The organism is Brevundimonas naejangsanensis DSM 23858 (assembly GCF_000421705.1).
GTDB lineage: Bacteria > Pseudomonadota > Alphaproteobacteria > Caulobacterales > Caulobacteraceae > Brevundimonas > Brevundimonas naejangsanensis.
The window spans coordinates 1,348,729-1,405,622 of the sequence record NZ_ATXN01000002.1; the positions used below are offsets into that span (position 1 = coordinate 1,348,729).

Consider the following 56,894-nt stretch of genomic DNA (forward strand, 5'->3'; position numbering starts at 1 on the left):
AAGAACTGGTCGAGGCCCTGCGCCAGCCCTTCACCGTGGCGGTGGACGAGACGGCGCTGACGCCGCTGGGCGTCAAACTGGGCGACAAGGCCCTGTTCAACGGCCAGACCGTGACCGTGGTCGGCGTGCTGCGCGGCTATCCCAACATGATGCAGCCGACCATCGTCATGTCGCGAGACTCCTTGCGGATGCTGGGCCAGGCCTTTGAGGGGCCGCGCGTCGGCCCGCTGATGCTCAAGATCAAGGACCCCGCCCGCGCCGAGGTCGTGGTCGCCCAGCTGAACGCCATGGGCAACGGCCAATGGAAGGCCTGGACCCGTCAGCAGCTGGCCGACGCCAACGCCGGCGCCATGTTCGAGGAAGGCATTCTGGTCATCATCATCGGCGGCTGCGTGGTGCTGGGAATCATCATCGGCGTGGCCATCACCTGGCAGACCCTGCGCGGCGCCATCATGGCCAACATCAAGGAGTTCGCCTCGCTGCGCGCCCTGGGCGTCGGCATGGGCAGCCTGCGCCGCATCGTCATGGAGCTTAGCTTCTGGGTCGGAATGGTGGGGGTCGGCGCGGCCATCCTGCTGACCTGGCTGCTGTCGCTGCTGGCCCTGTCCAACGCCGTCATCATCTCCATGCCGCCGATGCTGCTGATCATCGTCGGGGGCGGGCTGATCGCCATCTCCATGCTCTCGGGCCTGCTGTCGATGGGCATTCTGAAGAAGAGCCAACCTGCGGACCTGCTGCGATGAACAAACATACCAAGGTTCACGGCAAGCACGGCGAGTTCGCCCTGGAAGCCAAGGGACTGGTCAAGCGGTTCAAGTCCGGCCGGTCCTATGTCGAGGTGCTGAAGGGCGTGGATTTCGACGCCCGCCACGGCGACCTGACCATGGTCATGGGGCCGTCGGGTTCGGGCAAGTCGACGCTGATCGCCGCCCTGTCCGGCCTGCTGCGGCCCGAGGAAGGGCGCGTCGACGCCCTGGACGTGGACGACCTGTGGAAACTGTCGGGCGGCAGGATCGACAAGTTCCGGCTGGATCACTGCGGCTTCATCTTCCAGGGCTTCAACCTGTTCCCGGCGCTCAGCGCCCTGCAGCAGGTGACGACGGTGCTGAAATATCAGGGCCTGTCGCCGGAGAAGGCCAAGAAGCGCGCCGCGCTCGCTCTCGAGGAGGTCGGCCTGGGCCATCGCCTGCATCAGCGCCCGGCCGCCCTGTCCGGCGGCGAGAAGCAGCGCGTCGCCATCGCCCGCGCCCTGGCCAAGGACCCGCAGATCCTGTTCGCCGATGAACCGACCTCGGCGCTGGACGGCGAGAACGGCCAGGTGGTCATCAGACTGCTGCGCCGGGCGGCCACCGAACACGGCGCAGCCGTCATCTGCGTGACCCACGACCCGCGCCTGGAAGCCTGGGCCGACCGGGTCATCCACATCGAAGACGGCGTGATCATCGACGATCAGCGCCGCACCCCCAATCCCGAAGCCATCCTGGCGTCGCACTGACCCCGATCCCCTTGAGGACCCCCATGCCCGCATTCCTGAAAAACAAATGGCTCTGGATCGGCCTGGCGCTGCTGGTCGCCGTCGTCATCGGCCTGAGCCTGATGCAGAAGGCCGGCGCCGCCAAGAAGGCCGAGTTGGCCGAGGCGGCCGAGAAGAAGGTGGAAAGCCCCTATTCGGCCATCGCCAACGGCAAGATCGACATCGAGGGCGGCATCATCCAGATCGCTGCGCGGCGCGGCGGCGTGGTGCGTGACGTCCTGGTTCAGGAAGGCGACCTGGTGAAGGCCGGTCAGATTCTGGCCCGTCAGGAAGACGACGAGCCGCGCCTGTCGCTGCAGACGGCGACCGCCGATCTGGCCCAGGCCGAAAGCCAGCTGCGCATGATCAATGTCGACATCGCCACGGCCCAGCGCGAGCACGACCGGCTGCAGAAACTGGTCGCCACCAACTTCGTCGCCGCCCAGCGCATGGATCAGGCCCGCGACGCCATCGCCCAGGCCCAGGCCCGCCTCGCCTCGCAACAGGCCGCCGTCCAGACCGCCCGCGCCCGCCGCGATCAGGCCGCCTATAATGTCGAGTTGACGGTGATCCGCTCGCCCGCCGACGGCCGCATCGTGCGCCGCTACGCCAACCCCGGCGCCGGCGCCTCGACCCTGAACGTGTCGAACATGTTCGACCTGGAGCCCGCCGCCCCGCGCATCGCTCGCGCCGAGATCGTCGAGGCCGACATCCCCAACGTCAGCGTCGATCAGGCCGTCGAGATCACCCCCGAAGGCGATCCGTCCAAGGTCTATGTCGGCAAGGTGCTGCGCCGCGCCGCCGTCTTCGGCGCCCGCAAACTGGCCTCGGACGACCCGTCCCAACGCACCGACGAGCGCGTGGTCGAGGTGGTGGTCGCCGTCGACGAGGCCCCGCTGCTGATCGGCCAGCGCGTGCTGGTCAAGTTCATGAAGCCGGGCGAGACGGCGGGCGCCAAGCGCGACAACGCCTCGACCGGCGTGCCCGCTACGCGCGCCATGAAGGCGCCCGCACGGACGTAAGGGCGGATCGGGATGAAGACGGAAAAGGGGCCTCGCGCGGGGCCCCTTTTTTGTTGGCTGATCGCCCTCCTCCCCGCTCATCCCGGCCGACGCCGGGACCCAGTGTTTTGGCCTCACTTGCGGAGGCGGAATGGGCAGGCGCGGTGCACGCGGCTCTCACTGGGCCCCGGCGTCCGCCGGGGTGAGCGGAAGAGAGGAACTCAGTTTCCCGTAAATTCTCCTGCCCGCTTTTCCAGCACCGCGCTCACGCCCTCGATGTGGTCGTCGGTCAGGTGGGCCAGGGCCTGCATGGCGGCGGACAGCTCCAGCATCTGATCGAAATTCATGTCGCGGCCCTGACGCAGCAGGCTCTTGGCCATGCGCAGGGCCTGGGGCGGCTGGGCGGCGATCTGGTCCGCCGTCTGCATCGCCTCGTCCATCAGCGCTTCATGCGGGACGACGCGGTTGACCAGGCCCCACTGCTCGGCCGTCGCCGCGTCGATCGAACGGGCGGTGAACAGCAGTTCGGCGGCGCGGGCGTAGCCCACGTTGCGCGGCAGCAGCCAGGAGCCGCCGTCGCCGGGAATGATGCCCAGCTTCATGAAGGGCACGCCGAAGCTGGCGCGCTCGGAAGCGATGCGGATGTCGCCCAGACCGGCGATGTCGCAGCCCAGCCCCATGGCCGGGCCGTTGACCGCGCTGATCAACGGCACCTCCAGCCCATAGAGGGCGCGCACGATGCGATGGACGACCCGGCGATAGCGTTCGCGGATGGCGGCGCCCGAGCCCTCGAACAGGTCGCGGCGATCCTTCATCGCCTTCAGGTCGCCGCCCGCCGAGAAGGCGCGTCCGGCGCCCGTCATCACCACGCAGCGGATCGAGGAGTCGGCGTTGACGGCGTCGCATGCGGCGGCGAAGGCCTCGCCGTCCTCAAGGTCCGGCAGGGCGTTCAGCCGGTCGGGCCGGTCCAGCGTCCAGACCATGACCGCGCCTTTGCGCTGTTGGACGATCAGACTCATGACGGGCTTCCTCCTTGCCGGTGAAGCCGCCGGTTTCGGCCAGGGCGCGCGGCGATGGCAAGGGCGGAATTGAAAAACCCCGGTCGTTCTGACCGGGGCTTCTGGCTGGATCATCCAGTCTCGCGACTACGCGCGCGGCCGTTTGATCGTTATAGGTACGAAGTTGGACGGGTGGCTGACCACGCGGTCGCCGGCGCCGTTCATCTGCTTCGTATTCACCAGCATCCCGCCGAACAGGGCGAAGGACATCATGGCGTGCTGGAGATTGCGCTCTTTGTTTTCGTTCATTTTTGGCGTCTCCTTTCGTTGAACGATGAAAGAAGACACGTCGTGCTTTTTGGGACTCTCACCCTGTCAGTCGTTTCGCGTCGAGGATGAATATAGCCGCCCGGCGCGAAAAGTCAAGAAATTATAGTCCGTTCCCGGACTCATTGTTGCGATACCGTCACGAACCATGTCCGCCACCCCCGCCTCCCCCCCGCCCCGCTCCATCGCCAGCCCCTGCGTCATGGTCTGCACCGTCGACGGCGCGTCGGGCCTGTGCCTGGGCTGTCTGCGAACGCTGCAGGAAATCGCGACCTGGAGCCGGATGACGGACGAGGGCCGCACCGCCGTCATGGCCGAGCTGCCGGGCCGCAAGAGCCGGATCGACCCCAGGCTGTTGGGCGAGTGAGCCGGGGCGATCAGCGGTCGGGCGTCAACCTTTCGTTCGCCACGTCGCTTCACCGCATGGGAAGACCCAGGCGGCATAGTCCGCTTCATGATCCGCTTTGACCCGCGCTCCGCTGTCGTTTTCGCCGCCGCCCTGGCGTCGGGCTGCGCCTGCATCGGCGCCCTGATGTGGTGGGAAGGCCCGGCTCAGGCCTACGCCGCCGTGGCGCTGAAGGAGGCGCCGTCGGTGACGCGCGCGGCCGACGGCCACTATTGGGCCGAGGCCACCGTCGAGGGACGGCCGATGCGGATGCTGGTCGATACCGGCGCCAGCGTGGTGACGCTGAGCCGCGCCGACGCCGAACGGCTGGGCGTGCGGCTGAAACCGCACGACTTCAACCAGACGCTGAACACCGCCTCGGGCCAGATACCAGCCGCGCGGGTGCTGCTGACCTCCCTGTCGGTGGCGGGGGTGGAGATGACCTCGGTCGAGGCCCTGGTGATCGACCGCGACATGCCCGCGGCCCTGCTGGGGATGAGCTTTCTGGGCCGTCTGTCGGCCTTTGAGGCGCGGCCGGACGGGCTGATCCTGAGGGGCTGATCCTGAAAGGCAGACTGGGCCTCAGGCGCGGGAGCCGAAAGGCACGACCTTGTTGTCCCGGTCATGACCGATATCGGCCAGCCCCAGATAGGGAATGCCTGAGCGTACGCACCAGTGACGCACGATCTCCTCCGCCGTCAGGCCGAAGTCGGGGTCATTGGCCGTCACGTCGGACACGCGGCCCAGACGGATGCCCGCCACGCGGCGGATCGAGGCCTGGCCTGTCAGGTGGAACATCATCCGGTCGACGCGATAGAGGGCCTCGGACACCTCTTCCAGCATGACGACGTGGCCGGTCAGATCCGGCTCGATCTCCGTGCCGACCAGTTCGTTCAGGATGGTCAGGTTGAAGCCGACGGCGGGTCGGGGGTCGCTCAGCAGGGAGGGCTCCAGCGAGGCCGGGTCGCCGCTCCGTAGCCAGTTAACCGCCCGAAGACCCGCGGCGTCATGACGCGACCCGTCCGAGGCCATCGGTCCGTGCGCCACATGAGGAAAGCCCGCACGATACAGGGCCGCCAGCAGGCTGCCCGCGTCGGAATAGCCGAGATAGCGCTTGGCCCAGGCATGGGCGGTCAGTTCGGGGATCACCGCCTCGGCGATGCGGCAGGCGCCGTAACCGCCGCGCGCGAACCAGACGGCGTCGATGTCGGGGTCGTTGGCCGTCTCGACAAAGGCGCGGGCGCGGGTGGCGTCGTCGCCGCCGAAATGGCCGTGGACGTCATGGAGGGCCGGGTGCAGCACCAGTTCGACCGCGCCATCCGGCCACTGCGCCGCCGCCCACGCCCGGATCGCCTCGCCCCGCGCCGGATCGAGACGGGAGCTGGCGTTGACGACGCCGATTCGGAACGGTCTGGTCTGCATGGACGGGGTGGCCTTGAGCGTCTTGCGTGCTAGTCAGACCGGACATTCCCCGCTTTCCCGCATTGAAATCAAGCCGATGAACAAAGACTACTTCTTCTGCGGCGTTGGCGGCTCCGGCATGATGCCGCTGGCCATGATCGTTCAGGCGCAGGGGAACCGAATCTCAGGCTCCGATCGGGCGCTGGATCAGGGCCGCACGCCCGAGAAGTTCGACTGGCTGCGCGCCCACGGCGTCGCCCTGCACCCGCAGGACGGATCGGGCGTGTTCAGCGCCGATCAGGTGGTCGTCGCCACCGGCGCGGTCGAGGACACCGTGCCCGACATCGGCGCGGCCCGGCGTGTCGGCGCCGTCATCAAGACCCGGCCCCAGCTGCTCAGCGAACTGTTCAACGCGGCCCCGACCTCGGTCGGCGTGGCGGGCACCAGCGGCAAGTCGACCATCACCGGCATGGTCGCCTGGATTCTCGATCAGGCGGGGCGCGCGCCGACCGTGGTCAACGGCGCGGTGATGAAGAACTTCGCCAGCGCCGCACAACCGTTCGCCAGCGCCCTGATCGGCGGACCAAATAACGAGACTGGGCTGTTCGTGGCCGAGGTGGACGAGAGCGACGGCTCCATCGCCCGCTATGATCCGACGGTCGCCGTGGTCTCCAACATCTCGCTGGACCACAAGTCGATGGAGGAGTTGCGCGACCTGTTCGGCGGCTTCGTCGACCGGGCCACGACGGCGGTGCTGAACCTCGACAATCCCGAGACGGCGGCGCTGGCCCAAGAACTGGCGCAGACCCTGCCCCCCGGCAAGGCGATCACCTTCGCGCTGGGCGAGGAAGAGGCCGACATGTCGGCGCACGACCTTCAGCCCCTGCCGACCGGCATGACCTTTGAGCTGCGGGTGCGCGGCGAGGCGACGCGGGCGGCGAGGCTGAACGTGCCGGGCGCGCACAACGTCGCCAATGCTCTGGCGGCGCTGGGGGCGGTTCGGGCGCTGGGCGTCGACATGGATCAGGCGGTCGCGGCGCTGGAGACCTTCAGCGGTATCCGGCGGCGGCTGGAGGTGGTGGGAACGCAGGGCGGCGTCACCGTCATCGACGACTTCGCTCACAATCCGGACAAGATCGCCGCCACCCTTAAGACCCTGCACTCCTTTGACGGACGGTTGCTGATCCTGTTCCAGCCGCACGGCTTCGGCCCGCTGAAGCTGATGCAGCAGGCGTTCATCGAGGGCTTCGCCGGGCTGATGCGGCCCGACGACGTGCTGCTGATGCCCGAGCCGGTCTATTACGGCGGCACCACCGACCGCAGCGTCGGCAGCGAGGACATAGCGGCCGGCGTGCGCGCGGCGGGGCGTCAGGCGCTGGCGCTGGCGACCCGCGCCGACTGCGGCGACCGCATCGTGGACATGGCCCGTCCCGGCGACCGGGTCGTGGTCATGGGGGCGCGCGACGACAGCCTGTCGACCTTTGCGGCGGAACTGCTGGCGCGCCTCTGACTGTCCGCCATCAGATCAATCGTCAAATTAGCCTTGCAAAACATTCATTTCCGGCAAATCGCCTGTTAAGCGCCCTGACCTAACCCTGCTCTGGCAAGACGCAGGAGACGGCTGGGAAATGGCCAGGATCGGAGATTTCGTGGACGCCTCGGCGCCGATGGCGCCCGACGCCCTGGGCGCAGAGGCGCTGGCCCGGTTCGAGGCTGAGCCCGAAACCCTGGTCATCGCCGTAGCCGACGCCGAGGGACGGCCCATCGGCCTGATCGAGCGCAACGCCTTCACCCTGAAGCTGGCGGCCGAGTTCGGTCGCGCCCTCTATGTCCGGCGCCCGGTCTCGGCGCTGATGGACCCGGCGCCGATGGTGGTGGAGGCGGACGCCTCGGCCGACGTGCTGTTCCAATCGATGGACGCGGCCGGTCTGGGCGCCCTGCTGAAAGGATTCATCGTCGTCTCGCGCGGCCGCTATGTCGGGGTGGGCGCAGGGCTGCACGTGCTTCAGGCCGGGGTGGCGATCCACAAACGCCGCGCGGAAGCCATGGCCGAACTGGCCCAGAATCTGGTCCGCGCCGAGGCGGAGGCCCGCGCCTCCAGCCGCGCCAAGTCCGAGTTCCTGGCCGTGATGAGCCACGAGATCCGCACGCCCCTGAACGGGGTGCTGGGGGTGGCCGCCCTGATGGAGCGGCAACTGACGCAGGAAGCCCTGCGCCCGCACGTGCGCACCATTCTGGATTCGGGCGCCAGCCTGCTGCGGCTGCTGACCGATGCGCTGGACATGTCGCGGGCCGAGGCCGGGATGCTGACGCTGGAGCCCGCGCCGCTGGACCTGCAGTCGGTGGCGGCGGACCTGTCGGCCCTGTGGAGCCCGCGCGCCGAGGAGAAGGCGCTGGAACTGCAGGTCGAGGCGGAGCTGACGGCCGCGCGATGGGTCGTCGGCGATGAGATGCGGCTCAAACAGCTATTGAACAATCTGATCGGCAACGCCCTGAAGTTCACCGAGGCGGGCGTGGTGCGGGTGCGGCTGGCGACAGCGCTTCAGGACGGACAGGTGCGGCTGTCCGCGACCGTCGACGACAGCGGCCCCGGCGTCAGCGACGAGGCGGCGCGCGCCATCTTCGAGCCGTTCAACACCGGCGAGGCGGGACGGCAGGGCGCGGGCGCGGGCCTCGGCCTGGCCATCTGCCGCCAGATCGTCGAACGGATGGAGGGGGTGCTGGCGGTCGAGCGTTCGCCTCAGGGCGGGGCGCGCTTCTGCTTCGACCTGCGCCTGCCGCTGGCGCAGGCCGACGGCCGCCGCGATGAGGACCGTCAGGCGGCGCCGACCTTCCATGACACCCTGCATGTGCTGGTGGTGGACGACCACGCCGCCAACCGCTTCGTCGCGGGCAAGGTGCTGGAGTTGTTCGGCTGCACCCATGAGACCGCCGAGAACGGCCGTCAGGCGGTCGAGCGCGCGGCGGCCGCGCCCTTCGATCTGATCCTGATGGATGTGAAGATGCCGGTGATGGACGGGGTGGCGGCGACGCGGGCGATCCGCGCCCTGCCCGGCCCGGCCGCCGCCCTGCCCATTCTGGCGCTGACGGCCAACGCCGATCCGCGCGACGAGGTCGTCTACCTGGCGGCGGGGATGGACGGGGTGGCGCAGAAGCCGATCCAGCCCGAGGCCCTGCTGAACGCGATACGGCTTGTACTGTCGCGCGGCGAGGCGGCGCAGGCGGCCTGAGCGCGCCGAGGCGTCACACCTCGGACCAGCGCCGCAGCAGGTTGTGATAGACGCCGGTCAGTTCGATCACGGCCGGATCCTTGGGCCCCTTGTCGAGGTTGACGCGCTGGATCGCCACGTCGAGGCGGAACAGGGTCTCGCGGTCGGCGTCGTCGCGGATCAGGCTCTGCATCCACATGAAGCTGGAGACGCGGGCGCCGCGCGTGACGGGCGTCACCCGGTGCAGGCTCTTGGACGGATAGAGGACCAGATCGCCCGCCGGCAGCTTGATCGACTGGGCGCCGTACATCTCCTCGATGATCAGCTCGCCCCCGTCATAGTCCTCGGGCTCGGACAGGAAGAGGGTGGCCGACAGGTCGCTGCGGATGCGACAGCCCTCGCGCTGGCGGATAGCGTTGTCGACGTGCGTGCCGAACTCGCCGCCGCCCTCATAGCGATTGAACAGGGGCGGAAAAATCGTGTGCGGCAGGGCGGCCGAGACGAACATCGGATTGGCGTTCAGCGCCTGGACCACCAGAGCCGACACCTCGCGCGCCGGGGCGCTGTCCTCGGGCAGTTGCTGATTGCGCTTGGCGCTCGCCGACTGATGGCCCGACGTCATGTTGCCGTCAGCCCAGGGACCGGCGTCCAGCGTCTGGCGCAGCGCCTGCACCTCGGCCTTGGTGAAGACTTCGGGGATGTGCAGCAGCATGGCTCTCTCACCGTCTGAAAACGCATCGGCCCCGCTGCTGGCGAAAGCGCGGGGCCGACATGATGACGCGAAACGCGGCCTCTTAGTAGCGGACGTTCAGGGTCAGGATGGCCTGACGCCCCGGGGCGACGTCGGCGTGGTGCACGCCGTTGGTGCGGATGATGTATTCCTCATCCCCGGCGTTCTGGACGTTCAGCTGCAGCGAGGCGCGCTCGTTGATGTCGTAGGAGGCGAACAGGTCGAACCGGGTGTATTCCGGCGCATAGACGCGATTGCCGCCGCCGCCGGCCCCGCCCTGATTGCCGCCCCAGGATTTCGACACATAGTAGACGCCGCCGCCCAGGCTCAGTTTCGGCAGGAGGCGATAGGTGGTGAACAGGCTGGCGCTGTGCTCGGGCGTATTGGCCAGGGCGTCGCCCAGATTGATGCTGTTATAGGCGCCGCGCACCAGTTCAGAGTCCATCCAGGTGTAGCCGCCGAACACCTGCCACTTGTCGGTGATGTTGCCCGACACGCCCAGTTCCAGACCCTTCACCCTGGCCTCGCCCGCCTGCTCATAGCGGTCCGGCGCCACCAGAATGGCTGCGTTCTTGCGGGTCAGGTGGAACAGGGCGCCGCTGAGCGCCAGGCGATCGCCGAACAGATTGGCCTTGGCGCCGATCTCGAAGCTCTCGGTTTCCTCAGGGTCGAGAACGGTGGCGACGAAGTTGGCGCTGCCGTTGGTCGTGCCCGTATTCTGATCCCCGGCCGAGATGGTCGGCGGCGTCGAGGCGGTCGAGAAGGAGGCGTAGATGCTGCTGTTCGCCGTCGGCTTGTAGACCAGGCCGACCTGATAGTTGACGAAGTCCCAGTCGCCGCGCGTGGGGGCATAGATCGGCGCCGTCACCGTGCCCGAGGCGTTCAGCCCCTCAACCGAATAGTCGTCCCAACGCAGACCCAGGTTCAGGATCAGCCGGTCGCTCAGGTGAATGGCGTCAAAGGCGTAGACGCCGATGGAATCGGTGTCGGCCCGGCTGACCAGACCGCGCGTCTTCGTGCCCGTCCACGGATCGTTCGGATTGGGGGCATAGACCTGGGTGCAGTCCAGCCCCGTCAGCGGCGCCGGGCAGGCCGTGCCGGTCAGGGTCGTGACCGTGTAGGAGGCGTTCTGGTTCTTCTCGCGCGACAGCTCGACGCCGACGTCGAAGTCGTGCTTGATCGAACCGGTCAGGAAGGCGCCGTGCAGGTCGGTGACGTTGGCCAGGGTCTCGGCCGGGTTCCAGCGCGACTTCAGGCCCCGCTTCATCCACCAGACGCCGTCGATCAACTGGGCGTTTCCACCGTCGCCGGGGTTGGTGACGACGTAATCATTCAGCGTCTGCGAGTAGCGGGTGACGTTGCGCAGGGCCAGAGTGTCGCTGAACCGGTGCTCGATCTCCAGCGTCAGGCTGTCGACCGTATTGTTCAGATAGTCGCGCGCCTTCAGGCCGTAGAAGCTGTCGTAGGGCACGTCCAGCACGCCCGAGGCGTCCGGACGCGGCGCGGTCGCCCCGCCCAGCTTGGTGTAGAGTGGGACGCCGTAGTCAGGCAGTTGATTGCTGTCGAGGTGGTAGTAGCTGGCGGTGATGGTGGTCGGCGTGCCCAGACCCACGGCGATCGCGGCGCCGACGCCCCACTTGTCGAAGTCGGCCCCATTGCGGCCCGGCACGTCGCCTTGCGAGGCCATGAGGTTCAGGCGCATGGCGGCGGTCGGCCCGACCTGCCAGTTGGCGTCCACCGTGCCGCGCAGATAATCGTCCGTACCGGCCCCGGCCGAGCCGTTGACGAAGTTGGCCAGGCGCGGCGCCTTGGATGACAGATTGATGCTGCCGCCGCCCGAGCCCCGGCCCGAGTAGACGGAATCGGCGCCCTTGATGACCTCGACCTGCTCCAGGTTGAAGACCTCGCGCTGCTGGCCGCCGGTGTCGCGCACCCCGTCGACGAAGATGTTGTTGCCCGAGGCCTGACCCCGGATGAAGGGCCGGTCGGCCAGAGGCTGGCCGCCCTCGCCCGCGCCGAAGGTGATGCCCGGCGAGGTGCGCAGGATGTCCTGCAGCGAGGTGGCCGCCGTCTGTTCGATGATCTGCTGCGGGATCACGGTCACGGCGCGCGGCGTGTCGACCAGGGGGGCGACGAACTGCGGGTCCTTCGGCTCGCGCTTCACGCGATGGCCGTTCACGTCCACCGTGCCCAGGTGGGTGGCGTCCTGGCTGATCACGCCATCGGCGGGCGCGGCTTCGTCGGCGGCCGCCGCCATCGCGGGCGCCGCGCACAGCATGCCAGCGGCGCTGGACGCGAACAGGAGCGCCTTGAGGGCGGCGGAGCGAGTGTCAAGGCGAGCGTCGGGGCGAGCGTCGGACATGGGGGAGGAACCGATCTATGATTGAGACCGGCTCGCATTAGCACCATTTCGGGGTGCGACAATCTGACTCCTGCGACTAAATCGCACTTGCGACTTCAATGTCACACGCAGGTCACGCCTGAGTCTTGGCCACCGCCTTGATCGAGACCGCAGGGTCGGCCAGAAGAACGTCGTCAACCGGCGCCCCTTTGCTGATCAGCAGGCGCCCGCCCATGAAGTCGGCCGGGGCGTTGACCGCCTCCACCGCCACGATGCGCTCTCCCGCCAGATGGAAGACCGAGAAGGCGCCGCTGGCCGGATCGCCGCGCACCAGTTGGCGGTCGGCGTCGAAGGGCACGCCCGCGATCTGCAGCTTGACGTCGTACTGGTCAGACCAGAACCAGGGGACCTCCGGCGCCGGGGCCGCTCGGCCGACGATGGCCGAGGCCGCCTGCTTGGCCTGTTCAAGGGCGTTGGGCACGCTCTCCAACCGGTGCATGACGCCGCCATGGACCGGGATCGGCCGCCGCGTCACGTCGCCGATGGCGTAGATGTGCGGGTCGCGGGTGCGGGCGGTCTCGTCCACCACCACGCCATTGTCGCACGCCAGTCCCGCCGTGCGCGCCAGGGCCTCGCAGGCGAAGGCGCCGACGCCGACCAGCACCGCATCCGCCGCGATCAGTTCGCCGTCCGCCAGACGCACGCCCGCATCCTCAAACCCCGCGACCTCGGCGCCGGTCAGAATCTCGACGCCGTGCTTTTTGTGCAGGTCGGTGAAGAAGGCCGACAGGGGCTGAGAGGCCACGCGCGCCAGCACCCGGTCCATACGCTCCATCACCACCGCCTCGGCGCCCAGGGCGCGGGCCGAGGCCGCCGCCTCGAGCCCGACATAGCCGCCGCCGACCACCACCAGCCGCTTGCCCGGAGCCAGAACCGCCTTCAGCCGCTCGGCGTCTTCGAGGGTGCGAAGCTCCAGCAGGTCGGGCCGGTCGGCGCCGGGAAGCGTCAGCTTCCGCGCCGTCGAGCCGGTGGCGAGGATCAGCGTGTCGTAAGCCTCGACCGTTCCGTCGGCGAAGGTCACGGTCTTGCCGCCCGCGTCGATGGCGGTCGCCGTGACGCCGATGCGCAGCGCGATATTCTGCTCAGCGTAGAAGCTCTCGGGGCGCAGCAACAGGTCTTCCAGACCCGCCTCCCCCTTCAGCCAGGCCTTGGACAGGGGCGGGCGCTGATAGGGCGGCGCCCTCTCCTGCCCCGCCAGGACGATCTCGCCCTCAAACCCATACTGCCTCAGCAGCGCCGCCGCCGAGCCCCCCGCGTGTCCCGCGCCGATGATCAGAACCTTGCTCATGGCGGACAGATAGAGCGGCGAGGCTCGACTAGCGAGTGGTCGTCAACTTTTTCCTCCCCATGGAATGGGGAGGGGGACCACGAAGTGGTGGAGGGGCTCTCTAACGCCCCGTCGCGTGGAACAGGATCACCGTCAGCCCCCCTCGAGATGATCCCGAACGTCCGTAGCCCGGATGCGCAGAACCTCAATCCCCTGCGCCTTCAACCATGCGGTTCCCCGCGCATCGTGAGCGATTTGATCAGGGTCGTCGTGCGTTGCGCCGTCTACCTCCACAGCGAGGCGCGCGACAGGGCAGTAGAAGTCGAGGATGTAGACGCCCACCGGATGCTGGCGGCGAAATTTTAGCCCCTCGAGACCACCGCAAGGACTTTGAACCAGATGACTCGAAATCCTCGCTGGCTTACGCAGTTCAGCGGCGGCCCGCTGGGGCTATGTGGTTAGACAAGAACAGGGCGTTGATCAGCAGACGCTCCGTGCCGAGCCAATATTTGCGGTGGGCCGGGTCGTCGGCGAAAAGGACGACATTGCCCGCGCCGACCGGGTTCACCTGAGCCCAGACCGAACCGGCCGATCGGGCGCGCAGGGCTTCGGGCAGGTAGCCGTTGACCTGCGGGTCGGTCTCGATCCGCACGACGTTGGCAAAGGGATCGGCCACGGGGGCCAGAACGACGTCCGTCTCCTTGTTCACGAACAGGTCGCGGCGCGACAGGCCGAAGGCCAGGGGATGGCTGATGTCGGCGTCGGCCGACAGGGCGTTGCCTGCCGTCCGTTGTTCGCCCTGGATTGCGCCGCGGTCGGCATAGTCGCGGCGCTCGACCTCAGCCTTTTTCTCATCTTCAGAGGCGGCCTGCGGGGCCAGGTCGTTGGCGGCGGCCCAGCGCGCGGCGTTGCCGAACACCACCAGGGACCCGCCCGCGCGCACCCAAGCCTTCAGGGCGTCGACTGTCGGCTGGCCGAGGTTGTCGTAGCGCCCGCCGGACAGGACGATGCTGTCATAGCTTCCCAGCGGCACGCGACCCAACTGAGACGGGTCCAGCCGCGTCGCCGGATAGTTCAGCCGCTCGCTGAGGGCGAACCAGGTCGAACCGATCTCGGTAGCGTTGACGCCCTCGCCCATGACCAGGGCGATGCGCGGCGCACGCACCACTTTCACATTGTCGCTGCCCAGATCGACGCCCGCGACGCTCTGACCGGTCGAGACGGCGTGAGCGACCACGCCTGCCTCGCGTGCGGCCGTGTCGACGGCGGCGCGCAGGGCGGCGGCGTCCAGCGATTGCCCCGCCGTGGTCACGACCAGGGAGCCGCGCCCGAAGGCGCTGTCGCCCGCCGCGGTCCGCGCGGTCAGCGGCTCGAATGCGGCGCGGACGCGCACGTCCTGACGCAACAGGGCCGCTAGAACGCGTGGGGCGTTCAGATCGCGCCAGTCGACGACATAGGCGTAGGCGTCCTGGGGCCCGCTGACGCCGCCGGTTGCGACGGGCGCTTCGGTCACGGCCGACCCGTGGGCGGGGACGCGGCGCAGGCCGTCGCTCTTCAGCCCATAGGCCAGGGCGACCGAATAGGAGGTGCTGCCGTAGACGCTGCCCCTGGTCGGGGGCGTCCGGTCGAAGATGGAGTGGACCAGGCGGAACTGCGGCTGGGCCGAGGGCACGACATAGGCGCTGCCCGGCTCATAGGCGCGGCCGTTCTGCGTCACCCGCTCGGTCAGCGGATGGACCTGGATGCGGTGGGCCAGCAGCAGGTCCAGCGTCTGGCGCGTCAGGCCCGGATCGGCCGCGTCGCCGAATACGAAGGCCTGGCTGGAATGGCGCCGCCCCTGTTCGACGGCCGAACGGAAGAAGTCGCGCTGGAAGGCCTGCAGCCCGGCGCGCTCGGCGACGGCGCCGCGGATGGTGGCGAGGCCGACATTGGTTTGGTTGCGGATGGTGAAGGGGAAGGTCAGCGGGCCGTTGGCCGTGTCCTGCACCAGCCCGCGCGAGCTGGCCTGTTCGACCGTCACCCCGACCCCGCCGTGGAAGTCGGGATAGGTCGAGCCGTAGACCGGCGAGAAGTTGTCGAAGACTTCGCGCGTGTAATAGAGCGAGCCGAGGCTATCCAGCGCCTGGGCATGATAGCGGGCCAGCGTCACGTTCCACTCATAGCTGGCGCGCGGCAGCAGCGGGCTTTCCATGCTGGCGGGCGAGGGCTCGAAATAATAGGTGCTGCCCGCGCCCATCTCGTGGAAGTCGATCTGGATGTTGGGGCGCCAGCGATGAAAGGCCTCCAGCTTGGCGCGCGTCTCTTTCTGCGTCACCGCCAGCCAGTCGCGGTTCAGGTCGGTGAAATAGTGGTTGGTCCGCCCGGCGGGCCAGGCCTCGACGTGCTCCTTGTCCAGCGGGTCCGAGACGGCGGGCTGGTTTTTCCAGGCGTTGTGCCAGTTGGCGGCGCGGTCGCGGCCGTCGGGGTTCTGGGCCGGGTCGATGACGACCACGGCCTTGTCCAGCCAGTCCAGCACCTCGGGCGAGCGCCCGGCGGCCAGATAATAGGCGGTCAGCAGGGCCGCCTCGCCGCTGGAGGTCTCATTGCCGTGGACGCTGTAGAACAGGCCGACGACGACCGGGGCGTCGGCGCCCGCCGCCGGGCCGCCGGGATCGCCCGCCGCGATATGGGCGCGCTGGATCTGGTCGATCCGACCCTGATTGGCGCCCGAGGTGATGACCACGGACAGCAGGGGCCGCTGTTCATAGCTGCGGCCGATCTCCTCGACCGTCACCCGGTCCGACAGGCGGGCCAGTTCGCGCAGATAGTCCACGATGCGGTCGTGGCGGGTGTAGTGCGAGCCGATCGGATAGCCGAGGAAGGCTTCCGGCGTCGGGATGGCGGGGTCGAAATCCCCCGCCGCCGCCTGAGGGAAGAAATAGGCGCTCTGGGCCAGGGCCGGGGCGGGCGCCGTCAGGGCGACGCCGCCCAGCAGGACCGCCGCCGCTGCGCCGCCGGTCAGGATGCGACGGAGGGATGAACGGGCGTGTTGAACGCTCATGGTGTCAGGTCTCGATGCGAAAAAGGGATCAGAAGCGGACGTCGAAGCCGACGCGGAAGTAGCGCCCGCGCAGATCGTACTGGCCGAAGTCGTATGGCGCGCGCACGCCGGGGAAGGAGGCGTCGTGCGGCGGCGCTTCGTCCAGCAGGTTCTCAACCTTGGCGTAGAGGGTCACGCGCTCCAGCCCGGACCACGCCGCATACAGATCGAACTGGTGATAGGCGTCCACGCGCGATTGTCCCCCGACTTCCGGCACCTGATCATAACCCGAGGTGTAGTACCAGGTCAGGTTGGCGTCGAAGACGTCGCGGTTCCAGGCCAGCCGCGTCGTCGCCTTGTGCGCCGGCAGGGTCGCGCCCCGGTTCGACCCCGCGTAGTCCAGCAGCGGCCCGCCCGCCGCGTTCGGCCGCTTGTATTCCAGCAGGTGCGTATAGGCGCTGGAGACGGTGAACGTCCCCCATCCCTCGGTGCGCCAGCGCTGGCTGAAGTCCACGTCGAAGCCCGACGTCTCCAGCGCTGTCAGGTTGCGGTAGCGATTATAGACCGCCTGCAGTTTGCCGCGTTCGTCGCGGACGACGTCGGCGGGGTCGTTGCTCTGGACGATGGCGGTGGTGTTGCCCGTGCCGATCAGGTTGTCGAGCTTGATCTGATACCAGTCGATGCTCAGCGCCGTATCGCGTGTCGGGGTGAAGACGACGCCCAGATTGTAGGAACGGGTCTTTTCCGGCTCCAGATCGGTGTTGCCGACGGTGAAGAAGGTCGGGCTCTGGCGCGAGTTGGGCAGGTCGGGATCATAGGGGTCGATGACCGAGCCGTAGGAGATCATGGTCGAGGCCGAGTTCTCCGACAGCGACGGCGCGCGGAACCCGCGTGAGGCCGAAGCCCGCAGCGCCAGCCACTCCAGCGGCTTCCACCGCACGCCCGCCTTGGGCGAGAAGGCGCTGCCGAAGTCGCTGTATTCGTCCGCCCGCGCGGCGACCTGGACGTCCAGATTGCTCAGGACGGGGATGTTGAACTCGGCATAGGCGGCCCAGACGTCACGCTCGCCGTCCACCGCGGCGATGGCGGGGCGGATCTGCAGCCCGGCGTCGATCTGCCACGGATTGCTTGAGACCAGGCTTTCATGGCGAAACTCGACCCCGGCGGCGTAGCCGATCTGACCGGCGGGCAGGTTGAACAGCTCGCCCGAAATCTTGAAGTCGGCCCCATAGAGGCGGGACTCCGCCGGACGCAGGGTCGACAGGCGGATGCCGTCCAGCACGGCCTGCGGCGTGGCGCCCGGATCGTGCAGGTTCAGCGTGCCGTCAGCCAGGGCGTCGGCCAGGTTCCAGCGATGAGCGAAGCCGCCCGACACCGTCTCGCGCTCGTCGCTGCCTGAGGCGAAGACGGCGGCTTCCCAGTCGAAGCGGTCATGACGACCGCGCACCCCGGCGAGGGCGCGATAGGACTTGGACTCATTGGTCTTCAGCGTCCGGCCCAGGTCGAAGAAGGTGTATTCGATCGGCGTGGCGACGCCGTAAGGATTGTAGGGATTATTGGCGGGCAGCAGGTTCGACACCGGCTCGGCCAGCCCGGTCTCGGCGTTCAGCGCGAACCGCCCGCCTTCCAGGGTGAAGAAGGGGCTGGAGCCGAACAAGGACGCCCCCTCGACGTAGGAATAGAGCACCTCGCCAAAGGCCTCGATCTGCGGCGTCAGGCGCTTGGTCCCGAACAGATAGGCCTGATAGCGGTCGGTCGAGGGGATCAGCGTCGTGTGCGGCGCCAGGTTGATGGCGCAGGTGTCGCCGGCCAGGCCGTCGATCGGGGCGCTGGCGGTCAGCACCATGCCTTCGGGGCACTGGCCCTGGGCATTGAGGAAGGGCACGGACTTACCGTCGACTAGGAAGCGCGCGCCCTTGGCCGACCAGCCGTTCCAGCGGCCGCCGGGCAGGTCGTCATAGATGCCCGACTTGGTCAGGTCGCGCTGGTCCTGATCCAGCCGATTGCGGGTATAGGCCTCCAGCGACAGCAGGATGTTGTAGCCGTCCGTCTCCAGGTCGCCATGCCCGGCGACCAGTTTGGCGGTGGAGGTCTCCAGCCCGCCCTGATCGGCGAGACCGTAGCTGGCGCCGAACTCCAGACCCTGGAAATTCTGGCGGGTGATGATGTTGGTCACGCCCGCCACGGCGTCCGAGCCGTAGACGGCCGAGGCGCCGTCCTTCAGCACCTCCAGCCGCTGGGTCGCCACCATCGGCAGGGCGTTCAGGTTGACGAAGGTGTCCGACAGGCCGCCGCCGGGGAAGCCGTAGTTGGCTACGCGGCGTCCGTTCAGCAGCACCAGGGTGTTTTTTTGCGACAGACCGCGCAGGCCGATGCCCGCCGCGCCGGACGACCAGCCGCTGTTCTGCGTCTCGTTCGAGCCGTTGCCGGTATTGGCCGAGATCGAGCGCAACAGGTCCGCCGTCGTCGACTTGCCCGAGCTTTCCAGCTCCTCGCGCCCGATCACCTGCACCGGGTTGAAGCCTTCCGTGTTGGCGCGGCGAATGTTGGACCCGGTCACCACGACATCCGCGACCGAATGAGCCGCCGCAACCTGGGCCTGATCTGTTAGATTTTCATCGCTTCGGGCTTGTGCGGCGCCGCACGCGCCTGCGGCCGAAAGAAAGGCGAGAACGGTCAGGGAAGGCCTGATCATGGGGATGTTGCACCGCAATAAGTGTCACAATTGGGTGCGCAATAAGGCATGGCTGAGCAGCGGCTCTAATGTAGAAATACTAAATCGACGTATAGAAAGCTTGGCGCAATGCAGGGTCATGAAAACGAATGACGTCCGAAGGCGAGGTCATTGCGCCCGGCGACATCGCCGTCGACCTGGCGGCTTTCCCACAGGCGGCGCCGGGCCTGTCCATCGGCTACAGCGGCGACTGGGGCGGCAAGGCAGCGCTGCTGGCCAGCGCCGACTGCAGGTACAGCGTGGCAGACGGGCTATTTCCAGAACAGGCCGCTGCGCTCGCGGCAGCGGCTGTCAGAGGCAATCGCGAGGAAGCGGACCGATGCGACCCGCCTTCGTCGGTTTGTGGGATCTGTTCCGCGTGCACGGAAGTTTTCGACTTATGTATGCTGCGGCGAACATGCTGGGTTTGACCGAGGCGTCGCCACCGAAACCGCTTCTGGGACCCGATGAAGGGCTGACGGTCAGTCTCAGAAAGGCTTTGCCGCCCTGAGACGCAGAGGGGCGCCCAGCGTCGGGTTTGGGCCATGAAGCCAAGGGCCTCCACTGGCGCTTCCGCGACATAGGAAGCCGGTCTCTGAGCTGAAGGTCAGCATTCTACAGCGTCGCACATCGTCCGGTGCTGGCGGGCGCAAGTCCTGTGCCTGCCCTTGCACTGACACAGCTTGACGTCTATCGATTGCAAATCATTCGCAATTGTGGCGGGTGTCGGTTTAGGCGTCGCCCTGGAGAAGGGCGCCGTACGCAAGGCGATCCAGGTGGGGCGAACCAGGCTTCAATACGCAGAGTTTGAAGAGCAGCGCCGCAACCTTATTCGCTATGCGAGTCGGATCACGGGCAACCGGGATCATGCGGAAGACGTGGTGCAGGAAGCCTATCTGCGCCTTGGCGAGATGGCCAGGAAGCAACATCTGGCGAGCCCGGGCGGCTATCTTTCGCGGATCGTCCGCAATCTGGCGATAGATCGGCTATGGCGGTCGCGCCGGGACAGCGAGGTTTTTGCTCCGGATGGTCAGGCCGCTCTGGACGAAATGGCCGCCGTCCAGCCCACGCCGGAACAGGTCGTTCTTTCGCGAAATGAATTGATGCGTCTGGAGGCCGCCCTTGCCGAGTTGCCCGAACGCGTCCGGATCGCGGTTGAAATGCACAGGTTCGGGGGAGCGAAGCTGCGGGAGATCGCCGTCGAACTGGGCGTGTCCGTTACGGTCGCGCATGAACTGGTCGTGACAGGCATCGCCCACTGCCGTTCGCGGCTGCGGTGACCCGTATTGATGCCTGGGCGGATTATCCGAAAAAAGCGACGGCTAGACAGTCAATACCAAGGGGCGCCCGTGAAGTCCGGGCGACAGGGACATCTGTTTGACGCGAGTCGGGGGAGGAGACTGGGATGACTGAAGCTTCTGACTCGGACCGGATGCGCGCCGACGCTGAAGCTCTGGACTGGATCATTGCCCTACGGGAGGCGCCGGAGGATCTGGAGACGCGGGCGCGTTTCGATCAATGGCGCGCCGCAGCCCCGGTCAGGGCCAGGGCTTGGGAAGAGAGCGCCCGGATCTATGCCGGGATAGGCGAGGCCAGCCCGCTCCATTCCGAGCACTGGGCGAGGTTAGGCGAAAGGCGCGAAGCCGCTCCGATCTCTTCGATCCCTGGCGCACGTAGACCCCGGCCGGCGTATGGAATGAGAGCCGAGGCGCGCCGAGCCCCAGGCAAGGGCCGGGCGCCTGTCGCGGCGGCCCTGTCTGCGGTCGCGGCGGCGCTCGTCGTCGTCCTCGCCGCGCCCGAAGCCGTTCTGCGTTGGCAGGCCGACGCGATCGCCGGGACCGGCGAACTGCGTACGATGACGCTGGCGGATGGAAGCCACATCAGCCTGTCGCCAGGCTCCGCTGTCAGCATCGACTATTCCTCGGCGGAGCGGCGGATAGGCCTGCTTCGAGGCCAGGCATGGTTCGATGTGCAGGATGACCCAAGGCCATTTCGGGTCACCGCACGCAATGTCGAGACGGCCGACATCGGAACGGCTTTCGAGGTCGGGCTGACCGACGGCGCCACCCGCGTCGCGGTCGGACACGGGATTGTCCGGGTCGCCGACGCAAGGACCGGCCGCACCATCTCGGAACGGCTCGTCGCCGGTCAGAATGTCTCAGTCGATCCAGCAGGGAGGGCCTTGCGCGGGACGGCGCCGCCCGAACTGATCGGGGCCTGGCGTGACGGACGGCTTGCGGTCCAGGATCGGTCAGTGAGCGAAGTCGTGGACGCGTTGCGTCCCTGGCATCGCGGCATAATTTTGGTGCGCCCCGGCGCGCTTGCCGGGCGGCGCGTCACGGGCATCTATGATTTGCAGGATACGGCCGGAGCCATGGGCGCCTTGACCAAGGCCCATGGCGGCCGCGTTACCCAGATCACGCCCTGGTTGCTGATTCTGTCGGACGGCTGAGTGGCCCCGAAAAGATTTTCTTCCGTCAACACCCTGTAAAATATGACAAATATGGCTGTCGTTCTGAGCGCGGCTCATTATTTGGCGAAAAAATCCTCGCTCCGCCTGTCGATATGAGGTGAGGGCATCTGCATTTGCATCGCGTTTGCAAATCTGTCGATCGCATCCCTCATTGAGTGATTTTGACGGAAGGACGATTGATGATGACCGATGGGGGCCAAGCCAGGCGGCGCGCGCTGTGGATGAGCGCATTGCTGGCGACGACGACGATCTCCGGCTTAGTCTGGACCGATCCTGTTGCGGCCCAAGCGCGCGATGAACAGCGCAGCTTCGATATTCCGGCCCAGTCGCTGTCCTCTGCGTTGGCGGTCTTCGGCCGTCAGGCGAACCTGCAGGTCAGCGTGCCTGCAACCCTGGCGAGCGGTCGTGCTTCTGCATCGGCGGCAGGCGTCATGACCCCCCGAGAGGCTCTTGGCCGTTTGCTGGTCGGCACCGGTCTGACCTATCGCATCAGCGGGAACGTCGTCACCCTTGAGCGCGCGCCACAGGCGCAGCCGGGCATAATCCAGCTGGGCGCGGTGCGGGTCGAGGGCGGAGGCGCCGACGCCGGATCTGGAGCCGGCAACGGGCGCGCTGCGGGCTGGGATGGAGCGGGCGATTCCGTCTATGTAACGCCGGGATCGGTCAGCGTGATCAACCGCGACCAGCTGGAAGCCTATCCGGCGCAGGCTCCGGCCGACATGCTGCGCGGGGCCACCGGCATTATTTCAGGCGAGGCGCGCAGCAGCGGCGGCCTGGACGTCAATATTCGCGGCATGCAGGGCCAGGGCCGGGTGCCGGTGACGGTTGATGGGGCGATCAACGGAACGACCGTCTATCGCGGCTATCAGGGGACCAGCAACCGCAGCTTCGTCGACCCGGATTTCATCAGCCATATCGCCATCGAAAAGGGCCCGTCGATGGGCAATGCGATCGCGGGCGGGATCGGCGGATCGGTTTCGATGAAGACCCTCGGCGTCGATGACATCGTGCCCGAGGGCGACGTCATGGGGATCCGGTTGATGGCGTCCCTGTCGGGCAACAACACGACGCCCAACTCGAACATGACGCGAAACATCCTTGAGCCGCTCAGCTTCTACGGCGATCCGCTTGCCGCGACGCGCGGCCGTGAAAGGCCCGGCTTCCTGCTGCCCGGCGGCGGTTCGGCCAGCCTGGTGTTGGCGCGCAAGAGCGACAGGGTGGACCTGCTTGCAGGCTATTCCTACCGCAACACCGGCAACTATTTTGCCGGCGCGAGCGGCAAATACGCGCCCAAGGCGACCGGGACGCCTTCGCCTTTCTGCGCGGCAGGCACGAACGAGACCGTGCTGCGCCAGCTTTGCGAACGCGCGGTGGCCTTCTACGACATGCACGGCTCGACGCCGTTCGTAGGCGGCGAAGAAGTCTACAACACCTCCAGCGAGACAGAGTCCGTGCTGCTGAAGGCGGTGATCCGTCCGGCTCCGGACCATGTGCTGGAACTGGGCTATGGCGGCTATCGCAGCACCTTCGGCGAAAACTATCCGGGGACGCTCGCCAGCACGACGGGGGCTGTTCCAGAACACGATCTTCTCCAAGACGGACCTGGATCGCTTCACAGCGAGGCACCGCTGGAACCCGGACAGCGACCTGATTGATCTGAAGCTGAACGGCTGGGTATCCAGGCTGAAGGAAAGCGCGCCTTCATTCTACAACTCCGATCCGGCGCGCCGTTATGTCGACAGCTGGGGCGCGGACATTGGCAATGCCTCCAGATTGACGACGCCCATCGGCCAGCTCTCTGCGGACTACGGCGTCTCCTACCTGCATGAGAAGGCGGGGCCTGACGGGGAATGGGCTGCCGGAACGGCCATTCCGCCGGGGCGCGAAGGCGTCCGCAGCGAGTACAGCCTGTTCGCGGATACGGCGCTGGATCCGACGTCATGGCTGCGCCTGACCGCAGGCGTGCGATATCAGAACTACACGCTGGAAGACCGCCAGTCCGGCACGGTCCACCACGGCGCCCGCCTGAAGCGCGACGAGGACGCCTTCAACTGGTCGCTCGGCGCGGTGGCGACGCCGTTGGACGGTCTGCAGTTGTTCGCCAACTACAAGCACGCCGCCCGTCTGCCCTCGCTGCTGGAGGCGACCACCAACTTCTTCATGGTGGCCAATCCCGACCTGCATAAGGAAACGGCAAGCAATTGGGAGATCGGCGCCAACTACATCCGCTATGATGTTCTGAAGCCTGACGACGAGCTGGGGCTGAAGCTGGTCTGGTTCGACAACGACATCGACAGCTATATTTCGCGTCGCTACATCCTGCAGCTCGGCTCGATGCAGATGTACAACATCGACCGGGCGCAGTTCCGGGGGCTGGAAGGCAATCTCAGCTACAAGTCGGGCGGCTTCAGCCTGGACGCCGGGGTCACCTATTACGACAGCATCCGCTTCTGTCGTCCGGGCGAAAGCTGCATCGCCAGTTCGCTGGCCTCGGACTACGCCACCAACTACATCCCGCCCAACTGGTCGGCCAATCTGTCGGTCAATCAGAAGTTCTTGAATGATCGGGCGACGATCGGCGCGCGCGTGACCTACATGGGCGAACGCTCCATCGGCGCCGAGAAGCCGACAACCGGCTATCTGCCGCTGATCACCGCTGTCGAATGGCATCCCTACACGCTGGTCGACCTGACCGGCAGCTTCAAGGTGGATGACGGCCTGTCGATCAACTGGAGCGTCGATAATCTGACGGACCGTTATTATACGGAGCCGATGAGTCTGGGCTTCATTCCGGCGCCCGGCCGCACATTCCGCATCGGCCTGTCCCAGACCTTCGGCTCGCGTGGCGGCCTGTCGATCAGCGACTGGTTCAGCGATGCAGGCGATGCCGAGACTGTCGACTGGACCGGCCCCTATGTCGGACTGGACTTCGGCTACGGCTCCGGCCGCACCCAGGGCAGCGTGACCGATACGGCCGGCAAGCCCGCTGATATCGACAACGGCAGCCGCGTTGACGAGAAGATCCGTAACTTCATCGGCGGCGTGCGCGCGGGCTATAACTACCAGTTGGCCAACAATATCGTCGTGGGTGTGGGTAGCGACATATCGACGGGCGATCTGGCGGCCTGGTCCGGGGTGGTTGTCTCATCCACTTCGGGCGAAAGCCCCAGCGTGGCGTCCCTTCGTGCGGCGGGCATCCTGGAATCGGACACCCGATACAAGTGGGATCGGCTGGTCACGCTGCACGGCAAGCTGGGCTACGCGTTCGGGCAGAACCTGGTCTACGGGACCGCAGGCGTGGGCTGGATGAACGAAACCCAGACTCGTCGCCAGTACCGCTCGACGCCGCCCACAAGCCGAACTGATTTCGGCATCAGCAGCTATTCGCCCGGCGGCCTGCCACTCGAACACTATTTCACCGAGCAGGACCGCCATGTCCGAACCGGCGCCGTGCTTGGCGTTGGGGCCGAGCGGGCCCTCAACGACCGCTGGTCGCTGCGCGCTGAATACAACTACGCCAACTTCGGGCGCGAGACGTTTGAATATGAGGATGCACGCGCTGGCGTGGGTCTGGCCTATTCGTTCGATGGCTTTGTCCGCGACCCTGTGACCGGAGAGCGCGTGCGCGTCTCCAAATCCGGCCCCGGCACCATCAACATCGTCGAGGGCCGCAAGGTCCGTTCGGACGCGGATCTGCACACGGTCCGCATCGGCCTCAGCTACCGCTTCTGACCCGCACCCCAGTAGGAGTTTAATCCATGACCGATACGATTGATCTGCCCCGGTCCAAGCGGCTGAAGGCCCTGACGCATGAGGTCCATGACCGGCTGGACAAGTCGATCATGGAGGCGTCGTCTTTCGACAGCCTTGAGGGGTATGGCCGGTTCGCCGGGGTGCAGTGGACGTTTCACCGCGACATCGACGCCCTCTATGACGACGCAGGCCTGGTTGCATTGTTGCCGGACCTGCCCGAGCGTCGGCGTCTGGCGCTGATCGCGGCCGACCTGGCGGATCTGGGACGGGACACGCCGCCGGTCGAGACGCCGCCGGTGTTCCAGCCCGGTCAGCCGGTGGACGCAGCCACGGCGCTGGGCTGGCTCTACGTGGCAGAAGGTTCGAACCTCGGCGCGGCGCTGCTGCGCAAGGAGGCCGCCAAGCTGGGGCTGTCCGACGACCACGGCGCCCGGCATCTGGCGCCGTTCGGCGATGGCCCCGCGGCTCACTGGCGCGCCTTCACCGCAGCGCTGGACGCCGCCAAACTGTCTGCGCAAGAGGAGGATCGCGCCGTCGCCGGCGCCAACGCCGCTTTCGCGCGCGTTCAGTCCCTGGCCAATGCCGCGCTTGGCTGAGGTCACGACCATGCCGGGGCGCTGGCGACCCCATGCGAGCAGGGTGGCTGGCTCTTGGCCTGATGTTTGTCGGGCTGGGCTTCATCGGAGCTTTCGTTCCGCTGATGCCGACGACCATCTTCCTGATCCTGGCCGCCGCCTGCTTTACGCGATCGTCGCCACGGCTGGAGGCCTGGCTTCTGAACCACCCTCGGTTCGGGCCGACCCTGCGCGCCTGGCGGGCCGAGGGCGCTGTGCCGCGCCGGGCCAAGATCGCCGCCTGTCTGGGTATGGCGGTGGGTTTTGGTCTGTTCTGGCTGGTGGTTCGACCTGGTCTCTGGCTGGGCCTGACGGTGGCGGTCGCTATGACGGTCTGCGCGGTCTTCGTGGCTTCACGCCCGTCGTCGGGAGGCCAGAATGGCGTTTGACCTGACGACTGCTGCGGCGCCCTGCGGCGCCGAGGTTCGAAGCGGCGCCCGATCTCGTCGCCGGCGGCGGTGGGGCGTGGGCGTTGCGGCCTCGGTCTTGCTGCACGTTACGCCTCTGGTCGTGGCGGGCGGGCTATGGGCTGCGCGTCCGCCCGTGGTCCTGCCGCCTGAGCAGGTGTTTGAGGTTGAGCTGGTGCGCTTCCAGGCGCCGCCGCGCCCGCTATCCGAGCGCCCGCCCGGTCCGATGCAGGCCGAGGCGGCTGCCCAGCAGTCTTCTCCCAAGCCTCGGATACAACCTCGCCTTCAGGTCGCCGCCGCAGTTGACGTCGAACCGCTGACGGCGCCCCAAACGACGCCTCGCATTGAGAGCGCGGCCCAGACCCAACCGTCAACAGAAGCCATGGCGCCGCCCAGCCGTGACGCTCCGCCCGCCGCCTCTGCATCCTCTGCCGCCCAGACATGGGAAGGCCGAATTCTGGCTCATCTGGAAAGTCGCAAACGCTATCCGGCCGAAGCGCGCGCACGGCGCCTTCAGGGGGTGGCCTATGTCAATTTCATCATGGACCGGCAGGGCAGGGTGCTTTCCTCCAAACTGGAACGCAGTTCGGGTCATCCCGCCCTGGATCGCGAAGCCCTGGCCCTGCTCCAGCGCGCCCAACCCCTGCCCGCGCCGCCCGCCGAGACGCCGGGCGAACGCATCACCCTGACCGTCCCTGTCGACTTCTTCACGCGAGGGCGATGATGGCTTGAAACGCAGAATGTGAGCTTTCGGCGATGAGGCCAATTACCGTTCCTGGCGCGTCGCTGACGTTAGCGGCTCCGCCAAGGATGGTTAGCGGACGTGGACGCTAATCGCAGGACTTTGCGTGAGCGCATAGGCTATCGGCTCCGCCAACGCCGCCCTTCGGATAGCCCCCGGCGAACCTTCGCGACGGCCGGCCCTGCCTGCGCAGCTTATCGCTTGTTTTGAGCAGGTTTCGACTGGTCTCGACAGGAAAGATAAAGGCCGCCCTTGACCGTTCCATTGTTACAGCATAATGGAACGCGCCATGAGCACCGACGCCGCCAGGACTGCATTGCTGGACGCCCTGCTCTCGCTGAAAACGCGGGAGGAGGCGGACGCGTTTCTGGCCGACCTGTGCACCCCGGCCGAGCTGCGCGCCATGGCCGAGCGGTGGCAGGTGGCGCGGATGCTGGACGCCGGGGACAGAACCTATCGCGAGATCGCCGCCGAGGCGCCCGCCAGCCCTACCACCGTGGTGCGCGTCGCGCGCTCCCTGAAGGACATGCCGCACCAGGGCTATCGGCTGGTGCTGGACAGACTGAAAGCCTGAGTTGACATCATGAGCACGGTTCAGGGGCGGCTGCGCATCGCCGTCCAGAAATCCGGCCGTCTGGCCGAACGCAGCCTCGATCTGGTCCGCGATGCGGGCCTGCGCGTGGTCAAAGGCAACAACGACCTGCTGTATCGGATCGAGAACTATCCGATCGACCTGCTGCGGGTGCGCGACGACGACATTCCGACCTTCGTGGCGGACGGGGTCTGCGATCTGGGCATCGTCGGCGAGAATGTGCTGGAGGAAGTGAAGAACGGCGGGCCGAACGCAGAGGTCGTCATGCCTCTGGGCTTCGGTCGATGCACGCTGAAGATCGCGACGCCGCCGGGGCTGGACTACGCCGGGCCGACGTCGCTGCAGGGCCTGCGGATCGCCACCTCCTATCCCAAGATCCTGCGGCGCTTTCTGGATGAGGCGGGGGTGGACGCCGACATCGTCACCATGCGCGGCGCGGTCGAGGTGGCGCCGCGGCTGAAGCTGGCCGCCGCCATCTGCGATCTGGTCTCGACCGGGGCCACGCTGGAGGCCAACGGCCTGAGCGCGCGCGAGACGGTGCTGGACAGTCAGGCGGTGCTGATCAAGGCGCCGACCGCGCCCGAAGCGGGTCTGCAGCACCTGCTGGACTCCATCGTCGAGCGGATGGCGGGCGTGGTGTCGTCGCAGGGGGCCAAATACGTGATGCTGAACGCGCCGCGCGCGGCGCTGGACCGGATCACCGCCCTGTTGCCCGGCGCAGGGTCGCCAACCGTCATGCCCCTGTCGGGCCGCGACGACGCCGTGGCCGTCCACGCCGTGTGTCAGGAGGCGGTCTTCTGGGAAACGCTGGAGAAACTGAAGGCCGAAGGGGCGTCGGCCATACTGGTCCTGCCCATCGAGAAGATGATGTGATGAAGCGTATCGACTGGAACCAACTGGACGCCGCCGGGCGCAAAGCCGCTTTGGCCCGCCCGCAGCGTCGCACCGAGGGCTTCGTCTCCAGCGTGGTGCGCGAAATCTTCGACGACGTGCAGGCGCGCGGCGGCGAGGCCGTGAGCGACTGGGCGACCCGTCTGGACGGCGCCCCGCCGCGCCGCATCGAAATCACCGAGGCCGCTGCGACCAAGGCGCGTCGCGACCTACCGCCCGCCGCCGCCCGCGCCCTGCGGGTCGCCGCCGACAATGTGCGCGTCTTCCATCAGGCGACCCGGCCCGAGGATACGCCCTTCATCGAGACGACGCCGGGCGTGAAGTCGAAGCTGGTCTGGCGGCCCATCAGCTCGGCGGGACTGTATGTTCCGGGCGGGACGGCGCCGTTGTTTTCATCGCTGCTGATGCTGGCCATACCGGCTGGCGTGGCCGGGGTCAGGCGGCGCGTCGCCGTCACCCCGCCGTCGAAGGACGGCTCGGTCCACCCCGCCATGATCGCCGCCGCCGCCGAGGCGGGGCTGGATGAGTTATGGCTGCTGGGCGGGGCGCAGGCCATCGCCGCCCTGACCTTCGGCGTCGAACTGGAAGGCGGCGTCATCGCCCCCGTCGACAAACTGTTCGGTCCCGGCAACGCCTATGTCGCCGAGGCCAAGCGTTACGCCGCCTCCCTACCCGCCGGCCCGGCGCAGGACCTTCCGGCGGGGCCGTCGGAACTGCTGGTCATCGCCGACCGCGACGCTGATTTCGAGATCGTCGCGGCGGATCTGTTGAGCCAGGCCGAACATGACGCGGACGCGCAGGTGATCCTTATCTCCGACAGCGGCACGGCCCTGAGCGAGATCATCGCCGAGGTCGAACGTCAGGTGGAGCGCCTGCCCCGCGCCGCCATCGCCCGCGCGTCTCTGGCCGAGGCCCGCGCCATCCGCGTGCGCGACATGGCCGAGGCGTGCGAGGTCGCAAACCTCTATGGCCCCGAACATCTGTCGATCCAGACGGAAGAGGCCGAGCGACTGGTCGAACAGATCGGCGCGGCGGGCGCCGTCTTCGTCGGGCGCTGGGCGGCGGAAACGCTGGGCGACTACGCCGCCGGGCCGAGCCATGTCCTGCCCACCGACGGCGCGGCGCGGACGATGGGAGGCGTCACCACCGCCAGCTTCATGACCACCATGTCGGTGCAGACCGTCAGCAAGCAGGGCGCCGCCGCCCTCGCCCCCGTCGCCGCCGCACTGGCCCGACTGGAAGGGCTGGAAGCCCACGCCAGAGCCGCTGATCTGAGGAGCGCGGGATGACACAGAACCTCTTCCTTCTCCCCTTGAGGGAGAAGGTGGCCTGCAGAGCAGGTCGGATGAGGGGTGTGCTGGCTTCGCCCTCGCCCGTCTCGCCTTTGGACACCGCCCCCTCATCCGTCTCGCTACGCGAGCCGCCTTCTCCCACGAGGGGAGAAGGGCAGTATGACGCGGGAAAAGGATCATGACGCTGCCCGCCCCCTATCCTCCGCTGGTTTCCGGCGGCGAGGGCCTGGATCGTTATCCGGCCGAGCCGACCGCGCTGACGGCTCGCATGGCCGCACTTTACGGCGTCGGCGCCGATCAGGTGCTGCCGACGCGCGGGCTGACGCACGGGCTGGAGTTGGTTTGGCGTCTGGCTGCGCGCGACGATCAGAAGGTGCAGGCGCCCGACGCCGAGCCCTATACGCAACTGGCCGCCCTCTACGCCCGCCCGGCCGACGACGCCGACACCGCCGCCGTGATCGTCCGCGCCCTCGGCTCGTCCGAGGCCGTGGCCGAGATGGCTGAGCGCGTCGCCCCCGCCCTGCTGGTCGTGGACGAGGGGCTGGTCGAGTTCGCCGAGGCGCCGTCCGCTGCGGCGGTGGTGAAGGATCACGCCAATCTGGTCGTGCTGCGCAGCCTGTCGCTGGCCTATGGGCTGGCCGGGGCGCGGGTCGGGGCGGCGGTCGCGCAGGCGCTGACGCACGCCCGGCTGGCGAGCGTGCTGGAGCCCTACGCCCTGCCCGAAGTTTCCGTGCGGCTGGCGATGCAGGCGCTGGACCCGTCGCGGATGATCGAGACGGCGACGCGCATCGACGCCGTGCGCCGCGAGCGCGTCCGTGTCGTCGAGGCCCTGTCGCGCATCATGGCGCTGGAGGCCGGGGTCGGGCCGGTGATCATCGCCAAGCCCTCCGACCCGGCGAGCGCAGTCGAGGCCCTTCGCCGCTATGGCTTGAGCGCCGATCCGGCGGGCGAACGCGTGCGCTTGCCCGTCTCGCTGAAGCCCGAGGTCAATGATCGCCTGCTGACCGCCCTGGGCGCCGCCAGCCCCGGCGTCCGCCGCAGCCGCGTCGGTCAAGCCATCCGCGACACCAAGGAGACGCGCATCGTCTGCGTCGTCGATCTGGACAGCGCCGGGCCGGTGCAGATCGAAACCGGCGTCGGCTTCTTCGACCACATGATCGAACAGGTGGCGGCGCACGGCGGGTTCTCCATCCGTCTGGCGTGCGAAGGCGACCTGCACATTGACCCGCATCACACGATCGAAGACTGCGCCATTGCGCTGGGGCAGGCGCTGAAACAGGCGCTGGGCGAGCGGCGCGGCATCGGCCGCTACGGCTTCGTCCTGCCGATGGACGAGGCCGAGGCGTCGGTCTCCATCGACCTGTCGGGGCGGCCCTATCCGGTGTTCGAAGGGACGTTCGCCACGCCGATGCTGGGCGATTACCGCACCGATCTGACAGCGCACGTCGTGCGGTCTCTGGCCGAAAACCTGGGCGCAGCGATCCACGTCCGCGTCACCGGCGACGACGACCACCACAAGACCGAAGCCGTGTTCAAGGCGCTGGGCCGCGCCCTGCGTCAGGCGATCCGCGTCGAAGGCGATGTGGTGCCCAGCACAAAGGGCGTGCTGTGAACGTCACCCTGATCGGCTACGGCTCGGGCAATGTCGCCTCGGTGCGGTTCGCGCTGGAGCGGCTGGGCGCGCGGGTGCGGATCACCGACGATCCCGCCGATGTGGCTGAAGCCGAGCGGATTATCCTGCCCGGCGTCGGCGCAGCCGGTTACGCCATGCAGCGGCTGAAGGCGCTGGGCCTGATCGAGCCGCTGCGGCGCTTCCCGCGTCCCTTGCTGGGCGTCTGTCTGGGCCAGCAGTTGCTGTTCGAGACGAGTGCGGAAGACGAGGACGCCGAGAACGGGGGCGCCGACCTGCTGGGTCTGATCCCCGGCCGGGTCGAGGCCATCCTGCCCGCCCCGTCGCGCCCCTCGCCGCACATGGGCTGGAGCCGCCTGAGCATCCGGCGCGACAATCCGCTGCTGGACGGCGTCCAGTCCGGCGACTGGGCCTATTTCGTCCACGGCTTTGTCTGCCCGGACGGCCCGGCGACCCTCGCCGCCGCCGATTACGGCATCGCTGTCCCCGCCGTAGTCAACAGCGCCAACCGCTGGGGTTGCCAGTTCCACCCGGAACGTTCGGCGGCCGCCGGGGCGCGTATTCTGAAGAACTTCCTGGAGTTGCCCGCGTGATCGTCTATCCCGCCATCGACCTGAAGGACGGCGTCTGCGTGCGGCTGATGCACGGGCGGTTCGATCAGGTGACCCGTTATGACGAGTCTCCGCCCGCACGTCTGGCCGCCTTTGCGGCAGAGGGCGCCCAATGGGTCCACGTGGTCGATCTGGACGGCGCCGAGGCCGGACGCGCCATGCAGCACGGCCTGATCGGAGAACTGGCGACCAGCGTCGCGGTGAAGATCCAGTCGGGCGGCGGCGTGCGCTCCGAAGCCGATGTCGAGCGTCTGCTGGCGGCGGGCGTCAGCCGCGTCGTGGTCGGATCGCTGGCCGTGACGAAGTCGGACGAGGTGCTGGCGTGGCTGGATCGTTTCGGGTCCGAGCGCATCACCCTGGCGCTGGACGTAAAGTATGAGGACGGCGTTCCGGTCCCGGCGCTGAAGGGCTGGACCCAGTCGGCGGGCGTCGATCTGTGGAGCGTGCTGGACCGCTATCCGTCCGACCTGCTCACCCATGTGCTGATGACCGATGTGGGCCGCGACGGCGCCCTGACCGGGCCGAACCTCGACCTGCTGGGCGAGGCGCGGACGCGGCGGCCAGAGCTGAAGATTCAGGCCTCGGGCGGGGTGGCGATGCTGGACGACCTGACCGCCGCGCGCGCCATCGGCTGCGACGGCGCCATCGTCGGGCGCGCCATCTATGAAGGCCGCTTCAGCGTGGCCGAGGCGCTGAAGGCGGTGTCTCAATGACCGCCCGGCGCATCATCCCCTGCCTCGACGTCAAGGACGGCCGGGTGGTCAAGGGCGTGCGGTTCGAGGGGCACGTCGACATGGGCGACGCCGCCGAGCTGGCCGCGCGCTATCGCGATCAGGGCGCCGACGAACTGGTCTTCTACGACATCACCGCCAGCCCTGAAGGACGCACGCTGGACTATGGCTGGGTGCAGGATATCGCCCGGCTGCTGGACATTCCCTTCTGCGTGGCGGGCGGCATCCGCACCGTGGAACAGGCGGCGCGCTGTCTCGACCACGGCGCGGACAAGGTGTCGATCAACTCGCCCGCGCTGGAGCGGCCCGAAATGATCCGCGAGATGGCTGCGCGGCTGGGGCGCCAGTGCGTCGTCGTCGGCGTCGACAGCGCCTTTCAGGACGGCGAATGGCGGGTGCATCAATATACCGGCGATCCAAATGCGCGGCGCGGCGCCGGGCGGCTGACGATGGACTGGATCGTCGAGGCGCAGGGGCTGGGCGCGGGCGAGATCGTGCTGAACTGCATCGATCAGGACGGGGTGCGCAAAGGGTATGACGTGGGCCAGCTGGCCGAGGCGCGACAGCGACTGACCATTCCGCTGGTGGCGTCCGGCGGGGCGGGGGCGGTGGAGCATTTCCGCGAGGTGTTCGTGCAGGCGGACGTGTCGGGCGCGCTGGCGGCCAGCGTGTTTCACTCGGGCGCGATCGCTGTGCCGGACTTGAAACGTTATCTGGATCAGCAGTGCGTGGAGGTGAGGATATGAACCGGCCCCTCCCCTCCCGCTCATCCCGGCGGACGCCGGGATCCAGTACTTTGGCCGCAAACGCAGACTTGCAGGCTCTCAGGCACATGATCTCCAACGCCGCGTCACGTGGCTCTTACTGGATCCCGGCGTCCGCCGGGATGAGCGGATTAGAATGATGCTCGACTTCCAATCCATCGACTTCGCCAAAGGAAATGGTCTGATCCCGGCCGTGGTGCAGGACGCGGACACGCTTCAGGTGCTGACGCTGGCCTATATGGACGAAGCGGCTCTGCGCGAGACGCTGGACAGCGGCCAGGCGACCTTCTTCTCACGCTCGCGCGGGGGGCGGTGGCGCAAGGGCGAGACGTCAGGGGACTTTCTCAACGTCGTCTCGGTGACGCCCGACTGCGACGGCGACGCCGTGGTGGTGAAGGTGCGTCCGGTCGGCAACGCCTGCCACCTGAACCGCATCAGCTGTTTCGGCGACGAGGACGCGCCGGGGCTGGGCCGCATCGGGCGGCTGGAGCGCACCATTCATGTCCGGGCTCAGGCCGATCCCAACAACAGCTGGACCGCACGGCTGATGGCGCAGGGGCCCAAACGCGCGGCCCAGAAGGTGGGCGAAGAGGGCGTCGAGACGGCTCTGGCCGGGGCGGCGGGAGATAATGCGGAACTCGCCAGCGAGGCGGCGGATTTGATCTATCACCTGCTGGTGCTTCTGCACGCCCGTGACATGGTGTTCCAGGACGTGCTGGACGTTCTGACCCGGCGGGCGGAACCGGCTGAAGATCAAGGCTGACGGCCCGCCGTGCGGGTCGGCCTTAAGCGAAGGAGACCTGAATGGCGGCGCTGATACTGTTCGGAGGCGGGGGCGACCTCGCCATGCGGATGCTGCTGCCGTCGCTGTATTTCCTTGATCACGACGGCCTTCTGCCGGACGGGCTGAAGATCATCGCCGCCGCGCGCACCGAAGAGACGACGGAGGCCTATCTGGAGAAGGTGCGCGAGGCGGTGCAGCCCCGCGCCGAAGCTGACGGCGCCTGGAGCGAAGACAGCTGGCGGCGATTGACTGGGCGGCTGGAATACATGGCCGTAGACGCCACCGACGCCGAGAGTCTGAAGCCGTTGAAGGCCCGCGCTGGCGAGGGCGCGATCACAGCCTTTCTGGCGGTGTCGCCGTCGCTGTATGGCCGCATCGTCACGGCCATGAAGACGGCTGGTCTGGCCGGTCCCGACGACCGCATCGTGCTGGAGAAGCCGGTCGGGCGCGATCTGGAGAGCTTCCGCGAAATCGACGACGCCGTGGCCCACGCCTTTGACGAGCGGCAGGTGTTCCGCATCGATCACTACCTGGGCAAGGAGACGGTGCAGAACCTGATCGCCCTGCGCTTCGGCAACGCCATCTTCGAGCCGCTGTGGAACAATCTGACCATCGATCACGTGCAGATCACGGTCGGAGAAACGGTCGGCGTCGGCGATCGCTGGCCCTATTACGACGAATACGGCGCCCTGCGGGACATGGTGCAGAACCACATGCTGCAGCTGTTATGTCTGGTGGCGATGGAGCCGCCCAGCGACCTGGACCCCGACTCGGTGCGCAATGAGAAGGTGAAGGTGCTGCGCTCGCTGCGCCCCGTCATGGCTGAGGACGCCGAGCGCGTGACCGTACGCGGCCAGTATACGGCCGGACAGGTCGAGGGGCGCTCGGTCGAGAGCTATGAAACCGAACGCGGCCAGCCGTCGGACACCGAGACCTTCGTCGCCATCCGCGCCGATATCGACAACTGGCGCTGGGCAGGCGTGCCCTTTTTCATGCGGACCGGCAAGCGGCTGGCCGAAAAGCGCACCGAGATCGTCATCCAGTTCAAGCCGGTGCCCCACTCCATCTTCGGTCACGGCGAGCGCGGGGACATCTATGACAACCGGCTGGTGATAGAGCTTCAGCCGGACGAAGACATCTCCCTGTCGGTGATGAACAAGAAGCCGGGGCTGGAGCAGCGGATGCAGCTTCAGCCGATCCAGATGAGTCTGTCGTGGGGGCAGCCAAAAAACACGAACGGGAAGGACGGCGCGGCTCCGCGTCGCCGCATCGCCTATGAGCGGCTGCTGCTGGACGCCCTGCATGGCGACTCCACCCTGTTTGTACGGCGAGACGAGGCCGAGCAGGCCTGGAAATGGGTGGATGAGGTGGCGGACGCCTGGTCGTGCCGCACGTGTCGGCCGCTGGACTATGGAGCAGGAAGCTGGGGGCCGGAGGCGGCGGACGTGCTGCTGTCGCGCACGGGCAGGAAGTGGAACGTGAGATGAGAAACGCCAACGCCCTTCCTTCTCCCCTCGGGGGAGAAGGTGGCCTGCGAAGCAGGACGGATGAGGGGGCTGTGTCCGCCCGCTCAACCTTTGAGGTTGCGTCTGCATTCGGCGTCCCCCTCATCCGAGCCGCGCTGCGGCCCACCTTCTCCCCCGAGGGGAGAAGGAGCGCGTTGGCATGATCGAGACCTTTCCCACCATCGACGTATGGGCGGACGCCGCCGCGCACCGACTGGCGGCAGCGCTTGAAGAAGGCTTGCGTGACCCGACGCAGAACGGCTGGGCGGTATTCGCAGGCGCCGGAGGCTCTACGCCGGAGCCGATCTATCAGCGCCTGTCCAAACTGCGCTCCTATCCCGCCTGGCAGCACACCTTCGTTACCCTTGTGGACGAGCGTTACGTGCCGGAGACATCACCAGAGTCGAACGCCGCCCTGCTCAAGCGCACGCTGATGAGAAATCAGGCAAAGGGTGCGGAGTTCCTGCCACTGTTCCGCTCCGCCGTGACGGTGGATCGTGCTGCGGCGCTCGCGACCCATGAACTGACTGTTGAACTGGAGAACAGCCGTCTGGACGCCGTCCTGCTGGGCATGGGCGAGGACGGGCATATCTGTTCGATGTTTCCCGGCAGTCCGACGCTGACTACCCTGCTGACGCCGGGGCTGAAACCCGCCGTCTATGGCGTGCCCGCCGGGCGCGACGGCGCGGCGCCGCCGCAGGAGCGGTTGACGCTCAACCTGCCGTGGCTGACGGAGGCTCGATGCGTGGTGCTGGCCCTGACGGGCGCGAACAAGCGCGCCGTGTTCGAGCGCGAGGCAGCGGGCGATCCGGCCGTCAGCCCCGTCGCCGCCCTGATCGCGGCGAACGCTCCTCTTGAAGTGTTGTGGACGGAGGCCGGGTGATGGCGCTCAATCCTGTGGTGGCCGAGGTCACCGACCGCATTGTCGCACGCAGCCGACAGACCCGCGCCGACTATCTGCGCCGCATGGACGCGGCGACGGGGTCGGGGTCGGGGCGGACCAAGCTGTCCTGCGCCAACTGGGCCCACGCCTTCGCCGGGCAGACCGTCGCCGATAAACTGACGGCCATGACCGGCGCCCAGCCGAACCTCGGCGTCGTCACCGCCTATAACGACATGCTGTCGGCGCACCATCCGTTCGAGCGCTTCCCCGAGATCATCCGACAGGCCGCGCGCGAGGCGGGCGCCACGGCCCAGGTGGCGGGCGGCGCCCCGGCCATGTGCGACGGCGTCACGCAAGGCCGCCCCGGCATGGAGCTGAGCCTGTTCAGTCGCGACGTCATCGCCATGTCGACGGGCGTGGCCCTGACCCACGACGCCTTCGACGCCGCCCTGATGCTGGGCGTGTGCGACAAGATCGTGCCGGGGCTTTTCATGGGCGCGCTGGCGTTCGGGCACCTGCCCGTCGTCTTCGCCCCGGCCGGGCCGATGCCCAGCGGCATCCCCAATGCCGAGAAGGCCCGGGTGCGCGCTGAATATGCGCAAGGGTTGATCGATCGCGCCGAGCTGCTGAAAAGCGAGATCGCCTCCTATCATTCGCCCGGCACCTGCACCTTCTACGGCACGGCCAACTCCAATCAGATGATGATGGAGATCGCTGGCCTGCATATGCCGTCCACCGCCTTCGTCCACCCGGACACCGGCCTGCGCGACGCCCTGACGGCGGCGGCGGCCCAGCGGGCGATCGAGCTGGCGCGCGAAGGCAAAGGCCGCATGGCCGACGTCGTGTCGGAAAAGACCATCGTCAACATGATCGTGGCCCTGCTGGCCACCGGCGGATCGACCAACCACGCCATCCATCTGGTCGCCATGGCGCGGGCGGCTGGCGTGCTGATCGACTGGACCGACATGGACCAGTTGTCCTCGGTCACGCCGCTGCTGGCGCGGGTCTATCCGAACGGGTCGGCCGATGTGAACGCTTTTCAGGCGGCGGGCGGGGTCGCCTTCGTCACCCGCGAACTGGTCGAGGCAGGCAACCTGCATCCCGATGTGACGACCATCATGGGCCAGGGGCTTGAGGCTTATTTCAAGGAGCCCCGGCTGGAGGACGGCGAACTGGTCTGGCGCGATACGGTGAAGGAGAGTCTGGACCTGACCATCCTGCGCCCCGCCTCGGACCCGTTCGACCGCGAGGGGGGGCTGCGACTGGTGCAGGGCGATCTGGGCCGGGCGGTGATCAAGATCTCGGCGGTCAAACCGCAGAACCGCATCGTCGAGGCCCCCGCCGCCGTGTTCGAGACGCAGGAGGACGCGCTGCAGGCCTTCAAGGACGGGAAGCTGGACCGCGATGTCGTGGTGGTGCTGCGCTTTCAGGGGCCTCGGGCCAACGGGATGCCGGAACTGCACAGCCTGTCGCCGGCGCTGGGCGTGCTGCAGGACAAGGGCTTCAGGGTCGCCTTCGTCACCGATGGCCGGATGTCGGGCGCCAGCGGCAAGACGCCCGCCGCCATCCACGTCAGCCCCGAGGCGCTGGCGGGCGGGCCTCTGGCCCATGTGCGCGACGGCGACGTGATCCGGCTGGACCCCGAGGCGGGGGTGCTGACTACGGTCGCCGTCGGAGACCTGAGCGCGCGTCCAGCGGCGGTGCGATCGCGCGCCCACGCCGAAGGCTCGTCCTGGGGTTATGGGCGCGAGCTGTTCGGCGCCTTCCGCCAGGCGGTGTCCACGGCGGAGGAAGGCGCCAGCGTCTGTTTCACCGCCCCCATCGGCGCCGACGGCCACGACGACGGCCCGCCCGATCCGAACCTGGTCGATCGCGCGGTGGACGCATGACGCAGGAGCGCATGACGCAGGAAAACATGACTCCGGCCCCGCTTCTGGTCGGCGACGTCGGCGGCACCAACGCCCGCTTCGCCCTGGCCCGCACCGTCGAGGGCCGCACGGTGCTGGAGCATTTCGACAGCTTTCCCGCCCGCACCTATCCGACCTTTCTGGAGGGCGTGGCCGCCTATCTGGACGGATGCCCCGTTCGGCCTGCCGGGGGAGTGATCGCTGTGGCCGGGCCGGTCACGAACGGCGCCATCGACATGACCAACTCGCCCTGGCGCGTGTCGGAGCAGGAGTTGCAGACGCTGGGCCTCGATCCCGTGCGGCTGATCAACGACTTCGAGGCCCAGGCCTGGGGTGCGCCGGTCGTGCCGCCGGATCAGCTGGCGTCGCTCGGCGGGCCGGACGAGGGCGATCCCCACGCCGCCATCGCCGTGGTCGGGCCCGGCACGGGCTTCGGCGTATCGGCCCTGGCGCGCGACGCCCAGGGGCGCGAGACCGCGCTGGCCAGCGAAGGCGGGCACGCCTGTTTCGCCCCCGGCGACGCGGTGGAGGACGAGGTGCTGCGCATCCTGCGACGCCGCTATGAACGGGTCTCGATCGAGCGGCTGATCTGCGGTCCCGGTCTGCTGAACCTGCATCGCGCCCTGGCCGAGATCGACGGCCGCGAGACCCATATCGACGACCCCGCCCAGATCACGGCCCAGGCGCTGGACGATCCGAACAGTGCATGCGGCGCCACCCTGGCCCGGTTCTGCGCCATGCTGGGCGCCGTGGCGGGCGACATCGCCCTGACCACCGGCGCGCGCGGCGGGGTCTATATCGCCGGGGGCATCGTCCCGCGCATCCTGCCCTTCATTCAGGCGAGCCCCTTCCGGCGCCGGTTCGAGCGCAAGGGGCGGTTTGAGGGCTATATGGCCGCCATACCGACGAAGGTGATCCTGCACGAACACGCCGCCCTGCTGGGGGCTGCGCGCGCAGGGTCGGCGCTGTCCGGCAAAATGATCACGGCCGCGTGAACCGAATTTGAAATACGGCGTTAATGGGGTTCATGAGTTCAGGAGATAGCAATTCCATGAAGAAGATCGCCCTCACCGCCGCCGCCCTGTTCGCCGTCGCCGGTCTCGTTGCCTGCAACCAAACCCCGGCTGAGCAAGCTGCGGACAGCCGCGCGGATGCGGTCGAAGCTCAAGGCGACGCCGCCGCCGACCAACTGAACGCCCAGGCCGACGCCACCGTCGCCCAGGCGCAGGCTCAGGCCGACGCCGTCAAGGCCGAGGCCGAACAGCAAGCCGACGCCATGAAGGCTCAAGCCGACAACGCCCAGCAGGCGGCCGGCGAGCGCGCCGACGCCATCAAGGACGCCGCCAAGCCCAACTAAGGTCGGCGATACCCTTATAGAAAAGGCCCCCGCCGCGCCTGCGACGGGGGCCTTTTTGATGGCCTATTCGACCTTGCCCTTCTCGAAGCCGGTCCAGCAGTCGTCGTAGTCCAGCTGCATCAACGGCGTCTGTTCGGCCCATTGCGTCGTGCGGATCGGCATCCGCGTCTCGAACATGAAGGCCAGGGTGTTCTCGATCCTGTGCGGCTTGAGGTCCGCCTTCGTCGCGCCGTCCCAGCTGGCCTGATCAGGGCCGTGGCCGCTCATGCGGTTGTGCAGCGAGGCGCCGCCGGGCGCGAACCCGCCCGCCTTGGCGTCGTATTCGCCGAAGATCAGCCCCATGAACTCGCTCATGACGTTGCGATGGAACCACGGCGGACGGAAGGTGTCCTCGGCCACCATCCAGCGCGGCGGGAAGATGACGAAGTCGCAGTTGGCCGTGCCGGGCGTGTCGCTGGGCGAGGTCAGGACGGTGAAGATCGACGGATCCGGGTGGTCGAAGCTGACCGTGCCGATGGTGTTGAACCGCGCCGTGTCATAGCGGCAGGGGGCGTAGTTGCCGTGCCAGGCCACAACGTCCAGCGGACTGTGATCGAAGGTGGTGGCCCACAGCTGGCCGCCGTATTTCTGAACGCACTGCGTCGGGCGATCCACGTCCTCGAACCAGGCGACGGGCGTCTCGAAGTCGCGCGGATTGGCCAGGCCGTTCGAGCCGATGGGGCCGAGGTCCGGCAGGCGGAAGGGCGCGCCGTAGTTCTCGCAGACATAGCCGCGCGCTTCACCGTCCACCTCGACGCGGAAGCGGACGCCGCGCGGGATGACGAGGATGTGGCCCGGCGCCGCCTCGATCACGCCCATCTCGGTGACGAAACGCTGCGTCCCCTGCTGCGGCACGATCAGCAGTTCGCCGTCGGCGGAATAGAAGACGCGGTCGACCATCGAGCGGTTGGCGACATAAAGGTGAACGCCCACCCCCGTGCCGGAATCGGCGCAACCGTTGCCGCCGTAGGTGGTCAGCCCCTCGACCCAGTCGGTCGGCTGGTCCGGCATGGGCAGCGGGTCCCAACGCATCCGGTTGGGATTGGGCGGCGTCTCGGTGAAGGGGCCGGACCGCACCCGGCCCTGCTCAAACGGCTGATACGGCCCGTGCTGGGCCGAGGGCCGCAGGCGATACAGCCAGCTGCGCAGATTGTGGTCGCGCGGGGCGGTGAAGGCCGTGCCCGACAGCTGTTCGGCATAGAGGCCCAGCGCCGGGCGCTGCGGCGAGTTGCGGCCGACCGGCAGGGCACCGTCGACCGCCTCGGTGGCGAAGTGGTTGGCGAAGCCGCTCTGATAGGCGGGCGCGTTGGATCGCGTCATATCGTTTCTCCCTTGACGAGAGATGTAAGCGATCCGCATCGCAGCGTCACCCCGAGGGGGATGACTTTGCCCTGGATCAAACCCGCCCAGGCATCATCCGTGTGCGAACAGGGATGAAGACGGGCGGGCTCGGCCGTCAGTCCTCGTCCATCTTGAGCGCGGCGATGAAGGCTTCCTGCGGGATCTCCACCTTGCCGAACTGGCGCATCCGCTTCTTGCCCGCCTTCTGCTTCTCCAGCAGCTTCTTCTTGCGGGTGGCGTCGCCGCCGTAGCATTTGGACGTCACGTCCTTGCGCAGGGCGCGGACGGTCTCGCGGGCGATGATCTTGCCGCCGATGGCCGCCTGGATCGGGATGGTGAACATATGCGGAGGGATCAGCTCCTTCATCTTCTCGACCATGCCGCGGCCGCGCGTCTCGGCGCGGGCGCGGTGGACCAGCATCGACAGGGCGTCCACCGGCTCGGCGTTGACCAGGATCGACATCTTCACCAGATCGCCGACCTTGTAATCGGTGATCTCATAGTCGAACGAGGCGTAACCCTTCGAGATCGACTTCAGCCGGTCGTAGAAGTCGAACACCACCTCGTTCAGCGGCAGCTCATAGACCACCAGGGCGCGGGCGCCGACGTAGGACAGTTCGATCTGGCTGCCGCGACGGTCCTGGCACAGCTTGATCACCCCGCCGAGGTATTCGTCGGGGGTCAGGATGGTGGCCTTGATCCACGGCTCGCTGATCGTCTCGATCTGCATGACGTCCGGCAGGTCGGCCGGGTTGTGCAGGTCGATCTCGGTCCCGTCGCGCAGGCCGATCTTGTAGACGACCGAAGGCGCCGTCGCGATCAGATCGAGGTTGAACTCGCGGCTCAGGCGCTCCTGGATGATCTCCAGATGCAGCAGCCCCAGGAAACCGCAGCGGAAACCGAAGCCGAGGGCGGCCGAAGATTCCATCTCATAGGTGAAGCTGGCGTCGTTCAGGCGCAGCTTGCCGATGGCGGCGCGCAGGTCCTCGAAATCGGCGGCGTCGACCGGGAACAGGCCGCAGAACACCACCGACTGGACTTCCTTGAAGCCCTTCAGCGGTTCGGCCGTGGGCTTCTTCTCGTCGGTGATGGTGTCGCCGACGGCGGCGTGAGCGACTTCCTTGATCTGGGCGGTGATGAAGCCGACCTCGCCGGGGCCAAGCTGCTCGACCGGGGTGTTCTTGGGCAGGAAGACGCCGACGCGGTCAACCAGATGGGTCGAGCCGGTCTGCATCATCTTGACGCGCATCCCCGCCTTCAGCACGCCGTCGAAGACGCGCACCAGCAGCACCACGCCCAGATAAGGGTCGTACCAGGCGTCGACCAGCATGGCCTTCAGCGGGGCGTTGATGTCGCCCTTGGGCGCAGGCAGGCGCGCGACGATGCCTTCCAGCACATTCTCGATGCCCAGACCCGACTTGGCCGAGCATTCGATGGCGTCCGAGGCATCCAGACCGATGACGTCCTCGATCTGGGCCTTGACCCGCTCCGGCTCGGCGGCGGGCAGGTCGATCTTGTTCAGGACCGGGACGATCTCGTGGTTGTTGTCGATGGCCTGATAGACGTTGGCCAGCGTCTGCGCCTCGACGCCCTGCGAGGCGTCCACCACCAGGATCGAGCCTTCACAGGCGGCCAGCGAGCGCGACACCTCATAGGCGAAGTCGACGTGGCCCGGCGTGTCCATCAGGTTCAGGACGTAGTCGAGCCCGTCCTTGGCCTTGTAGTTCAGGCGCACGGTCTGCGCCTTGATGGTGATGCCGCGCTCCTTCTCGATGTCCATGTTGTCGAGCACCTGCTCGGACATTTCGCGCGCGGTCAGGCCGCCCGTGAACTGGATCAGGCGGTCGGACAGGGTCGACTTGCCGTGGTCGATGTGGGCGACCACCGAGAAGTTGCGGATGCGTTCGATAGGGGGCGTCGTCATGGTCCGGCGCGCGTAGCACGGCGCGCGGCTTTGCGCCACGACGCTGACGCGCAAGGAGGCGAAGATCAGACCTCAGGGACGACCGGCGCCCTTCATCGCCGCTCAGGGGCGACGGAAAAACGCCGCCCGTCCCTGCATGAGGAACGGGCGGCGTCTCAGCCTTGGCGGGCGCTTGTTTAGCGCGCGCGGATGAAGGAGCGGATGTCGCTGGACAGCTTCTTCAGGTCGTCTTCACGCACGTACATCATGTGGCCGGCGTGGTAGTAGTGCCACTCGATGCGGCCGTCGGTCGGGAAGCCTGGACGGTTCAGCGAATATTCGGCGCCGAAGAAGGGGGTGGCGAAGTCGTAGTACCCCTGCCCCACCCAGACGCGCAGGCCGCTGTTCTCACGCAGGGCGCGGCCGATATAGGGGGCCACATTCAGATACTCAGCCCCGCCGCGCCCGGCGGAAGGAAGGTTCCAGTCCCAGCCGCGCGTGCCGCCGATCGAGGAATAGACCACGTCGGGCGAATACTTCAGGCCTTCGCGCGCCCAGGCGTTCATGGCGGCGGTATAGGCGCCGTCGATGCCGTAGAAGCTGGGGTCGTTGTCCGGCCGGTCGCCGGCGTTGTCATAGTCGACGCCGGTGTAGCGGGTGTCCAGACGGCCGATGGTCAGGCCGCGATCGCGCAGCAGCTCCTTGTAGAAACGGCTGGGCGACAGGCGCAGATTGGCGTTGCTCAGATAGGTCTGGGACACGCCGGTATAGCGCGACAACTGCGGCAGGATGGCCGCCCGCTCTTCCGCCGTCAGATCATTGCCCTTCAGCAGGGCGGTGGCGTAGGGACCGATGGCCCAGGCGCGGGCCTCGGCGACGAACTCTTCCACCGTGGCAGGCTTGTTCGGCACCTTGTCGTGATACCAGGCCGTTGCCGCCATCGACGGCAGATTGGTGACGAAGCCCAATTCATTGCCCTGCGCATCGGCCGCCAGGCTGAAGTCCAGGATCGACGAGATCAGCAGGATGCCGTTGATCGAAACGTCAGTATAGCTGCCTTCCAGCTCATGGATCACCGCCGCCGAACGCGTGGTGCCATAGCTTTCGCCGCCGATGAATTTCGGCGCATTCCAGCGGCCATGCTCGTTCAGCCACAGGCGGATGAACTCGGCGATCGACTTGGCGTCCTTGGTCACGCCCCAGTAATCGGCGGGGTCGGTCTTGCCTAGGGCGCGGCTGAAGCCGGTGCCGATCGGGTCGATGAAGACGATGTCGGTGACGTCCAGAAGGGAATCGACGTTGTCGATGATCGGGAACGGCGCGGCGCCGTCATCCTTGGCGTCGGAGGGCACGACCACGCGCTTGGGTCCGAAGGCGCCCATGTGCAGCCACAGCGAGCCCGAGCCAGGACCGCCGTTCCACAGGAACGTCACGGGACGGTTCGGATCGGTCGGGCCTTCCTTGATGTAGCTGTAGGAGACCATAGCCGCGAGCGGCTTGCCGTCCTTGTCCTTCAGATAGGTCTCGCCGGCGATGGCGCGGTAGGCGATGCGCTGCCCGCCGAAGACGCCGGTGTGGCGGGTCTCGGACATCACGGGCGGCGGAATGGCCGCCTCGCCACGTTCACGCGCCGCATCCGAACGCGCCCCGGCCGGCGCCGCGTCCTGAGCCATGACCGGCCCGGCCAGAGCGAGCGCCGACACCGCGGCGACAAGCAGTTTCTTCATCATCAACCCCCAATAAGCGTCACGGCTCCCCTCGAGAGCCAGGCGCGCAAACAAGCGTCGCCAATGGGGGATTGGGCGGCAAGCTACGCCGAATGTAAACCAAGGGCCCGCGCAGAAATCCCGGACAGATCGATGACGCCACGACCATTTGCCGAAGAAAATGCGACCCCGGACAGCAAGAGGCTCGAAGCTGGCGAACAGCTCGTCACACGCCGACAGAGGCAAGCCCGGCGCAAGTGAAACCGCCTCGCGCCACGCATCCCAGATAACTGCTTGAAAAGAATGGTGGACGCGACAGGGATTGAACCTGTGACCCCTACGATGTCAACGTAGTGCTCTCCCGCTGAGCTACGCGTCCGCCTGTTCTGCGGCCCCTCGGCGTTTGGCCGGTGGGCGGGAAGGCGGCGTCTATAACCCGCAGTTTGCGGGGGCTGCAAGGGGGTTCGGCGCCTTTCTCCGACTTTTCTTTCGCTTAGGCCGCGATCATGCGTTCGACCTCGTTCACCAGGTCGCGCAGGTGGACGGGTTTGGAGAGGACCTTGGCCTGGGGCGACGCCTGGGCGGCGCTGAGGGCGACGGCGGCGAAGCCGGTGATGAACATGATGCGCAGGCCCGGCTGGCGGGCGGCGGCGACACGGGCGACCTCGATCCCGTCGGCGCCCGGCATGACGATGTCGGTCAGCAGCAGGTCGTAGGGGCCCTGGTCCAGAGCGTCGATGGCGTCGTCGCCGTTCTCGCAGGCCACGACCTCATGGTCGGCCCGCTCGAGCGCGCGGGTCAGGAAGCCGCGAAGGGAGTTGTCGTCTTCGGCCAGAAGAATGCGCGCCATGATCGAGTCTAAACCGTTGGAAATCAGCCGACAGCCTAGGCAGGCCGGGTAAACCGGCGATGAAGAGGAAGGGCGACCTCGCCAGACGCGCCTTTGCGCGCGAAGCAGGCTATGGGCGAAGCATGGATGCGCCTCAGTCGCCCTTCTGGATCGTACCGGCCGACGCCGGGCGCGCGACGCCGTTGGTGTTCGCCTCGCCGCATTCGGGAGACATCTATCCGGAGGACATGAAGACCGCCGCCTCTGTCCGCGCCGTCCGCAGCGCAGAGGACGCCGCCGTAAATCAATTGATCGACTGCGGGCCGAAGGAGGGCGCCGCCGTGATCGCCGCGCGGTTCGGCCGGGCCTATGTCGATCTGAACAGGGCGCCGGACGAGTGGGATCCGGCCCTGATCATCGCCGCGGACGAAGCGCCTGCCACCGCCAAGGCTCTGGCCGGATACGGCGTGGTGGCCCGTCTGGCGGGAGACGGGACGCCTCTTTACGATCGACGCCTGACCAAGAGCGAGGCCGAGGCGCGGGTGACGCAGGTTCATGCCCCCTATCACGCGGCCCTGACGCAGATGATGCAGGCGACGCGATCGCGCGTCGGGCGGGCGGTGCTGGTCGACTGGCACTCCATGCCTGCGCGGGCGACAGGCGGCGCGGTGGACGTAGTGCTGGGCGACCGGCATGGGACCAGTTGCGACGTGGCGTTAACGCGGCGGCTGCGACGGCTGTTCGAAGCGCAGGGGCTGACGGTCGGGCTGAACCGGCCCTATGCGGGCGGCTATGCGACCCAGCGGTGGGGACGGCCGGACGAGGGCTTTGAGGCCATCCAGGTGGAACTGAGCCGGGGCCTGTACTGGGACGAGGCCGCCTGGGCCCCCTCCCCCGGCTGGAACCGCTGCCGCTCGGCCCTGCGACGGGTGATCGCCGAACTGTGCGCCGACTGGCGCGCCTGACGACAGGTCGCCTGACGATTGGGCGCGGGACAAAAAAAGAGCCGCGCCAAACGGCGCGGCTTTGGAAAGTCTATAGGGAGGAAACGCCCAGGAAGGGCAAGACGCCCGAAAGCGTCGAAAGCAAAGTTAGTTTGCAGCGCACAAAAAAACAAGGCCCGATTCAACCTTATACAATCACGGGATGTTACGAAGTTTGGCCATTCTCCAGGCGCCGGGCGTCATGGCCGACTTCGCAACTGCGAGATGGCCTAGCCCCGCTCCAGCAGGCGCCGGGCCTGGCGAATGGCGCCGGCGGCGGGGGAGGCCAGTTGGCGCCAGGCCAGCAGCGCGAACACAGACACTGCGCCGAGCAGCAGCCACAGCGGCCCGAACAGCCAGGCGGCGGCGGCCAGGGCGAAATAATAGCCGCGCACGCCCTGATTGAAGTTGGTCAGGGCGGGATTGAGCACCCGCGCCACGGCCCGGCCATAGGCGACGCGGTCGGCCTCTTCATGGATTTCAGGCGCCGCGCCGATCAGGGCGACGGTGTAATTCAGCTGGCGCAGCGCCCAGATGAAGTCGAGGAAGCCGCGCGCCAGGCACAGCAGCACCAGAGCCAGCTTGGCCTCCATCAGGCGCGGTGTGACGGCCTCGGCGCCGACGGCGGCGAAACCGCGCATGGCCGCCTCCCCTCCGAACAGCACGCCCGCCACGGCGGCGATCAGCAGCAGATTGGTTGAGGCGAAGAAGGAGCCCGAGTTGATCGAATGGCCCAGCAGCTGGCTGTCGATCAGCCGCATCTCGCGGTGGGTCATGGCGCGCATCCAGGCGTCGCGCACCGACAGCATGTCCACGTTGAGCGAGCCGCTGCGTCGCGCTGTCAGACGCATCAGCGGGCCATAGCCCAACCAGGCTATGACGAAGACGAACAGGGCGATCCAATCGAACAGACTCATGCCTGATTGACGCCACGTCGGCCCGCGCAAGGCAAGCGTGATCGCCGCGACGCTTGCCGTAAAGGCGCGCAAAGCTTATCACGCGCGTCAATTCTCCCCGTTCGCACCTGCAACAAGAGCGTACCATGAACATCGACGCCATCCCGGTCGGCCCCAACGCGCCGTGGGACATCAACGTCATCATCGAGATCCCGCAGGGCGGCCTGCCGGTGAAGTATGAGATGGACAAGGACTCCGGCGCCCTGTTCGTCGACCGCTTCCTGCACACCGCCATGTACTATCCGGGCAACTACGGTTTCGTGCCGCACACCCTGTCGGACGACGGCGACCCCTGCGACGTGATCGTGCTGAATCCGACGCCGGTGGTGCCGGGCTGCGTCATCCGCTCGCGCCCGATCGGCGTGCTGAAGATGGTCGATGAAGCCGGCGGCGACGAAAAGATCCTGGCCGTGCCGGTCGACAAGCTGAACCCTTATTACACCGAGGTCTCCAGCTACCGTCAGCTGCCCGCCATCCTGATCGAGCAGATCGAGCACTTCTTCACCCGCTACAAGGATCTGGAAAAGGGCAAGTCGGTCAAGGTCAACGGCTGGGGCGACGCGGGCGAAGCCGCAGAGCTGATCGCCGCCGGCATGGCCGCTCACCAGGCCAAGCTGGCCGCCAAGCACGAAGCCGCCGCCTGATCGGCGCGCGTGTCTGAAAATGAAGAGGTCCCGCTGGAAACGGCGGGGCCTCTTTTTTTGGGCGCTATCGCTCGCCGCGCGGCGGCTCGCTGCTTAAGCGCGACCTTCTCCCTCCCCTTCATGGGGAGGGTGGTCGGAGCGAAGCGGAGACCGGGTGGGGAGGGCCAAGCGACCCTGGCCTCGGCGCTTGAATGACCCGGCCGCCCCCACCCGGCTTCGCCTTTCAGGCTCAGCCACCCTCCCCATGAAGGGGAGGGAGAGCCGTTTTACCTCTCCCTGAACGCCGCAATCGCTTCGACCGTCCGGCGCACCTGCGCCTCTATCCCCGCCCAGTCCTTCGCCTCGATGGCGGCCTTGGTGATCAACTTGGACCCCATGCCCGCCGCGACGATGCCCGCGCCGAACCATTCGCGGATGGAGACTTCGTCCGGGTCGACCCCGCCTGTCGGCATGATCTTGGTCCACGGCATCGGCCCCAGCACCGCCTTGACGAAGTCCGCCCCGCCGACCGCGGCGCCGGGGAACAGCTTGACGATCTCGCAGCCCAGACCTTGGGCCTCGGAGATATCGCGCACCGAGCCGCAGCCGGGCGAATAGGCCACCATCCGGCGGTTGCAGACCTGCGCCACCTCGGGGACCAGACAGGGGCTGACCACAAACCGCGCGCCCGACGCCAGATAGAGGGCCGCCGTCGCCGCATCCAGGATCGAGCCGACGCCCAGCAGGATATCCGGGTCCGTCCGCGCGAATTCCTTCGACAGGGCGGTGAACGTCTCCCACGCGAAGTCGCCGCGATTGGTGAACTCCACCGCCCTTGCGCCGCCGCGCGCGCAGGCCCGGATCACTTCGGCGCAGACCTCGGCGTCGGGGTGGTAGAAGACGGGCACCACCCCTTGCGTCTCTATGGCGGTCAGCACGGCGAGGCGGTCGTGACGCATGAAAACTCCTTACAGCCTGAGAGCCGAAGCCTATTCGGCGGTCGCCAGTTCCACCAGACGCTTGACCATCGGGCTGTTCGGATCGGCCAGAGGGTCCAGCACGGTGAAGTGGTCAGCGCCGTCCACGATCTCGACATGGGTGTCGGCGCCCTTGCCGCCCCAGGCGGCGGCCATCTCTCGGCTCTGGCGAACGAATTCGTTGCTCTCGGCCCCGCCGACCCAGCAGTCCAGCGTCGTGCCGCCCGGCGTCGCCCCGTTCGGCGCGGGCCAGTGGATCGGCGACAGGGCGCGCGCGACCGGCGCGTCCAGCTTCAGCGCCTCGTTCAGCGAGGTGTGGACTAGCGGCTCCAGATCGAACACGCCCGAGATGGCCAGCGCCGCCCGCGCCCGGCCTTCGGACAACATGCCCGCCGCCATATGGCCGCCAACCGAATGGCCGAACACTAAAGGCCGCTTGCCGCTGCGGGCGCGGACGAACTCCGTAGCGTCGCGCATCTGGCTGATGATCTTGCCGACCGTGACGCCCGGCGCCAGATCATAGCCCGGCACGGCGACGCTGATCCCATGCTCCAGCAGGGCGGGCGCTGCCCAGGCGAACCAGCCCCGGTCCAGCGCCTGCCAATAGCCGCCGTGCATGAAGACGGCGACCGGGGCGCCGGGCCCGGCGTCGAACCACTCCATCTTCTGGCGCTCGGACGGGCCGTATTCGAGGGTTTCAGGCCGTCGGGCGTCGATCACCCGCAGCGAATCCTTGCGCCAGCGATCCAGAATGGCGGGGTGCCCCGGCACGCGGGCGCGGTTGTTATAGGCCGCCTCATAGGCCGCAGCCCGTTCTACTTGCGTCGCCTCGGGCGACAAAGCCTTACCCATGTCGTCTCCATCCGCTAGAGACCTCCGCTTGAACGGGAGGCTTGAAGGCCATGATGACCGCCATTTTCGTCTTCATCAAATGCGAGTTGGGCTACGCCAACGATGTTGCGGCCGATCTGGTCGATAATGTCGAGAATGTGAGCGAGGTCTATTCGACATCGGGCCAGCACGACCTGCTGGCCAAGTTCCAGCTGCCGAAGGACGCCGACATCGGCACCTTCGTGACCAAGCAGGTGCAGACGCGCCCGCACATCCGCGACACCTTCACCGTCATCACCTTCTCGCCCTTCCTGCCCAGCAAGCGCGCCTGAGGGGCCCTCGCTCGCAACATGAACAATCGTTCATGGAGCCATGTGCCGCGTTGCGGGACGCGTTTACACGGCTAAGGTCCGGCCCAACATGATCCGTTGGGGACCAAACACCATGCGCCTTGCCTCTTCCGTAGCTCTCGCCGCCCTTCTGGCCGTGAGCACGCCCGTTCTGGCCGCGCCCGTCGCGACCGCCGCCGCAACCCAGGCCCCGTCTCAGGCCCAGCCTCTGCGCGGCGCGCCGGTGTCTGAGTTGATCGCCCGCGTCGACATTCCGTGGCAGCGCTTCCAGCTGGAGAACGGCCTGACCGTTCTGGTGCACGAGGACCGCAAGGCGCCCGTGGTGGCGGTGTCGGTCTGGTACAACGTCGGCTCCAAGGATGAACCCAAGGGGTCGACCGGCTTCGCCCACCTGTTCGAACACCTGATGTTCGGCGGGTCGGAGAACTCGCCTTCCAGCCACATCCAGACGATGAACGCAGCGGGCGCCACGGGCCTGAACGGCACGACCTGGTTCGACCGCACCAACTATTTCCAGACGGTGCCGACCCCGGCGCTGGAATACACGCTTTATCTGGAATCCGACCGCATGGGCTATCTGCTGGGCCAGGTCAGCCAGGAGGTGCTGGATCTGCAGCGCGGCGTCGTCCAGAACGAGAAGCGCCAGGGCGACAACCAGCCCTACGGCATGACCTATTACGCCACGCTGGAAGCCCTGTTCCCCGAGGGGCACCCCTATCGCCACTCGACCATCGGCTCGATGGACGATCTGGACGCCGCCAGCATGGAGACGGTGCGCGACTGGTTCCGCCAGAACTACGGCCCGAACAACGCCGTCCTGGTCCTGTCAGGCGACATCAATGAAGCCAAGGCCCGCGAGCTGACCGAGAAATATTTCGGCTCCATCGCACGCGGCCCGGTCAACACCCCGGCGGCGGCCCCCGTGCCGACGCTGGCGGCGCCGGTCGAACAGGTGCTGCACGACCGCGTAGCCCAGACCCGCATCAGCCGCACCTGGGCCGTGCCGGGCCTGGGCGATCCGGACTCCGTGCCGCTGAGCGTCGGCGCCTCGGTGCTGGGCGGCCTGGCCAGCTCGCGTCTGGACAACGTCCTGGTGCGCGACGAGCAGACGGCCTCGGGCGTGTCGGCCGGTAATCAGGTGTTCCAGCGCGTCGGCATGTTCAGCTATTCCGCCATGGTCAAGCCGGGGGCCGACGCCGACGCCGTGGCCAAGCGCATGGACGAGGTGCTGGCCGACCTGATCGCCAACGGCCCGACCCAGGACGAGATCGACCGGGTGGTGACGCGCTACGCCTCGCAGCGCATCCAGGGGCTGGAAATGGCCAACGGCAAGGCCTCGGTCCTGGCCGAGGGGCAGCTGTATTCCAACGATCCCGACTTCTACAAAAAGGAGCTGGCGGCCTATGCGGCGGTGACCCCGGCTCAGGTCCAGGCGGCCATGAGCAAATGGCTGAGCCGCCCCGTCTACAGCCAGATCGTCATGCCGGGCGAGCGTGAGGCCTATGCCGAAGCCGCCGCCGCGCCGTCGGGCGCGACTCCGACGCCGGCCGAGCCGATCCAGCGCGTCGCCCGCGACGCCGCCCCCGCCATCGGCCAGGTGTCCAACGTCGTCTTCCCGGCGGTGGAGCGCGCCGCCCTGTCGAACGGCGTCGAGATCGTCTACGCCCGCTCGACCACCGTGCCGGTGACGCGCGTGGCGCTGGAGTTCGACGCCGGGGTCGCCGCCGATCGCGCCGACCGTCTGGGCGCCCACACCCTGATGCTGAACGTCATGCAGGAAGGCACGACGACGCGCGATTCCAAGGCCCTGGCCGAGGCGCAGGAACGTCTGGGCGCCAGCGTCTCCGTCGGCTCCTCGATGGATCGCACGGTGGCCAATCTGTCGGCTGTGACGACCAATCTGCAGCCGTCGCTGGCCCTGCTGTCGGACGTGGTGCGTAACCCCGCCTTCGCCCCGGCCGAGATCGAGCGCCTGCGCGCCACTCGTCTGGCGGGCCTAGCCAATGAGAAGACGCAGCCGGGCGCCATCGCCGGCCGCGCCCTGCCGCCGCTGATCTATGGCGAGAACCACCCCTATGGCCGCTCCTTCAGCGGTACGGGCGACGAGGCGGTGATCCGCAGCCTGTCGCGCGACGACCTGATGGCTGAACACGCCCGCTGGATCCGTCCCGACAACGCCAAGCTGTTCGTGGTGTCCGACCTGCCGCTGGCCGAGCTGAAGCCGCAGCTGGAAGCCGCATTCGGCGACTGGCGCGCGCCGTCGACGGCCAAGGGAACCAAGGCGTTCGACGCCGCCCTGCCCCAGACCTCGGCCCGCATCGTCCTGATCGACCGTCCGCAGTCGCCGCAGTCGCTGATCTATGGCGGTCAGGTGCTGCCGGTGTCGGGCACGGACGATCTGCTGACCCTGACCACGGCCAATACGGTCCTGGGCGCCGACTTCCTGTCGCGCATCAACGCCGATCTGCGCGAGACCAAGGGCTGGTCCTACGGGGTGCGCGGCAACGTCAGCACCCTGCAGCACCGCTCGCCCTATATCGTCAACGCCCCGGTGCAGGCCAACCGCACCGGCGAGTCCATCGCCGCCCTGATCGGTCAGTACGAGCGTTTCCTGGGCGCTGACGGCGTGACGGCGGCCGAGCGCGAGCGCACCGTTCTGGGCGACACGCGCGGTCTGTCGGGCAGCTATGAGACGTCGTTCCAGGTGTTGGGCGCCCTGCGCTCGAACGCCCTGTACGGCCGCCCGGACAACTATCAGGAGACGCTGGCGGGCCGCATCAACGCCCTGACGGCCGAGCAAATGGACGCCGCCGCCCGCGCCGCGATCAAGCCCGACAGCTTCGTCTGGGTGGTGGTCGGCGACGCCTCGGTGGTCAAACCGCAGCTGGACGCCCTGGGCCTGCCGGTCGAGGTGCGCGCCGCCGAAGCGCCGAAGCCGGCCCAGTAAGCCAGCCCAGTAAGCCGCTTCACCCAGACGTAAACGAGACGGCCGGCGGGGCGACCCGCCGGCCGTTTTGCTTTGCGGTTGACCCGAAAGGCCGTGGAGGCGAGCCTTCCCGTCGTCTGCTGCCTTCAGCCGGAGCCTTCATGCCGACCGACGCCCTGATCCCTTCCGCCCGCGCCCCGCGCCTGGCCGTGCTGATCGACGGCGAGAACGCCTCGGCCCGGATCGCCGAGGCCCTGTTCACCGAAATCGCGACGCTGGGCGAGGCTTCGGCGCGGCGCATCTATGGCGACGCGGCCAGTCCGGCGCTGCGCGGCTGGATCGACGTCCTGCCGCGCTGGGCGATCCAGTGGCAGCAGAATTTCCAGAACACCAAGGGCAAGAACTCGGGCGACATCGCCCTGGTCATCGACGCAATGGACCTGCTGCATTCGGGACGGTTTGACGGCTTCTGCCTGGTGTCGTCGGACAGCGACTTCACCCGGTTGGCGGCGCGCATCCGCGAGCAGGGCGTCCCGGTCTACGGCTTCGGCGAGCAGAAGACGCCCGAGAGCTTCCGTCAGGCCTGCACCCGCTTCATCTATACCGAGAACCTGACGGTCCCGTCGCCCGAGACCAATGACGAGGCCGCGGCGACGCCCCCCGCCCCCGCTCGCCGCAAACCGTCCGAAGCCGGGCGTCTGATCGCCAAGGCCATCGCCGATATGGACGAAGACGGCGATGGCTGGGTAGCGATGGGGGGCATCGGCAGTCGGCTGCGCAACGCCTATCCCGATTTCGACCAGCGCACCTATGGTCACGCCAAGTTGTCCGAACTGATCCGCGCCGCCGGTCGGTTCGATGTCGAGGTCGGCCCCGGAGGCGTCATGCGGGTGCGGGTTAAACCCCGTCAGGTCTAAGCGGAGCCATTGAAAGAACGACGTTGTAAGATTTTAAGGCTGCCCTCATAGTAGCCGTCGAATGTGCCCATGGAGGCTTCGCCATGCTGATTTCGACCATCGCCCTACTGATTGTTAGCGGCGCTCCGATGCAGAACGACGACACGGCCACAGCGGAACGCCGCCAGCCCATCACGTCCAATTCCCCCACGCGGGCCATTTCCGCGCGATCGCCGACGGTGGCCAACGTCCCCACCCGTACGGTCTGCGGCTGGGAGCGGGCCATGGGCAGCACCATCCAGCAACGCGTCTGCCGCAAGGTGCCTTTGAACAGCAGCCAGCGCGAACAGATGTCGTCTGACGTGATACGCGAAATGCAGGGCTCGCGCTGGGGCGAACTTCCGGTGCCGCGCTCTCCTGGCGGTCGCCCTGTGGGCTGATGCTTAACGCAGGCAAAAGGTGTTCCTCATGTTCACGCCTCTTCTTTTCAGTCTGATCCTGTCGACGTCGACCACCACGCCTGTTCACGCCCAATCAGCAGCCGCCATGCCCGTGGGCGGCTGGGTGCGCGATCGCTCGGCGCCGCGTCCTGGAGATGAAGTCCGCGAAGATTGCTATCGCGGCCAAATGACGGGCTCCAACATACGACAAGACGTCTGTCGACCGGCGAACGCGAAACGCTTGCCCAAACGCGCCATCCGTCCCTGAGCCTTTCTAGGCGGCAATCATCGTCCTAGGACGTCTCGCCCTCTTCCCCCCGGCGCGGCATGGTCTATGTGTGGCGCATGGCCGCCGCAGAGACCCCCGTAGAGACCTTTAAACGCGCCCTGTCGCACGCGGCGCGGGCGCTGGCCGAACAGGCCGAGCTGGAGGTGCGCTTCGGTTCGGACGGACCGAGGCTGACGGGCGGGGTCCTGACCCTGCCGCACCCGCCGCGCGATCCGCGCGGGCCCGAAAGCGCGGCCCTGCGCGGTCAGGCCGACCGGCTGGCCCTGCGCCTGGCCAATCATGACGCAGCCCTGGACGCCCGCCTGCGTCCGAACGACATCAACGCCGCAGAGGTGTTCGACGCCGTCGAACAGGCCCGCGTCGAGGCCGTCGGCGCGCGCGAACTGAGGGGCGTGCGGCGCAATCTGGACTCGGCGCTGCTGACCCGGCTGGAGAAGTCGGGCGCCCTGCGCGCCGAGGCGGAGCAGGTGCCGGTGGCTGAGGCCGCCGCCCTTCTGCTGCGCGAGCGGATGACGGGCGAGCCCGCGCCCGACGGCGCCCGGACCATGCTGGACCGGGTCCGCGCCGAGCTGGAGGCCAAGGCGGGCGCCGAACTGGACGCCCTGGCGGCGTCGGGCGACGATCAGGCGGCCTTCGGCGCGCGGCTGAAAGACCTTCTGCGCGCGCTGGACCTGGACCCCGGCGACGCCGATGGCGGCGATTCGGAGGAAGACGGCGAGGACGACGCCGAAAAGCCGGATCAAGACCAGGCTGAACCGGACGAACAGGAAGAACAGGACGGCGGCGACGGCGGCGAGTCGCTGGACGGCTCGGCCGACGATCAGTCCGCCGACGATGATCGTCAGGCCCGCCCCGACGGCACGCCGGGCGAACCGGACGGCGAAGGACAGGAAGACGCCCCTGAACTGAGCGAGGGCGAGCGCCCCAACCATCAGCAGACCCAGGACGACGGCCGGGCGGTCGAGGTCTATCACGCCTTCACCACCGCATTCGACGAGGTCATCGACGCGGCCGAACTGTGCGACCCGATGGAGCTGGACCGGCTGCGCGCCCTGCTGGACGCCCAGTTGTCGACCCTGGGCAGCGTGGTCTCGCGCCTGGCCAACAAGCTGCAACGGCGTCTGCTGGCCCAGCAGAACCGCTCGTGGATGTTCGACCTTGAGGAAGGGATGCTGGACACGGCGCGCCTGACCCGCGTGATCACCGACCCGACCAGCCCCCTGTCGTTCAAGATGGAGAGCGAAAGCCCGTTCCGCGATACGGTCGTGACCCTGGTGCTGGACAACTCGGGTTCGATGCGCGGGCGGCCGATCATGGTGGCGGCGGTCTGCGCCGACATCCTGGCGCGGACGCTGGAACGGTGCGGCGTCAAGGTCGAGATCCTGGGCTTCACCACCCGCGCCTGGAAGGGCGGACAGAGCCGCGAGGCCTGGATCAGCGCGGGCAAGCCCGCCAACCCCGGCCGCCTGAACGACCTGCGCCACATCATCTACAAGAGCGCCGACGCGCCCTGGCGCCGGTCCAAGAAGAACCTGGGCCTGATGATGCGCGAGGGCCTGCTGAAGGAAAACATCGACGGCGAGGCGCTGGAATGGGCGCACGACCGCCTGCTGGCCCGGCCCGAGGCGCGGCAGATCATGATGGTCATCTCGGACGGTTCGCCGGTCGATGACTCCACCCAGTCAGCCAATGCGGCCCTCTATCTGGACAAGCATCTGCGTCAGGTGATCGAGAAGATCGAAACGCGCAGCCCGGTCGAACTGCTGGCCATCGGCATCGGCCACGACGTGACCCGCTGGTATCGCCGCGCCCTGACCATCGTCGATGTGGAGCAGTTGGCGGGCGCCATGACCGAGAAGCTGGCCGAACTGTTCGAGGCCGAACCCAAGACCGTCAGCGCCAGGA

52 protein-coding genes and 1 tRNA gene (2 of these 53 only partly in view) are annotated in these 56,894 nt (G+C 67.6%); 36 read left to right on the forward strand and 17 right to left on the reverse strand.

Annotated features, from left to right (window positions below; all coding sequences use genetic code 11):
* The 3 genes in view from H556_RS0106780 to H556_RS0106790 are tightly spaced (at most 23 nt apart) and all read left to right on the forward strand, a layout consistent with a single transcriptional unit that may run on beyond the window.
* On the forward strand, positions 1 to 743 hold the 3' portion of the coding sequence (locus H556_RS0106780) for an ABC transporter permease (RefSeq protein ID WP_024353722.1). 430 nt of this gene lie to the left of the window's left edge; 743 of the gene's 1,173 nt are visible here — the last part of the coding sequence; the start codon falls outside the window, past its left edge; its stop codon occupies positions 741 to 743.
* The gene (locus H556_RS0106785) at positions 740 to 1,495 is read left to right on the forward strand and encodes an ABC transporter ATP-binding protein (RefSeq protein ID WP_024353723.1); all 756 of its coding nucleotides are present in this window, start codon (positions 740 to 742) and stop codon (positions 1,493 to 1,495) included. Before H556_RS0106780 ends, H556_RS0106785 begins: the two co-directional genes overlap by 4 nt.
* 23 nt (positions 1,496 to 1,518) lie before the next feature.
* The gene (locus H556_RS0106790) at positions 1,519 to 2,535 is read left to right on the forward strand and encodes an HlyD family secretion protein (RefSeq protein ID WP_024353724.1); all 1,017 of its coding nucleotides are present in this window, start codon (positions 1,519 to 1,521) and stop codon (positions 2,533 to 2,535) included.
* 200 nt (positions 2,536 to 2,735) lie between these two features.
* Here H556_RS0106790 and H556_RS0106795 read toward each other — a convergent pair whose 3' ends face one another.
* Both H556_RS0106795 and H556_RS16465 read right to left on the reverse strand, forming a co-directional pair.
* A complete protein-coding gene (locus tag H556_RS0106795) occupies positions 2,736 to 3,533 on the reverse strand; it encodes a crotonase/enoyl-CoA hydratase family protein (protein ID WP_024353725.1) in 798 nt (265 codons plus the stop codon).
* Positions 3,534 to 3,659: 126 nt separating this feature from the next.
* The gene (locus tag H556_RS16465) at positions 3,660 to 3,821 is read right to left on the reverse strand and encodes a hypothetical protein (protein ID WP_167309526.1); all 162 of its coding nucleotides are present in this window, start codon (positions 3,819 to 3,821) and stop codon (positions 3,660 to 3,662) included.
* Positions 3,822 to 3,987: 166 nt separating this feature from the next.
* On the opposite strand from H556_RS16465, the gene H556_RS0106805 reads away from it, so the two are divergent.
* Positions 3,988 to 4,206 (forward strand): DUF1289 domain-containing protein, encoded by a 219-nt coding sequence (locus tag H556_RS0106805; protein ID WP_024353726.1) that lies wholly within the window; start codon positions 3,988 to 3,990, stop codon positions 4,204 to 4,206.
* A gap of 87 nt (positions 4,207 to 4,293) precedes the next feature.
* A complete protein-coding gene (locus H556_RS0106810) occupies positions 4,294 to 4,785 on the forward strand; it encodes a retropepsin-like aspartic protease family protein (RefSeq protein WP_024353727.1) in 492 nt (163 codons plus the stop codon).
* A 21-nt stretch (positions 4,786 to 4,806) separates the two neighbouring features.
* Here H556_RS0106810 and H556_RS0106815 read toward each other — a convergent pair whose 3' ends face one another.
* A complete protein-coding gene (locus H556_RS0106815) occupies positions 4,807 to 5,646 on the reverse strand; it encodes an LD-carboxypeptidase (protein ID WP_024353728.1) in 840 nt (279 codons plus the stop codon).
* A gap of 76 nt (positions 5,647 to 5,722) precedes the next feature.
* Here H556_RS0106815 and H556_RS0106820 point away from each other — a divergent pair, with 76 nt between their 5' ends.
* Positions 5,723 to 7,135 (forward strand): UDP-N-acetylmuramate--L-alanine ligase, encoded by a 1,413-nt coding sequence (locus H556_RS0106820; protein ID WP_024353729.1) that lies wholly within the window; start codon positions 5,723 to 5,725, stop codon positions 7,133 to 7,135.
* 118 nt (positions 7,136 to 7,253) lie between these two features.
* Complete coding sequence (locus H556_RS0106825) at positions 7,254 to 8,855, forward strand: ATP-binding protein (protein ID WP_024353730.1); 1,602 nt, start codon at positions 7,254 to 7,256, stop codon at positions 8,853 to 8,855.
* Between the two features lie 13 nt (positions 8,856 to 8,868).
* Here H556_RS0106825 and H556_RS0106830 read toward each other — a convergent pair whose 3' ends face one another.
* From H556_RS0106830 to H556_RS0106855, 6 genes are all read right to left on the reverse strand, one after another.
* Entirely contained in the window at positions 8,869 to 9,546 is a 678-nt protein-coding gene (locus H556_RS0106830; RefSeq protein WP_024353731.1) for a Fe2+-dependent dioxygenase, read from the reverse strand.
* A gap of 82 nt (positions 9,547 to 9,628) precedes the next feature.
* Positions 9,629 to 11,926, reverse strand: coding sequence for a TonB-dependent receptor (locus H556_RS0106835; RefSeq protein WP_024353732.1), 2,298 nt, complete (start codon positions 11,924 to 11,926; stop codon positions 9,629 to 9,631).
* Positions 11,927 to 12,038: 112 nt separating this feature from the next.
* On the reverse strand, positions 12,039 to 13,253 hold the full coding sequence (locus H556_RS0106840) for an NAD(P)/FAD-dependent oxidoreductase (RefSeq protein ID WP_024353733.1): 1,215 nt from the start codon (positions 13,251 to 13,253) through the stop codon (positions 12,039 to 12,041).
* A 132-nt stretch (positions 13,254 to 13,385) separates the two neighbouring features.
* Positions 13,386 to 13,574: an endonuclease domain-containing protein gene (locus H556_RS0106845; RefSeq protein WP_051130217.1), complete on the reverse strand. Its 189-nt coding sequence runs from the start codon at positions 13,572 to 13,574 to the stop codon at positions 13,386 to 13,388.
* A gap of 88 nt (positions 13,575 to 13,662) precedes the next feature.
* The gene (locus H556_RS0106850; RefSeq protein WP_024353734.1) at positions 13,663 to 16,272 is read right to left on the reverse strand and encodes a M14 family zinc carboxypeptidase; all 2,610 of its coding nucleotides are present in this window, start codon (positions 16,270 to 16,272) and stop codon (positions 13,663 to 13,665) included.
* 28 nt (positions 16,273 to 16,300) lie between these two features.
* Positions 16,301 to 18,811 carry a TonB-dependent receptor gene (locus tag H556_RS0106855; RefSeq protein WP_245559430.1) on the reverse strand — a complete coding sequence of 837 codons (2,511 nt, stop codon included), beginning with the start codon at positions 18,809 to 18,811 and terminating at the stop codon, positions 16,301 to 16,303.
* Positions 18,812 to 19,074: 263 nt separating this feature from the next.
* Between H556_RS0106855 and H556_RS15600 the strand changes: the two genes are divergently transcribed.
* The 21 genes from H556_RS15600 (at position 19,075) to H556_RS0106960 (ending at position 39,900) form a co-directional block, all read left to right on the forward strand.
* Positions 19,075 to 19,395: a hypothetical protein gene (locus H556_RS15600; RefSeq protein WP_024353736.1), complete on the forward strand. Its 321-nt coding sequence runs from the start codon at positions 19,075 to 19,077 to the stop codon at positions 19,393 to 19,395.
* Positions 19,396 to 19,647: 252 nt separating this feature from the next.
* Positions 19,648 to 20,244, forward strand: coding sequence for a sigma-70 family RNA polymerase sigma factor (locus H556_RS15605; protein WP_211216099.1), 597 nt, complete (start codon positions 19,648 to 19,650; stop codon positions 20,242 to 20,244).
* Positions 20,245 to 20,396: 152 nt separating this feature from the next.
* On the forward strand, positions 20,397 to 21,416 hold the full coding sequence (locus H556_RS0106870) for a FecR family protein (protein WP_029673292.1): 1,020 nt from the start codon (positions 20,397 to 20,399) through the stop codon (positions 21,414 to 21,416).
* 242 nt (positions 21,417 to 21,658) lie between these two features.
* Entirely contained in the window at positions 21,659 to 23,092 is a 1,434-nt protein-coding gene (locus H556_RS16630) for a TonB-dependent receptor plug domain-containing protein (RefSeq protein WP_245559431.1), read from the forward strand.
* Entirely contained in the window at positions 23,040 to 25,169 is a 2,130-nt protein-coding gene (locus H556_RS0106880) for a TonB-dependent receptor domain-containing protein (protein WP_245559443.1), read from the forward strand. Before H556_RS16630 ends, H556_RS0106880 begins: the two co-directional genes overlap by 53 nt.
* 26 nt (positions 25,170 to 25,195) lie before the next feature.
* Positions 25,196 to 25,786, forward strand: a complete 591-nt coding sequence (locus H556_RS0106885; RefSeq protein ID WP_024353741.1) for a biliverdin-producing heme oxygenase — start codon at positions 25,196 to 25,198, stop codon at positions 25,784 to 25,786.
* 32 nt (positions 25,787 to 25,818) lie between these two features.
* Positions 25,819 to 26,193, forward strand: coding sequence for a YbaN family protein (locus tag H556_RS0106890; RefSeq protein WP_024353742.1), 375 nt, complete (start codon positions 25,819 to 25,821; stop codon positions 26,191 to 26,193).
* Positions 26,183 to 26,935 (forward strand): energy transducer TonB family protein, encoded by a 753-nt coding sequence (locus H556_RS0106895; protein WP_081650899.1) that lies wholly within the window; start codon positions 26,183 to 26,185, stop codon positions 26,933 to 26,935. Before H556_RS0106890 ends, H556_RS0106895 begins: the two co-directional genes overlap by 11 nt.
* 307 nt (positions 26,936 to 27,242) lie before the next feature.
* Positions 27,243 to 27,527, forward strand: coding sequence for a YerC/YecD family TrpR-related protein (locus H556_RS0106900; RefSeq protein ID WP_035302824.1), 285 nt, complete (start codon positions 27,243 to 27,245; stop codon positions 27,525 to 27,527).
* A gap of 9 nt (positions 27,528 to 27,536) precedes the next feature.
* The gene (gene hisG / locus H556_RS0106905) at positions 27,537 to 28,418 is read left to right on the forward strand and encodes an ATP phosphoribosyltransferase (protein ID WP_024353745.1); all 882 of its coding nucleotides are present in this window, start codon (positions 27,537 to 27,539) and stop codon (positions 28,416 to 28,418) included.
* A complete protein-coding gene (hisD, locus tag H556_RS0106910) occupies positions 28,418 to 29,725 on the forward strand; it encodes a histidinol dehydrogenase (RefSeq protein ID WP_024353746.1) in 1,308 nt (435 codons plus the stop codon). The genes hisG and hisD overlap by 1 nt, the downstream gene beginning before the upstream one ends.
* A 181-nt stretch (positions 29,726 to 29,906) precedes the next feature.
* A complete protein-coding gene (gene hisB / locus H556_RS0106915; RefSeq protein ID WP_024353747.1) occupies positions 29,907 to 31,340 on the forward strand; it encodes an imidazoleglycerol-phosphate dehydratase HisB in 1,434 nt (477 codons plus the stop codon).
* Positions 31,337 to 31,951 carry an imidazole glycerol phosphate synthase subunit HisH gene (gene hisH, locus H556_RS0106920; RefSeq protein ID WP_024353748.1) on the forward strand — a complete coding sequence of 205 codons (615 nt, stop codon included), beginning with the start codon at positions 31,337 to 31,339 and terminating at the stop codon, positions 31,949 to 31,951. The genes hisB and hisH overlap by 4 nt, the downstream gene beginning before the upstream one ends.
* Positions 31,948 to 32,682, forward strand: coding sequence for a 1-(5-phosphoribosyl)-5-[(5-phosphoribosylamino)methylideneamino]imidazole-4-carboxamide isomerase (hisA, locus tag H556_RS0106925; protein ID WP_024353749.1), 735 nt, complete (start codon positions 31,948 to 31,950; stop codon positions 32,680 to 32,682). Before hisH ends, hisA begins: the two co-directional genes overlap by 4 nt.
* Positions 32,679 to 33,446, forward strand: a complete 768-nt coding sequence (gene hisF / locus H556_RS0106930) for an imidazole glycerol phosphate synthase subunit HisF (RefSeq protein WP_024353750.1) — start codon at positions 32,679 to 32,681, stop codon at positions 33,444 to 33,446. Before hisA ends, hisF begins: the two co-directional genes overlap by 4 nt.
* Positions 33,447 to 33,603: 157 nt before the next feature.
* A complete protein-coding gene (hisIE, locus tag H556_RS0106935) occupies positions 33,604 to 34,227 on the forward strand; it encodes a bifunctional phosphoribosyl-AMP cyclohydrolase/phosphoribosyl-ATP diphosphatase HisIE (protein ID WP_024353751.1) in 624 nt (207 codons plus the stop codon).
* A 41-nt stretch (positions 34,228 to 34,268) separates the two neighbouring features.
* Complete coding sequence (zwf, locus tag H556_RS0106940; RefSeq protein ID WP_024353752.1) at positions 34,269 to 35,735, forward strand: glucose-6-phosphate dehydrogenase; 1,467 nt, start codon at positions 34,269 to 34,271, stop codon at positions 35,733 to 35,735.
* Positions 35,736 to 35,913: 178 nt separating this feature from the next.
* Positions 35,914 to 36,636 (forward strand): 6-phosphogluconolactonase, encoded by a 723-nt coding sequence (pgl, locus tag H556_RS0106945; protein WP_024353753.1) that lies wholly within the window; start codon positions 35,914 to 35,916, stop codon positions 36,634 to 36,636.
* The gene (edd, locus tag H556_RS0106950) at positions 36,636 to 38,525 is read left to right on the forward strand and encodes a phosphogluconate dehydratase (protein ID WP_024353754.1); all 1,890 of its coding nucleotides are present in this window, start codon (positions 36,636 to 36,638) and stop codon (positions 38,523 to 38,525) included. The genes pgl and edd overlap by 1 nt, the downstream gene beginning before the upstream one ends.
* Positions 38,526 to 38,536: 11 nt before the next feature.
* Positions 38,537 to 39,538 carry a glucokinase gene (gene glk, locus H556_RS0106955; RefSeq protein WP_024353755.1) on the forward strand — a complete coding sequence of 334 codons (1,002 nt, stop codon included), beginning with the start codon at positions 38,537 to 38,539 and terminating at the stop codon, positions 39,536 to 39,538.
* A 56-nt stretch (positions 39,539 to 39,594) separates the two neighbouring features.
* Complete coding sequence (locus H556_RS0106960; protein ID WP_024353756.1) at positions 39,595 to 39,900, forward strand: hypothetical protein; 306 nt, start codon at positions 39,595 to 39,597, stop codon at positions 39,898 to 39,900.
* Between the two features lie 63 nt (positions 39,901 to 39,963).
* On the opposite strand, the gene hmgA is transcribed toward H556_RS0106960, so the two are convergent.
* The 5 genes from hmgA to cpdR form a co-directional block, all read right to left on the reverse strand.
* On the reverse strand, positions 39,964 to 41,259 hold the full coding sequence (hmgA, locus tag H556_RS0106965; RefSeq protein WP_024353757.1) for a homogentisate 1,2-dioxygenase: 1,296 nt from the start codon (positions 41,257 to 41,259) through the stop codon (positions 39,964 to 39,966).
* A gap of 136 nt (positions 41,260 to 41,395) precedes the next feature.
* The gene (gene lepA / locus H556_RS0106970) at positions 41,396 to 43,204 is read right to left on the reverse strand and encodes a translation elongation factor 4 (RefSeq protein WP_024353758.1); all 1,809 of its coding nucleotides are present in this window, start codon (positions 43,202 to 43,204) and stop codon (positions 41,396 to 41,398) included.
* 176 nt (positions 43,205 to 43,380) lie between these two features.
* Positions 43,381 to 44,913, reverse strand: coding sequence for a S10 family peptidase (locus H556_RS0106975; protein ID WP_245559432.1), 1,533 nt, complete (start codon positions 44,911 to 44,913; stop codon positions 43,381 to 43,383).
* A 280-nt stretch (positions 44,914 to 45,193) separates the two neighbouring features.
* Positions 45,194 to 45,268, reverse strand: a tRNA-Val gene (locus H556_RS0106980).
* A gap of 114 nt (positions 45,269 to 45,382) precedes the next feature.
* Positions 45,383 to 45,739 carry a cell cycle two-component system response regulator CpdR gene (cpdR, locus tag H556_RS0106985; protein WP_003166166.1) on the reverse strand — a complete coding sequence of 119 codons (357 nt, stop codon included), beginning with the start codon at positions 45,737 to 45,739 and terminating at the stop codon, positions 45,383 to 45,385.
* Positions 45,740 to 45,861: 122 nt separating this feature from the next.
* Between cpdR and H556_RS0106990 the strand changes: the two genes are divergently transcribed.
* Positions 45,862 to 46,683, forward strand: coding sequence for an N-formylglutamate amidohydrolase (locus H556_RS0106990; protein WP_024353760.1), 822 nt, complete (start codon positions 45,862 to 45,864; stop codon positions 46,681 to 46,683).
* Positions 46,684 to 46,931: 248 nt separating this feature from the next.
* On the opposite strand, the gene H556_RS0106995 is transcribed toward H556_RS0106990, so the two are convergent.
* Entirely contained in the window at positions 46,932 to 47,618 is a 687-nt protein-coding gene (locus H556_RS0106995; protein WP_024353761.1) for a DUF599 domain-containing protein, read from the reverse strand.
* A gap of 125 nt (positions 47,619 to 47,743) precedes the next feature.
* On the opposite strand from H556_RS0106995, the gene ppa reads away from it, so the two are divergent.
* On the forward strand, positions 47,744 to 48,301 hold the full coding sequence (ppa, locus tag H556_RS0107000; RefSeq protein ID WP_024353762.1) for an inorganic diphosphatase: 558 nt from the start codon (positions 47,744 to 47,746) through the stop codon (positions 48,299 to 48,301).
* Between the two features lie 266 nt (positions 48,302 to 48,567).
* Here ppa and H556_RS0107005 read toward each other — a convergent pair whose 3' ends face one another.
* Positions 48,568 to 49,239 carry a bifunctional 4-hydroxy-2-oxoglutarate aldolase/2-dehydro-3-deoxy-phosphogluconate aldolase gene (locus tag H556_RS0107005; RefSeq protein WP_024353763.1) on the reverse strand — a complete coding sequence of 224 codons (672 nt, stop codon included), beginning with the start codon at positions 49,237 to 49,239 and terminating at the stop codon, positions 48,568 to 48,570.
* A 30-nt stretch (positions 49,240 to 49,269) separates the two neighbouring features.
* Complete coding sequence (locus H556_RS0107010; protein ID WP_024353764.1) at positions 49,270 to 50,109, reverse strand: alpha/beta hydrolase; 840 nt, start codon at positions 50,107 to 50,109, stop codon at positions 49,270 to 49,272.
* A 50-nt stretch (positions 50,110 to 50,159) separates the two neighbouring features.
* Between H556_RS0107010 and H556_RS0107015 the strand changes: the two genes are divergently transcribed.
* The 6 genes from H556_RS0107015 to cobT form a co-directional block, all read left to right on the forward strand.
* Positions 50,160 to 50,420 carry an Lrp/AsnC ligand binding domain-containing protein gene (locus tag H556_RS0107015; protein ID WP_024353765.1) on the forward strand — a complete coding sequence of 87 codons (261 nt, stop codon included), beginning with the start codon at positions 50,160 to 50,162 and terminating at the stop codon, positions 50,418 to 50,420.
* Positions 50,421 to 50,532: 112 nt separating this feature from the next.
* Entirely contained in the window at positions 50,533 to 53,385 is a 2,853-nt protein-coding gene (locus tag H556_RS0107020) for a M16 family metallopeptidase (RefSeq protein WP_024353766.1), read from the forward strand.
* 140 nt (positions 53,386 to 53,525) lie between these two features.
* On the forward strand, positions 53,526 to 54,281 hold the full coding sequence (locus H556_RS0107025; protein ID WP_029673304.1) for an NYN domain-containing protein: 756 nt from the start codon (positions 53,526 to 53,528) through the stop codon (positions 54,279 to 54,281).
* Between the two features lie 83 nt (positions 54,282 to 54,364).
* Positions 54,365 to 54,700 carry a hypothetical protein gene (locus H556_RS0107030; protein WP_024353768.1) on the forward strand — a complete coding sequence of 112 codons (336 nt, stop codon included), beginning with the start codon at positions 54,365 to 54,367 and terminating at the stop codon, positions 54,698 to 54,700.
* 28 nt (positions 54,701 to 54,728) lie between these two features.
* Positions 54,729 to 54,968: a hypothetical protein gene (locus H556_RS16420; protein WP_035302751.1), complete on the forward strand. Its 240-nt coding sequence runs from the start codon at positions 54,729 to 54,731 to the stop codon at positions 54,966 to 54,968.
* Between the two features lie 77 nt (positions 54,969 to 55,045).
* On the forward strand, positions 55,046 to 56,894 hold the 5' portion of the coding sequence (gene cobT / locus H556_RS0107035) for a cobaltochelatase subunit CobT (protein ID WP_024353769.1). Its footprint extends 32 nt past the window's final position; only the first 1,849 of its 1,881 coding nucleotides appear in the window; it begins with the start codon at positions 55,046 to 55,048; the stop codon falls past the right edge of the window.

Coding starts and splice junctions, on each gene's coding strand:
- ppa (WP_024353762.1), top strand. CDS start 47,744: ATGAACATCGACGCCATCCCGGTCGGCCCCAACGCGCCGTGGGACATC.
- H556_RS0107015 (WP_024353765.1), top strand. CDS start 50,160: ATGATGACCGCCATTTTCGTCTTCATCAAATGCGAGTTGGGCTACGCC.
- cpdR (WP_003166166.1), bottom strand. CDS start 45,739: ATGGCGCGCATTCTTCTGGCCGAAGACGACAACTCCCTTCGCGGCTTC.
- H556_RS0107010 (WP_024353764.1), bottom strand. CDS start 50,109: ATGGGTAAGGCTTTGTCGCCCGAGGCGACGCAAGTAGAACGGGCTGCG.
- H556_RS0106900 (WP_035302824.1), top strand. CDS start 27,243: ATGAGCACCGACGCCGCCAGGACTGCATTGCTGGACGCCCTGCTCTCG.
- H556_RS0106795 (WP_024353725.1), bottom strand. CDS start 3,533: ATGAGTCTGATCGTCCAACAGCGCAAAGGCGCGGTCATGGTCTGGACG.
- hisB (WP_024353747.1), top strand. CDS start 29,907: ATGACGCTGCCCGCCCCCTATCCTCCGCTGGTTTCCGGCGGCGAGGGC.
- H556_RS0107030 (WP_024353768.1), top strand. CDS start 54,365: ATGCTGATTTCGACCATCGCCCTACTGATTGTTAGCGGCGCTCCGATG.
- H556_RS0106835 (WP_024353732.1), bottom strand. CDS start 11,926: ATGTCCGACGCTCGCCCCGACGCTCGCCTTGACACTCGCTCCGCCGCC.
- H556_RS0106810 (WP_024353727.1), top strand. CDS start 4,294: ATGATCCGCTTTGACCCGCGCTCCGCTGTCGTTTTCGCCGCCGCCCTG.
- H556_RS0106890 (WP_024353742.1), top strand. CDS start 25,819: ATGCGAGCAGGGTGGCTGGCTCTTGGCCTGATGTTTGTCGGGCTGGGC.
- H556_RS0106830 (WP_024353731.1), bottom strand. CDS start 9,546: ATGCTGCTGCACATCCCCGAAGTCTTCACCAAGGCCGAGGTGCAGGCG.
- hisIE (WP_024353751.1), top strand. CDS start 33,604: ATGCTCGACTTCCAATCCATCGACTTCGCCAAAGGAAATGGTCTGATC.
- H556_RS0106870 (WP_029673292.1), top strand. CDS start 20,397: ATGCGCGCCGACGCTGAAGCTCTGGACTGGATCATTGCCCTACGGGAG.
- H556_RS0106820 (WP_024353729.1), top strand. CDS start 5,723: ATGAACAAAGACTACTTCTTCTGCGGCGTTGGCGGCTCCGGCATGATG.
- H556_RS0106995 (WP_024353761.1), bottom strand. CDS start 47,618: ATGAGTCTGTTCGATTGGATCGCCCTGTTCGTCTTCGTCATAGCCTGG.
- H556_RS15600 (WP_024353736.1), top strand. CDS start 19,075: ATGACGTCCGAAGGCGAGGTCATTGCGCCCGGCGACATCGCCGTCGAC.
- H556_RS0106895 (WP_081650899.1), top strand. CDS start 26,183: ATGGCGTTTGACCTGACGACTGCTGCGGCGCCCTGCGGCGCCGAGGTT.
- lepA (WP_024353758.1), bottom strand. CDS start 43,204: ATGACGACGCCCCCTATCGAACGCATCCGCAACTTCTCGGTGGTCGCC.
- hisF (WP_024353750.1), top strand. CDS start 32,679: ATGACCGCCCGGCGCATCATCCCCTGCCTCGACGTCAAGGACGGCCGG.
- H556_RS0106805 (WP_024353726.1), top strand. CDS start 3,988: ATGTCCGCCACCCCCGCCTCCCCCCCGCCCCGCTCCATCGCCAGCCCC.
- H556_RS0107020 (WP_024353766.1), top strand. CDS start 50,533: ATGCGCCTTGCCTCTTCCGTAGCTCTCGCCGCCCTTCTGGCCGTGAGC.
- H556_RS16420 (WP_035302751.1), top strand. CDS start 54,729: ATGTTCACGCCTCTTCTTTTCAGTCTGATCCTGTCGACGTCGACCACC.
- H556_RS0106850 (WP_024353734.1), bottom strand. CDS start 16,272: ATGAGCGTTCAACACGCCCGTTCATCCCTCCGTCGCATCCTGACCGGC.
- zwf (WP_024353752.1), top strand. CDS start 34,269: ATGGCGGCGCTGATACTGTTCGGAGGCGGGGGCGACCTCGCCATGCGG.
- H556_RS0106790 (WP_024353724.1), top strand. CDS start 1,519: ATGCCCGCATTCCTGAAAAACAAATGGCTCTGGATCGGCCTGGCGCTG.
- H556_RS0106960 (WP_024353756.1), top strand. CDS start 39,595: ATGAAGAAGATCGCCCTCACCGCCGCCGCCCTGTTCGCCGTCGCCGGT.
- H556_RS0106785 (WP_024353723.1), top strand. CDS start 740: ATGAACAAACATACCAAGGTTCACGGCAAGCACGGCGAGTTCGCCCTG.
- edd (WP_024353754.1), top strand. CDS start 36,636: ATGGCGCTCAATCCTGTGGTGGCCGAGGTCACCGACCGCATTGTCGCA.
- H556_RS0106885 (WP_024353741.1), top strand. CDS start 25,196: ATGACCGATACGATTGATCTGCCCCGGTCCAAGCGGCTGAAGGCCCTG.
- H556_RS0107025 (WP_029673304.1), top strand. CDS start 53,526: ATGCCGACCGACGCCCTGATCCCTTCCGCCCGCGCCCCGCGCCTGGCC.
- hisD (WP_024353746.1), top strand. CDS start 28,418: ATGAAGCGTATCGACTGGAACCAACTGGACGCCGCCGGGCGCAAAGCC.
- glk (WP_024353755.1), top strand. CDS start 38,537: ATGACGCAGGAAAACATGACTCCGGCCCCGCTTCTGGTCGGCGACGTC.
- H556_RS16630 (WP_245559431.1), top strand. CDS start 21,659: ATGAGCGCATTGCTGGCGACGACGACGATCTCCGGCTTAGTCTGGACC.
- H556_RS0106975 (WP_245559432.1), bottom strand. CDS start 44,913: ATGATGAAGAAACTGCTTGTCGCCGCGGTGTCGGCGCTCGCTCTGGCC.
- H556_RS0106815 (WP_024353728.1), bottom strand. CDS start 5,646: ATGCAGACCAGACCGTTCCGAATCGGCGTCGTCAACGCCAGCTCCCGT.
- H556_RS0107005 (WP_024353763.1), bottom strand. CDS start 49,239: ATGCGTCACGACCGCCTCGCCGTGCTGACCGCCATAGAGACGCAAGGG.
- hisG (WP_024353745.1), top strand. CDS start 27,537: ATGAGCACGGTTCAGGGGCGGCTGCGCATCGCCGTCCAGAAATCCGGC.
- H556_RS0106840 (WP_024353733.1), bottom strand. CDS start 13,253: ATGAGCAAGGTTCTGATCATCGGCGCGGGACACGCGGGGGGCTCGGCG.
- pgl (WP_024353753.1), top strand. CDS start 35,914: ATGATCGAGACCTTTCCCACCATCGACGTATGGGCGGACGCCGCCGCG.
- H556_RS16465 (WP_167309526.1), bottom strand. CDS start 3,821: ATGAACGAAAACAAAGAGCGCAATCTCCAGCACGCCATGATGTCCTTC.
- H556_RS0106825 (WP_024353730.1), top strand. CDS start 7,254: ATGGCCAGGATCGGAGATTTCGTGGACGCCTCGGCGCCGATGGCGCCC.
- hmgA (WP_024353757.1), bottom strand. CDS start 41,259: ATGACGCGATCCAACGCGCCCGCCTATCAGAGCGGCTTCGCCAACCAC.
- H556_RS0106990 (WP_024353760.1), top strand. CDS start 45,862: ATGGATGCGCCTCAGTCGCCCTTCTGGATCGTACCGGCCGACGCCGGG.